Origin of the sequence: Pseudomonas sp. lyk4-TYG-107 (assembly GCF_030209055.1) — a bacterium.
Taxonomy (GTDB): domain Bacteria; phylum Pseudomonadota; class Gammaproteobacteria; order Pseudomonadales; family Pseudomonadaceae; genus Aquipseudomonas; species Aquipseudomonas putida_A.
Genome location: NZ_JARVST010000001.1, coordinates 284,836 through 341,560 on the forward strand (window position 1 = coordinate 284,836; position 56,725 = coordinate 341,560).

Genomic DNA, 56,725 nt, shown 5'->3' on the forward strand with positions numbered 1-56,725 from the left:
GCCAAGTGGGACATCACCCAGACCACCGACGAAGCCGTGCATCACTTCTTCAAGGCCGGCCCGGCGGGCATCCCGACCCAGACCGCGTTCAGCCAGTCGACCCGTTGGGAAACCCTGGATGACGACCGTGAAAACGGCTGTATCCGCAGCTTCGAACACGCCTATTCGAAAGAAGGCGGCCTGGCCGTGCTGTACGGCAACATCGCTCTCGACGGTTGCGTGGTGAAAACCGCCGGCGTCGATGAGTCGATCCACGTCTTCGAAGGCAACGCGAAGATCTTCGAAAGCCAGGACAGCGCGGTGCGCGGCATCCTCGCCGACGAAGTGAAGGAAGGCGACATCGTCATCATTCGCTACGAAGGCCCGAAAGGCGGCCCGGGCATGCAGGAAATGCTCTACCCGACCTCGTACCTGAAGTCCAAAGGTCTGGGCAAAGCCTGTGCGTTGCTCACCGACGGTCGTTTCTCTGGCGGTACTTCCGGCCTGTCGATCGGCCACGCTTCGCCAGAGGCTGCGGCCGGTGGCGCGATCGGTCTGGTGCAGGACGGCGACAAAGTGCTGATCGACATCCCGAACCGCTCGATCAACCTGTTGGTCAGCGATGAAGAACTGGCTGCACGCCGGGTCGAACAGGACAAGAAAGGCTGGAAACCGGTCGAGCAGCGTCCACGCAAAGTGACCACCGCCCTGAAGGCCTACGCCCTGCTGGCGACCAGCGCCGACAAGGGTGCGGTGCGTAACAAGGCGATGCTCGACGGGCTGTAAGCGTCAATCGCAAAAACAAAAATGCCCCGCCAAAGTGCGGGGCATTTTTTTGCCTGATCCAAAAACAATGAAGATCAAAACTGTGGGAGCGGGCTTGCTCGCGAAAGCGGTCTACCGGTCAAAAAATCTCCCGCCTGACACTCCCTCTTCGCGAGCAAGCCCGCTCCCACAAGGGACTGTCAGTGATTCTGGAATCTGAGTTCCAACAGGGATTGGGGGCTTACTGGATTTCCTCTGGCTTGACGATCACCCAGTTCTTGTCCGCCGTCACCGGCAATCCTTCCTTGGCCTGCGCCGCTGCGTGTTTGGCCATCATGCCGTTGAGCTGGGTCATGTATTTGTCCTTGCGGTTGACCCACAAGTGAATGCCGCCCTTGGCCACATCCACATCGTGGAACAGCATGTAACCGTCGCTGCTCGGGGTATCGCCGCCCACCAGCACCGGTTTTTTCCATTCGTCGATATAAGTCAGGATCGCCGCGTGTTTGCCGGCCATCCAGGTTGCCGGGGTCCACAGGTACGGGGTCAGTTCGAGGCCGAGGTTGGCCTTCTCGTCATACTTGCCGGCGGCGATCTGTTTGCGTGCGGTCGTCAGCTCGCCGGTTTCGCGGTTCTTCAGCAACGTGGTCACGCCGATCACGTTCTGCGGTTTGACGTTGTAACCGTACTTCGGATCGGCCGCGACCATGCGCACCAGTTCTTCGGAGGCGGCGGTCATCACGTAAACCTCGATGCCGTTCTCCATCAGCTTGTTGTACAGCTCGGCCTGGCCGGTGAAGACTTTCGGCGGCTGCACATCGATGTTCTTCACTACATCGCCTTCGTAGTAAGTGGCCGGCACCGGTTTGCCCGACGCCATCAGCTCATCGACGTAGCCCTTGAGTTCCTTGAGAGTGAAGCCGGAGAACACCTGCGCTACCCACGGGTAGCAGACCATGTCGTCGACTTCGCACAGGCGATAGTAGTAACTGAACAGGCTTTCCTTATGGTCGGCGGTGTCCTTGAACGGCATCAGTTTCAGGGAGGGATCGAGCTTGTCGCGGGTAATCAGGCCCTTGTTTTCCATGAACGGCAGCAACGACTCTTCGAGGTCGTAGCGGTAACTGGTGTTGTCCATGTCGAACACCGCGTAGTTACCTTTGTTGGCATTGGCGGCGATCATCGCGTCCAGGGCCTTGGCCTGATCCGCCGGCCAGTGCTTCAGGTCGGTGGCGAATGCATGAGCGGCCAAGCCCAATCCAAGAACCACAGCGAGCATTTTCGGTGCGAACTTCATCGGCGTTTTCTCCCTGACTGAAAGACATCGACGCTAACAAATAAGTGTGACAGTCCTCGTCTGTCAGCGACCGCTTACGTCTTCTCAACGCCAGTTGCATTGTCGATAACGACAACCGCTTATTCCAAAAACGACGGACGACCTGCGATTTCGGTATTAATTCATTGGAAATCAAACTGTTAGGCTTGCCGGTTCGCAGTTGCCCAAGAATGCGACTGGCACAAGTCTTATCGGAGTCTTCATGAATCTGCCGCTGATCCTCAATCTGCTGGTGTTCCTCGCCCTGCTCTTCGGTCTGGCGCAAACCCGCCACACGACGTGGAGCCTGGCGAAAAAAGTCCTGCTCGCGCTGGTACTCGGCGTAGCGTTCGGTGTTGCCCTGCACACCGTTTACGGTGCCGGCAACCCGGTACTGAAAGCCTCGATCGGCTGGTTCGATCTGGTCGGCAACGGCTACGTGCAGTTGCTGCAAATGATCGTGATCCCGCTGGTGTTCGCTTCGATCCTCAGCGCGGTTGCGCGTCTGCACAACGCCTCGTCGCTGGGCAAGATCAGCTTCCTGACCATCGGCACCCTGCTGTTCACCACCGCGATCGCGGCGCTGATCGGTATCGGCCTGACCAACCTGTTCGGCCTCACCGCCGAAGGCCTGGTCGCCGGCACGCAGGAAATGGCCCGTCTGCAAACCATTCAGACCGACTACGCCGGCAAGGTTGCCGACCTGAATGTGCCGCAGTTGCTGCTGTCGTTCATTCCGCAGAACCCGTTCGCCGACCTGGCCCGGGCCAAGCCGACCTTGATCATCAGCGTGGTGATCTTCGCCGCGTTCCTCGGGGTCGCGGCGCTGCAACTGCTCAAGGATGATGCCGAGAAAGGTCAGAAAGTGATCAACGCCATCGACACCCTGCAAGCCTGGGTGATGAGTCTGGTGCGTCTGGTGATGAAGCTGACCCCGTACGGCGTGCTGGCGCTGATGACCAAAGTGGTCGCCGGTTCCAATCTGCAGGACATCATCAAGCTCGGCAGTTTCGTCGTGGTCTCGTACCTCGGCCTGGGCCTGATGTTTGTGGTGCATGGCCTGCTGGTGTCGGCGGCCGGGATCAACCCGCTGCGGTTCTTCCGCAAGATCTGGCCGGTGCTGACGTTCGCGTTCACCAGCCGCTCCAGTGCGGCGAGCATTCCGCTGAGCATCGAAGCGCAGACCCGTCGTCTGGGCATTCCGCAATCGATCGCCAGTTTCGCCGCCTCGTTCGGTGCGACCATCGGCCAGAACGGTTGCGCCGGTCTGTACCCGGCGATGTTGGCGGTGATGGTTGCGCCAACGGTCGGCATCAACCCGCTGGATCCGCTGTGGATCGCGACACTGGTGGCGATTGTCACTCTGAGCTCGGCCGGTGTGGCCGGTGTTGGCGGCGGCGCGACGTTCGCGGCACTGATCGTGCTGCCGGCGATGGGCTTGCCGGTGTCACTGGTGGCGCTGCTGATTTCGGTTGAGCCGCTGATCGACATGGGTCGTACGGCGTTGAACGTAAGTGGTTCGATCACCGCGGGTGCGATTACCAGCCAAGTGATGCAGCAGACCGATAAAGCACTGCTGGATGCGGATGAGCATGCGGAGCTTGCTCAGGCTTAAATTCTTCTTTGCCTGACCTGCCCTCTTCGCGAGCAAGCCCGCTCCCACATTGGATCTGTGATCGACACAAATCCAATGTGGGAGCGGGCTTGCTCGCGAAGCTCTTAAGCTTTTTCCCAGACTTCGAAGTTGTACGCGGGCTTATCGCCCTCAGCCGGATTCGACACGTTCGACACCAGCTTCCACTGGTTCAGATCGAACTCCGGAAACCACGCATCGCCTTCCGGGCTCAGCGCCACTCGGGTCAGATACAGACGATCGGCCTGCGCCAGCCCTTGCGCATACAACTGCGCGCCGCCAATCAGCATCAACTCATCGACACCCTGCGCTTTCGCCCATTCCTCGGCGCGAACCACCGCGGCTTCCAGCGACGGATACACCTCCGCCCCTTCCAGCAGCAGATCCGGCTGACGGCTGACCACGATGTTCAAGCGGCCCGGCAGCGGACGGCCGAGGGAGTCCCAGGTCTTACGGCCCATGATGATCGGCTTGCCGAGGGTCGTGGCCTTGAAGTATTTGAAGTCCCCCGGCAGGTGCCAGGGCATGCTGTTGTCGACGCCGATCACACGGTTTTCACCGAGGGCTGCGATCAGGCTGAGGGGGAGTGATTTAGTCATGCCGGCGAGGATACCAGAGCCTCGCTTGACCCGATAAGCGCCACAGCGGTTATGCTCACTGCTCAATCGAGCAACGGAATGGCGCGTGACTGAACTGACTCCACTGCAAAACCTCTGGCTGACTGAAACCATCCGCCTGCGCGAAGAACACGCAGGCCCCCTGGAAGATCTGGAAGCCAATCGACTGGCCCGCGCGGCCGGCGGCGATCTGCCGGGCCGTATTCAGCGCCGCGCCGTGTGGCTGGCCGAGCGCGACGGGCTGAGCGCAGCACTCAGGCACTGGCTGCAAGGCGCGCGTCTGGCGCTGGTGCTGCTGGTGATTTTCGCGCTGCTGAGCGGCGCCGGTCTGGCCTTCGCCGCACTGAGCCAGTCACCGGTGAATGTGTTCTGGGCCTTGGGCAGCCTGCTCGGGTTGAACCTGATTCTGCTACTGAGCTGGGCACTGGGGCTGATCTTTGCCGGAGAACACGGCGCCACCCTCGGGCGCTTGTGGCTGTGGCTCAGCGAAAAACTCGCTCGCGATGCCAAAGCCGCGCAACTCGCGCCGGCCCTGCTGCTGATGCTGCAACGCAAAAAACTCAATCGCTGGGCGCTCGGCACATTGGTCAACGGTCTGTGGTTGCTGGCGATGCTCAGCGCCCTGCTGTTGCTGCTGACACTGATGGCGACCCGGCGCTACGGCTTCGTCTGGGAAACCACGATTCTCGGCGCCGACACCTTCATCAACCTGACCCAAGCCCTCGGCGCGCTGCCGGCGCTGCTCGGCTTCAACGTGCCGACTGTAGAGATGATCCGCGCCAGCGGCGGTACAGCGCTGGATATCGAAAGTGCGCGCCAGGCCTGGGCAACCTGGCTGGTCGGCGTGCTGGTGGTCTACGGCGTGCTGCCGCGCCTGCTGCTGGCGCTGTTGTGTTTCTGGCGCTGGAGTCGCGGCAAAGCCGCGCTGACCCTGGACCTGAACCTGCCCGGTTACGCCCAGTTGCGTGAACGGCTGATGCCGACCAGCGAACGCCTCGGCATCAACGACGCCGCGCCTGCGCAGTTGCATCGGGTCGAAAGCAGCGTCAGCGAACACGCCAGCGACGGCGCTTTGCTGGTGGCCATCGAACTCGACGATCAGCGCCCATGGCCACCAGCCCTGCCGAAAACCGTGAGCAACGCCGGCATCCTCGACAGCCGCGAATCACGGCACAAACTGCTCGAACAGCTCAGCCGTTTCCCTCCGGCGCGCCTGCTGATCGCCTGCGATCCTCGGCGCTCGCCGGATCGCGGCAGCCTCGCGCTGATCGCCGAACTGGCGCGCAACGCCAACGCCACCCGGGTCTGGCTGCTGCAAGCACCGCCCGGCGAAGCGCTGGACAGTGCCCGTCTCGGCGACTGGCACGTTGCGCTGCAACAACTGGAGTTGCCGTTCGCCGATTGCGCGCCGATGAACTGGCTGGAGAGCGGTCATGACTGATGCCCGGAAAGCGCCGCTGAAACTCGCGGTGGTCGGCCACACCAACGTCGGCAAGACTTCGCTGCTGCGCACCCTGACCCGCGACGTCGGCTTCGGCGAAGTCTCGCACCGGCCGAGCACCACTCGACATGTCGAGGGTGCGCGGTTGTCGGTGGACGGCGAGCCGTTGCTCGATCTCTACGACACGCCGGGGCTGGAAGACGCCATCGCCCTGCTGGATTTCCTTGAGCGTCTGGAGCGCCCCGGCGAACGTCTCGACGGCCCGGCGCGACTGGCGCGGTTTCTCGACGGCAGCGAAGCACGTCAGCGTTTCGAACAGGAGGCGAAAGTCCTGCGACAGCTACTCGCGTCGGACGCCGGTCTGTATGTGATCGACGCCCGCGAACCGGTGCTGGCCAAGTATCGTGACGAACTCGAAGTGCTGGCCAGTTGCGGCAAGCCGCTGTTGCCGGTGCTGAACTTCGTCAGCAGCGCCAACCATCGCGAGCCGGACTGGCGCGAAGCGTTGGCGCGGCTCGGCCTGCATGCGCTGGTGCGCTTCGACAGCGTGGCGCCGCCGGAAGATGGCGAGCGGCGCCTGTACGAAAGCCTTGCGCTGCTGCTGGAAAACGCCCGTCCGCAACTGGAGCGCTTGATCGCCGATCAACAGGCCCAGCGCCTCGCCCGCCAACAAAGTGCGGCGCGTTTGATCGCCGAATTGCTGATCGACTGCGCCGCCTGCCGACGCAGCGTGGTCAGCGAGGCCGAGCAGGAACAGCAAGCGATCAGCGAACTGCGCAAAGCCGTGCGCCAGCGTGAACAGAAATGCGTCGAAGCGTTGCTCAAGCTCTATGCGTTTCGCCCGCAGGACGCGGCGGCCAGTGACTTGCCGCTGCTGGATGGGCGTTGGGGCGATGATCTGTTCAACCCGGAAACCCTGAAGCAACTCGGCGTGCGGGTGGGCGGCGGGATTGCGGCCGGTGCCGCTGCCGGGGCTGGCGTGGATCTGCTGGTCGGCGGCATTACCCTCGGTGCGGCGGCATTGGCCGGTGCGATTGCCGGTGGTGCACTGCAAACCGCGCGCAGTTATGGCAGCCGCCTGCTCGGCAAGATCAGGGGCCAGCGGGAGTTGACCGTGGATGACGGGGTGTTGCGGCTGCTGGCGTTGCGTCAGCGCCAACTGTTGCTGGCGCTGGATCAGCGCGGGCATGCGGCGATGGAGGCGGTTCAGGTCGCCACCCCGCAGGACAAGACCTGGCGCGAAGGCAAGTTGCCGGATGCGCTGAGCAAGGCGCGGGCGCATCCGCAGTGGTCTTCGCTCAATCCGCATGCGAAGTTGAATCAGGCGGAGCGGCAGGAGCAGATTGAGTTTCTGGCTGCAGATTTGTAGCGCCTGATCTGGCCTCTTCGCGAGCAGGCTCGCTCCCACATTGGATCGTGGTCAGAACACAAAACCCTGTGGGAGCGAGCCTGCTCGCGAATGGCGCGACTCGGTGACATGGATTACGCAGCCAGCAGCCGCGCCGCTTTCTCCTTCAACACCTGAAGGTCAATCACCGGCACCGCCCTCTCCTTGGCCAGCTCGTCCCACTGGCGCATGCGCAAGCTGACGGCACACAACGGATCCCGCTCAAACACATCCGCCTCAGCCTCGCTCATCACCCCGCCCTGATACTCCAGCGTGCGGCGACTCGCTTCACTCAAGCGCTCGAAATACCCCGGCTCACGCAGCGTCAGATAACGTTTGGCCTGCACGTGATATTCCACCAGTCGGGCCATACGCTCACTAAAACCCGCCTCACGCAAGTAGTCCGCACCCAATCGCTCATGGCTGACCACGCCATAACCGCCCATGCTCTCGGCACCTTCGGCACACAAATGACCGATGTCATGGAAGAACGCTGCCAGCACCACTTCATCATCAAAGCCTTCGGCGATCGCCAGTTCAGCAGCTTGGGACATGTGCTCGATCTGCGACACCGGCTCGCCGATGTAATCACTAGCACCAAAGCGTTCATACAGCGCAAACACCCGGTCAACGACTTGCGCATGCCCCGCCATCACATTTCCTCCAGCCACTGCGCGACATTGCGCTCGGCCAGTGCCGGGCCGACGCTCATGCCGACACCGGTGTGCATCAACGCCACACTCAGCCCCGGGGCCGGGCGCAGCAACGAAAACGGCCCCGGCCCACGGGCACCGTAGACGCCCTGCCAGCGCTCGACCACTTGCACCTTGCAGCCCAGCGTGTGCTCGGCCAGTTCGAGCATCCAGTTGTCCACTTGCTCGGCGTTGAACGGCGACGGATCGCTGCCGTAATGGTGCGAGTCGCCGATGATCAGCTCGCCATACGGCGTCGGACTGATCAGCAGGTGAATGCCGTTGTCGTGCAGGTGCGGTTGTTCGCGCAGGATCTGCGCCTGCACCGCCGCCGCTTCTGGCAAATCGGCGAAGGCGCCGTAGTGCACGCAGCTCAAACCGGTGAGCAAGGCGTGTTGCAGATTCAGCTCGATCTGCGGTTTGGCGCGGAGCATTTGCAGGCGGCATATCTGCGGGTCGAGCGCGGCAATCGGCTCGGCCAGCAGGGTCTGATAATCGTGGCCGGAGCAGACGATGATCTGCTTCGCCGTGAAGCTGCCGGCGGTGCTGTGCAGGCGCGCCGGTTCGACGTCGCGCACCAGCGTATTGAAGTGAAACTCGACGCCGAGGTCGCGGCGCAGATAGTCGATCAACGCCGGAATCGCTTCGCGCGAGTACAGCTGTTGATCGTCCAGGCCGTGCAACGCCGCGCGGTGATGACTGAACTGACCGTGGTACAGATCACGCAGGGCAGCGCCACGCAGCAAGGCGACGTTGTACCCGTGCTCCACGGCGCGGCCGTTGCAGAAAGCTTCGAGCAAGTGTTCTTCGGCTTCGCTGCGGGCGAACAGGTACGAGCCGTTTCGCTTGATCTGCAGACCGGCGAGTTGCGCCCAGCCACCCCAGATCTCGCGGCTGGCCTTGGCCAGTTCAAGCATCGGCCCCGGTGGCTGACCGGTGACCAGCGCCTGACCAAAGTTGCGCACCGAAGCGCCGAGGGGCGTGGCAGTGCGTTCGAAAACGCTGACCTTGAGGCCGCGTTTGGCGGCGGCGTAGGCGTGGGACAGGCCGAGGATGCCGGCGCCGACGATCAGCAGGTCTTTGTGTTGAGTCATGGAGATTTTCCCTGAATGGGAGACCGCCTTCGCGAGCAAGCCCGCTCCCACAGTTTGATCGCATTCCTTCCGGTGGAACTCGGTCGAATGTGGGAGCGGGCTTGCTCGCGAAGAGGCCCTGTCAGTCGATAAAGATCTTACTTGGCGACAACTTTCTCGGACTTGCCGTCATACCGCTTGCGCCATTCGGTCAGGATCTCGTCGCGATTCTTCGAGGCCCAGGCAAAGTCGTTCTTGATCAGGCGCTGCTCGTAGTCGGCCGGCAGTTCGGTCTGCGGCTTGGCGATGCCCGGCTGCGCAAGAACCGCAAAGTTCTCCTTGTACAGATCCATCGCCTCGGCGCTGGCGGAGAAGTCCGCGAGTTTTTTCGCCGCGTCTTCATGCGGGGTGCCTTTGATCACGGCAGTCGCCTCGATCTCCCAGCCCAGGCCTTCTTTCGGCAGGATGATGTCCAGCGGCGCGCCCTGGCGTTTCAGCTGTACGGCCGGGTATTCGAAGGAAATGCCGATCGGGAATTCGCCCGCAGCAGCCAGTTTGCAAGGCTTGGAACCGGAGTGAACATACTGGCCGATGTTCTGGTGCAGACCGTCCATGTAGGCCCAACCCTGTTTTTCACCGAAGGTTTGCAACCAGGCGCTGACGTCGAGGAAACCGGTGCCGGACGACGCCGGATTCGGCATGACGATCTTGCCCTTGTACTCAGGCTTGGTCAGGTCCTGCCAGCTCACCGGTTTGCTCAAGCCCTGCTTCTCGGCTTCGACGGTGTTGAAGCAAATGGTCGCGGCCCACACGTCCATGCCGACCCAGGCTGGCGGGTTGGCAGCATCGCGGTAGTTCGCGCCGATCTTGCCCAGATCCTTCGGTGCGTAGCTTTGCAGCATGCCCTGCTGATCGAGGATCGCCAGGCTCGAAGCGGCCAGGCCCCAGACCGCGTCAGCCTGTGGACGGGCCTTTTCGGCCAGCAGTTTGGCAGTGATGATCCCGGTGGAATCACGCACCCACTTGATCTCGACGTCCGGGTTGGCCTTTTCGAACGCGGCTTTGTAAGCGGTCAGTTGCTCGGCTTCGAGGGCGGTGTACACCGTCAACTCGGTTTTTGCCGCGAAGGCATTCAGGCTGAAAGTAGCGAGCACAGCAGCGGCCAGGGCCATAGGCTTGAACATGATCGTTTTCCTGTCGGTGAGTTGAGGCTGTAGGGATAAGTCGTCAATCAGTGACCGGGCGCGGTTTGCCGCCAGGCCTGGGAACGGCGCAGCAAGCCGCGCGAAGCCCACGCCAGCAGCAAGGACACGCCTGCCGAGGTGAACAGAATCAGGGTCGACATCGCCGCCGCGCCGCCGACGTTGCCGGCGTCATCCATGTTCAGCACCGCCACCGCCGCGAGGATGGTGTCGGGGCTGTAGAGGAAGATCGCCGCCGACACCGTGGTCATCGCCGAGACGAACAGGTAGCGCACGATGTCCAGCAGCGCCGGCAGGCAGATCGGCACGGTGACGCGCAGGTAGTGGCGGTACAGCGGGGCCTTGAGCGACAGCGCGGCGGCCTCGAACTCGGCGTCGAGCTGGCGCAGCGCGGTGGTTGCGGTCATTTGTGCGGTGGTCAGATAGTGAGCAATGGTGCAGACGATCAGCAGGGTCATCGTGCTGTACAGCACGTGCAGCGGGTTGCCGCTGAGGTTGAAGAAGAAGACGTAACCCAGACCGAGCACCAGCCCCGGCACTGCCATCGGGATGAAACTGAGCATGCGCAACGTCAGGTTGAGGCCGCGTTGGCTGCGGGTTTTCTCCATCAGGTAAGCGCCAGTGAAGATCAGCACGCTGCCGATCAGCGCCGTGCCCAGCGCCATCTTCAAGCTGTTGCCGTAGGCCAGCCAGCCACCGCCGGCAGTCTCGTTGAACTGATAGTGATTGAGCGACAGCGACAGGTTGTACGGCCAGAACTTCACCAGCGACGAAAACACTGCCATGCCGAACACCAGCAGCAGCGCCGCGCTGATCAACAAAACAATCGCCAGATAGCAGCCATCACGCAATTTCGACGGCGCCGGTTTGAACACCTGGGCGCGGCCGCTCATGGAATCACCGTGACGCCGACGCAACCAGGCATCGACGCCGAAGCTGAACAGCGCCGGCAGCAACAGCACCATGCCGATCAACGCCCCGCGTCCGAATTGTTGCTGACCGACCACGGCTTTGTAGGCTTCCAGCGCCAGCACTTGATAGTCGCCGCCGACCACCACCGGCACACCGAAATCGGTGATGGTCAGGGTGAACACCAAGCAGAACGCGGCGAACACTGCCTGCCGGGTCGCCGGCCAGGTGATGCTGCGAAAGGCTTTCGCCGGACTGGCGCCCATGCTCGACGCCGCATCGAACAGCCGCGCATCCGCCAGCGACAACGCCGAGAGCAGAATCATCAGCGCATGCGGGAAGGTGTAGATCACCTCGCCCAACACAATCCCCCAGAAGCCGTAGATGTTGTCCGAGAGCAGCCCGCGCAACATGCCCTGATTGCCGAACAGATAGACCAGTGCGATCCCCGGCAGCATCGACGGCGCCATCAATGGCAGCAGAGAAATTCCGCGCCAGAGGCCCTTGGCCGGAATCATCGTGCGTTGCAGGGCGTAGGCAAACAGGTAGGCCAGCGGTACGACGATGGCCGCGACGCTGAGGGAAACTTTCAGGCTGTTGCCGAGCAGCCAGTGGAAATTCTCGCTGCTGACCAACTCCTTAGCGGCGAGCCAGCCACCGCCCTGCCCGGCCTCACTGCTGAAGCCACGCCAGAAGATCGCCAGCAACGGCAGCAGCACGGCGATACCGAGCAGCAACAGCAGCAGGAGTTTGCCGCCGAGGACGAAGATCCGGTCACCGACCTCGGCCCCGGACACTCGCCGCGCTTGCTTGTGCGGTAGCGGCAGTGCGATGTTCGCGCTCATCAGGCAAACACCTGCAGGCTGCGCGGTGGCAAGGCGACCATGATCTGCTGGGCGCCAAGGCGTGGCATGGCTTCCGGCGCCAGTTCAGCAAGCAGCGCGTGGCCCGGCAATTGGTCGAGTTCGAAGCTCATGCGGCAGCGATTGCCGAGAAAGGTGATCTCACGGACTTTCGCCGGAAACAGGTTTTCTTCGTGCACCAACGGATTGACGCTGATTGCTTCCGGACGGCAGAACAGTCGGCCCGAGGCGCCGCTGACGCTACCATCGGCCAGACGCACATCCATCCCGCCAACCCGGGCGTGACTGGCGCTGCTGCGCTGGAACGGCAGCCAGTTGCCCTGCCCGACAAACTCGGCGACAAACGGCGTGGCCGGGCGGTTGTAGATTTCCTGCGGGGTGGCGTACTGCTCGACCCGGCCGTTGTTCATCACGGCGATGCGGTCGGCCATCAGCATGGCTTCGTCCTGATTGTGGGTGACCATCAGGGTGGTGATGCCGAGGTTGCGCTGCAGTTGGCGCAGCTCGGTGCACAGATGCTCGCGCACTCGTGCGTCCAGCGCCGACATCGGTTCATCGAGCAACAGCAGCGACGGCGCCGGGGCCAGGGCACGAGCCAGGGCAACCCGCTGTTGCTGGCCGCCGGACAACTGGCCCGGGTACTTTTTCTCACTGCCGGTGAGGCCGACCAGTTCCAGCATCTGCCCGACGCGACGGCGTACTTCGTCGCGACCACTGCCGGCGAGGCCGTAGGCAATGTTCGCTTCGACGGTCAGATTGGGGAACAGCGCGTAGGACTGGAACAGAATGCCGTAATCCCGGGCCTGCGGCGCAAGGTGCGAGACATCGCGATCGCCGAGGTACAACTCGCCGCTGTCCTGCTTCTCCAGCCCGGCGATGCAGCGCAGCAGCGTGGTCTTGCCGCAACCCGAGGGGCCGAGCAGGCACACCAGCTCACCGGCCGCAACATCGAGGGAGACGTTATCCAGTGCGGTGAACGCGCCGAAGCGCTTCTGCACGCCGCGCACTTTCATCGGCGCACCGGGGTTGGTCAGGGCAGTTGCGATTGCAGGATTCATGGACAGACCTCATCAAGCTGATGGGGCCAATCCTAGAGTTGTAATGCGTCCGTCATGTGGCAGTAGGGCAAAAACGGCTGATAGTGGTATTCGGGGATTTGGGTTCAGATTCTGTATTGCCTGGTCTGACGCTTTCGCGAGCAGGCTCGCTCCCACAGGGAACGCATTCCAATGTGGGAGCGAGCCTGCTCGCGAAGAGGCCAGCAAGATAGATGGAGATCTCAGGCCGGGGACATTTCCTGCGCCAGTCCGAGGAACGCCGCCGGCAACCGCGCACCCTTGCGCTCCTTGAGGCAATACAGATACTCGGGAATCTGCGGCGCATTCTCGATGGTCAGCACCCGCAATTGCGGATCGTGCGGGACTTCCTGGCGGGCAATGATGCTGATGCCGATATTGCGCAGCACCGCCTCACGGATCGACTCGCGGCTGCCAATTTCCAGCAGCGGCCCGAAACTGACCCCAGCGCTTTGCAGCAACTCCTCGGTCAAACGGCGGGTGGTCGAACCCGACTCGCGCATCAGCAAGGTATGCCCGGCCAGCGCACTCAACGCCACATGCTCCTGCGCCGCCAGCGGATGGTTGCGATGCACCGCCAGTACCAGTGGATCGCTGCCCAATACCCGGCGAATCAACCGCGCATCCTCAAGCAACTGCGACGACGCGGCGACATCGACCCGGTAATCCTCCAGCGCTTCGAGCACCTGCTGCGAGTTGCCGATCTCCACCGATACTTCCACCTGCGGCAGACGCTCGCGGAAGGTCTTCACCAGATCGAGGATGTAATACGGCGCAGTGGCAGCGATGCGCAACGTGCCCTGCACCTGACCGCTGTTGCGCAGGAAGAACTCGATGTCGGCCTCCTGCTGCAACAGCGCCTTGACCATCGGCAGCAACCGCGCGCCTTCGTCGCTGACACTCAAGCGTCGGCCGCCACGGTAGAACAGCTCCACCGAATACTGACTTTCCAGATTACGAATCTGCGTGGTCACGGTGGGTTGGCTCAGGCCGAGCTTTTTCGCCGCCAGCGTAATGCTGCCCAGGCGGGCGACCATATAAAACGCTTTCAGCTCGGCACTCAGCACAACCATCCCTCATCGTTTATTTACGCAGCAGGCGCAAACCGTTGAACACCACCAGCAGGCTCACGCCCATGTCGGCGAACACCGCCATCCACATGGTGGCGAGTCCGGCGAAGGTTACCCCAAGAAAGATAGCCTTGATCACCAGTGCCAAGGCGATGTTCTGTTTCAGGATGCTCGCGGTGTCACGCGACAGGCTGATGAACGCGGGAATTTTGCGCAGATCGTCGTCCATCAGGGCGACATCGGCGGTTTCAATCGCGGTGTCGGTGCCGGCGGCCGCCATGGCGAAACCGATCTCGGCGCGGGCCAGTGCCGGGGCGTCGTTGATGCCGTCGCCAACCATGCCCACCCGATGACCCTGTGCATAAAGCGCTTCGATGGCTTGCAGCTTGTCGGTTGGCAGCAAGTCGCCCTTGGCCTGATCGATGCCGACCTGCGCGGCAATCGCCTGCGCGGTGTGCACGTTGTCACCGGTGAGCATCATGGTTTTCACGCCCAGCGCGTGCAACTGGCGGATCGCTTCGCGGCTGGACTCCTTGACCGTGTCGGCCACGGCGAACAGCGCCAGCGGACCAGAACTGTCGAGCAGCAACACCACGGATTTGCCCTGTTTCTCCAGCGCAAACAGCTTCTCTTCCAGTTGCGGCGAGCACAGGCCCAGCTCCTCGACCAGACGATGGTTGCCCAAGTGATAGGTCTGGCCGTTGACCTGTCCCTTCACGCCACGACCGGCCAGCGCTTCGAAGTTATCCACAGTCAGCACGGCGAGGTTTTTATCCACAGCCGCATTGGCGATGGCCAGCGACACCGGGTGATCGGAGCGCCCGGCCAGTGCGGCGGCGATTGCCGGAGCGCTGGCGTCGGCGGTCGGATCGAGCGACAGGTAATCGGTCTGCACCGGTTTGCCGTGGGTGATCGTGCCGGTCTTATCCAGCGCCAGATAGTCGAGCTTGAAGCCGCCCTCCAGGTACACGCCACCCTTGACCAGAATGCCTTTGCGCGCCGCTGCCGCGAGGCCGCTGACGATGGTCACCGGGGTGGAAATCACCAGTGCACAGGGACACGCCACCACCAGCAGCACCAGCGCACGGTAGATCCAGTCGAACCACAACGCGCCCATAAACAGCGGCGGGATGATCGCCACCGCCAGCGCCAGCACGAACACCACCGGGGTGTAGATTTTCGAGAATTGATCGACGAAGCGCTGAGTCGGTGCCCGTGCGCCCTGAGCCTGTTCGACGGCGTGGATGATCCGCGCCAGGGTCGAGTTGTTCGCCGCCGCAGTCACCGAGTATTCCAGCGAACCGGCCTGGTTGATGGTGCCGGCGAAGACTTTGTCGCCCACGGTTTTCTCCACCGGCAGGCTTTCACCGGTGATCGGCGCCTGATCGATGGTCGAACTGCCGCTGACCACTTCACCGTCCAGCGCGATGCGCTCGCCGGGTTTTACCCGCACCCGGGCGCCGAGTTCGACGCTTTTAACCTCTTGTTCGATCCAGCTGCCGTCGGCTTGCTGCACCGTGGCCTGTTCCGGGGTCATCTGCATCAGGCCGCTGATGGCATTGCGCGCACGATCCAGCGAGCGCGCCTCGATCAACTCGGCCACGGTGAACAGGAACATCACCATCGCCGCTTCCGGCCACTGACCGATGAGGATTGCGCCGGTCACCGCGATGCTCATCAGCGCGTTGATGTTGAGGTTGCGGTTTTTCAGGGCGATCCAGCCCTTTTTATAGGTGGTCAGGCCGCCGCTGAGGATCGATACCAACGCAATGATCGCCACCACCCAGGTCGGTGCAGCGTTGGTGAAGTGGATCACCTCGGCGGCGAGCGCACCGACGCCGGACAGCGCCAGGGGCCACCAGTGTTTTTTTACCGGCGCCGGGGCCGGGGCTTCGACGCCCGCCTCCAGCGGCTCGGCGTGCATGCCCAGCGAGGTGATCGCCTCGGTGATCGGCGCGGTGTCCGGCAGATTGTGGGTCACGCCGAGCACGCGGTTGATCAGGTTGAATTCCAGCTGCTGCACACCGGCCAGTTTGCCGAGTTTGTTCTGGATCAGCGTCTGCTCGGTCGGGCAGTCCATCGCTTCGATGCGGAAACTGCTCAGTCGGGCGTCAGCGCTGGTTTTCTCGCTCAGTTGCACCAACGCAGGCGCGGCAGCTGTCGACGAGCAGCAAGAATCTTCGTGCGAATGAACCGGTGCCGATGCTGCGGCTTTCGACCCGCAGCAGGAATCGCCGCCATGTTCGTGCTTATGCACAGGCTGCAATTTATGGCTGTGGCTATGATCGTGCCCGTCGCCGGGCTTGTGGGTGTGCTGGGAATCGCTCATCGGGTCGCGTCCATGAAGGTGCCTGTTGCCAAGTAAAGACCCTGTAGCCACTATAGGGTCAAGCACCCTTTTGGAGATTGCCGTCATGAAGATCGGAGAACTGGCCAAACTCACCGACTGCGCCGTGGAAACCATCCGCTATTACGAGCGCGAAAACCTGCTGCCGGAGCCGGCGCGCAGCGACGGTAACTACCGCGTTTACACCCAGGCCCACGCCGAACGCCTGACCTTCATCCGCAACTGCCGCACCCTCGACATGACCCTCGAAGAAATCCGCAGCCTGCTGGCCATGCGCGACAGCCCGCAGGATCAGTGTGCAAGCGTCAATACGCTGATCGACGAGCACATCCAGCATGTGAAAGCGCGGATTGACGGGTTGCTGGCGTTGCAGACACAACTGCTCGACCTGCGCCAACGCTGTGGCGAAGGGCCGGGGGCGGATCAGTGCGGGATTTTGCAGCGGCTGGAGGTGAGTGGCGGGGTTGTGGCCACCGAAATCGAACACTCCCATGTGGGCCGTAGTCACGGCCATTGAGATTTACACAGAACCCAATGTGGGAGCGAGCCTGCTCGCGAAAGCGGTGTATCAGTCGACATCTCTATGACTGACACGCCCTCTTCGCGAGCAGGCTCGCTCCCACAGGGGTTTTGTGCAACGGCTTAGACCGCCATCGGCGCGGTCATTGGCGCGTGGTGCTCATAGCCTTCCAGCGAGAAATCGCTCGGTTCTACCAACTCCAGCCACTCCGGCTGGTACACACCGGTCTTGGCAAACTCCGGCACGCGGTCGGAGATTTTCAGTTTCGGCATGGCGAACGGCTCGCGCTTGAGCTGTTCGTTGAGCATGTCCAGGTGGTTCTCGTAGACATGCGCATCACCGATGAAATAGGTGAACCAGCGCGGCGTGTAACCGGTCAGGCGCCCGATCAGGCTTAGCAGGGCGGCGCCCTCGGTGAGGTTGAACGGCGTGCCCAGGCCCAGGTCGTTGGAGCGGATGTACAGGGTCAGGGAGATCTCTTTGGTCTCGACGTTCGGGTGGAACTGGTACAGCAGATGGCATGGCGGCAGGGCCATTTCATCGAGCTGGGCGACGTTCCAGCCGTGGAACAGGATGCGGCGGCTGCCCGGATCCTTGATGATCGTGTCGACGCACTGGCGCACCTGATCGATGGCTTTGTACAGCACCACGTAGGCCTGACCGTCTTCTTCGCCCTGGGCGATCTGCTTGTAGCCATTGCTCAGGGTTTGTTCGATGGCGGCGGTGTTGCTCAGCGGGATCTGCTTGTACGCCGGCCATTTGCGCCATTGCACACCGTAGATTTCGCCGAGGTCGTCCTCGCCCTGACGGAACGGGTTGGCCAGCCATTGCGCATTTTCGTTGGCGTTCTGGTCCCAGACCTTGCAGCCCAGCGCACGGAATTCAGCGGCGTTGTTCACGCCACGCAGAAAACCGCACATCTCGCCGATGGCCGATTTGAAGGCCATCTTGCGGGTGGTGATCGCCGGAAAGCCTTCCTGCAGATCGAAACGCAGCATCGCACCCGGGAAGCTGATGGTGTTGATGCCGGTGCGGTTGGCCTGTTTGGTGCCGTTCTGGATGACGTGCGAGACCAGTTCGAGATATTGCTTCATGAGTTACCTGTGTCCTTTGAGCCCCGGCGTCGCGCGCCGGGGTTCGTAGTTTAAGCGGTCGGCGCGAGCGGCGCTGCCGGCGCACGACGATAGGCCAGCCAGATCAGGAACAGACCGCCGACGATCATCGGTACGCACAGCACCTGACCCATGGTCAGCCAGTTCCAGGCCAGGTAGCCCAGTTGCGCGTCCGGAACGCGGACGAACTCGACAATAAAACGGAAAATGCCGTAAAAAAGCGCGAACATGCCGGATACGGCCATGGTCGGACGCGGTTTACGCGAGAACAGCCACAGGATCAGGAACAGCGCCACGCCTTCGAGCGCGAACTGATACAGCTGCGACGGGTGACGCGGCAGTTGCGCCGGATCGCTGAACGGCGGGAACACCATGGCCCACGGCACGTCGGTGGCCTTGCCCCACAGCTCGGCGTTGATGAAGTTGCCGATTCGCCCGGCACCCAGACCGATCGGCACCATCGGTGCGACGAAGTCCATCAGTTGGAAGAACGACTTGCCATTACGCTTGCCGAACCACAGCGCGGCGAGCATCACCCCGATGAATCCGCCATGGAACGACATGCCGCCCTTCCACACTTCGAAAATCAGCGTCGGGTTGGCGATGTAGGCGCTCAGATCATAGAACAGCACGTAACCCAGACGTCCACCGACAATCACCCCCATCGACAGCCAGAACACCAGATCGGAGAGCTTCTCCTTGGTCCAGGTCGGGTCGAAACGGTTGAGCCGGCTCGACGCCAGCAGCCATGCGCCGCCGATGCCGACGAGGTACATCAGGCCGTACCAGTGGATTTTCAGCGGACCGATGGCCAGGGCCACCGGGTCGATCTGCGGGTAAGGCAGCATTGCGACTCCTCGTTAGAGTTGAAACCAAAATTCCCGGGCGACGCTGCCACCTCAGGATTAAGCCAGGATTGCGGCCCGTTCTGACCCAGCGGATCAGAGCAGGAAATTCAGGCCCACGCAGAACAGCAAAGCGGCGAACAGCCGTTTCAGCAAGCGCGGCGACAATCTGTGGGCCAGGCGCGCGCCGAGACGGGCGAACACCATGCTGGTCAGGGCAATGCCCAGCAGCGCCGGCAAATAGACAAAACCGAGACTATGCGGCGGCAACAGCGGATCATGCCAGCCCAGAATCATGAAACTTAACGCACTCGCCACAGCAATCGGCAAGCCACAGGCCGACGACGTTGCCACCGCCTGCTGCATCGGCACGCTGCGCCAGGTCAGGAACGGCACGGTCAGCGAACCGCCGCCGATTCCGAAAATCGCCGAGGCCCAGCCGATCACACTGCCGGCCACGGTCAGACCGAGTTTGCCCGGCACCGTTCGACTGGCCTTGGGTTTGACTTCCAGCGCCAGTTGCACGGCAATCACCAAGGCGAACACGCCGATGATCTTCTGCAGGTTCGGCCCGGAAATCGCCTCGGCCGTCAGCGCCCCAAAACCGGCGCCGAGCAGAATACCCACGGTCATCCACATGAAGATCGGCCAGCGCACCGCACCACGTCGATGGTGTTCACGCACGGCGTTGACCGAAGTGAAGATGATGGTCGCCAGCGATGTCCCTACCGCCAGATGCGTGAGGATCGACTGATCGAATCCCTGCAAGGTAAAACTGAACACCAGCACCGGGACAATAATGATCCCGCCGCCCACCCCGAACAGCCCGGCCAGCACGCCCGCACAGGCGCCCAACGCCAGATAGAGCAGAAATTCCATGACCGTCTCCCAGACGCATCCCCAAAACCGGAGCGGCATGGTAACGGATGCATGCCCTTTGGCTCCACTGACGATGGATGCACGGACGCCGACTGCGTAGAGTGAGCAGAAAACACACAAGGACCACCTTATGTGCCTGATCGTTTTCGCCTGGCGCCCGGGCCATGCCCAGCCGCTGATCGTCGCGGCCAACCGTGACGAGTTCTACGCCCGCCCGAGCCTGCCGCTGGCGCCATGGGCCGACGCGCCGCAAGTGCATGCCGGCCGCGATCTTGAGGCTGGCGGCACCTGGCTGGGGATCGGCGCCAATGGGCGCTTCGCCGCGCTGACCAATATCCGCGATCCGCACCAGCCACCAGCGCGCAAATCGCGGGGAGAGCTGGTGGCGCGGTTTCTCACGGATGATGCTTCGATTGATGATTATCTGCGCGATGTGGTCGGTCGCGCGCCGGAGTACGCCGGGTTCAATCTGCTGCTGGGTAATACCCATGAGCTGTGGCACTTCAATGCGCGGACGTCTGAACCGGTGATGCTCGAGCCCGGGATCTACGGGCTATCGAATGCCGGGCTGGATACGCCGTGGCCGAAGTTGCTCAAGGCCAAGGCTGCATTGAGTGCGGTGCTGGATGATCCACAACCTGCGCGGTTGCTGGAACTGCTGGGCGATGCTCAGGCCGCGCCGTTTAACGAATTGCCGGACACCGGGGTCGGGCTGGCCACTGAATCACTGCTGTCGAGTGTGTTTATTGCCAGTCAAAGTTACGGGACACGGGCGAGTACGGCGTTGATCGTGCAGGCGGACGGCACGCGGCGGATGGTCGAGCGCAGTTTCGGGCCGTATGGCGGGCATTTGGGTGAGGTGGAGGTTCAGGTTTAGCGGTAGCGGGACTGACGCCTTCGCGAGCAAGCCCGCTCCCACATTGGTTCTGTGATCGACACAAATCCCTGTGGGAGCGGGCTTGCTCGCGAAGGGGCCATCAGCCTTTCAGAGGGCCTTGTTGACCGCCGGCGGATTCATCTTCGACAACCCGAGATTCTTCAGCGCCAGTTGCAGCGAGCTGTGGATCACTTGCGGGTTATCGATCTTCATCAGCTCCGCCAGCAGATCCTTGGCCTTGCTCAGGTTGATCTGGCGCAGCAACCACTTCACTTTCGGCAAGTTGGTGGCGTTCATCGACAGGCTGTCGAAGCCCATCGCCATCAACAGCACCGCCGCTGCCGGATCACCGGCCATTTCGCCGCAGATACTCACCGGTTTGCCTTCGGCATGCGCGTCGCGGACCACGGTTTGCAGGGCTTGCAGCACCGCCGGGTGCAGGTAGTCGTAGAGGTCGGCCACTCGCGGGTTGTTGCGGTCGACCGCCAGCAGGTACTGGGTCAGGTCGTTGGAGCCGACCGACAGGAAGTCCACCTGCCGCGCCAATTCCTTGGTCTGGTACACCGCAGCCGGAATTTCAATCATCACCCCGATTGGCGGCATCGGCACGTCGGTGCCTTCGTCACGCACTTCGCCCCAGGCCCGGTGGATCAGGTGCAGGGCTTCTTCGAGTTCGTGGGTGCCGGAGATCATCGGCAGCAGGATCCGCAGGTTGTTCAGGCCTTCGCTGGCCTTGAGCATCGCGCGGGTCTGCACCAGGAATATTTCCGGGTGATCGAGGGTCACGCGAATCCCGCGCCAGCCGAGGAACGGGTTGTCTTCCTTGATCGGGAAGTACGACAGCGACTTGTCACCGCCAATGTCCAGGCTGCGCATGGTCACCGGTTGCGGATGGAACGCGGCGAGCTGCTCGCGGTAGATCGCCAGCTGTTCCTTTTCGCTCGGGAAGCGCTGGTTGATCATGAACGGCACTTCGGTGCGGTACAGGCCGACACCCTCGGCGCCGCGCTTCTGCGCCCGCGCCACATCGGCCAGCAGACCGGTGTTGACCCACAACGGCATGCGGTGGCCGTCGAGGGTCACGCACGGCAGATCGCGCAGAGTGTCGAGGCCCAGTGCCAGTTGTTTCTCTTCTTCGACCACCTCGGCGAACTGCTTGCGCAGCACATCGCTGGGGTTGGTGTAGACCTCGCCGCGGGTGCCGTCGACGATCACCTCGATGCCGTCAACCTTGGCGTACGGCAGGTCAACCAGACCCATCACCGTCGGAATGCCCATGGCCCGGGCCAGGATCGCGACGTGGGAGTTACCCGAACCGAGTACCGAAACCAGACCGACCAGCGTGCCTTCCGGCACCTCGCCAAGCATCGCCGGCGTCAGCTCTTCGCTGACCAGAATGGTTTTTTCCGGGTAGACCAGGTTCTGTTGACGCTCTTCCTGCAAATACGCCAGAAGGCGCCGGCCGAGGTCTTTGACGTCCGACGCACGCTCGCGCAGGTAGGCGTCGTCCATCAGCTCGAAACGGTTGACGTGCTCAGTGACCACCTGACGCAGCGCGCCCTGGGCCCACTGGCCGGTCTTGATCACGGTGGTGATTTCGCTGCCCAGCGAGGCATCGTCGAGCATCATCAGGTAAACGTCGAACAGCGCACGTTCTTCCGGGCGCAACTGGGTCGCGAGCTTGGCGGACAACGCGCGCATATCGGCGCGCACGCCTTCGATGGCGGTCTTGAACAGCGCCAGTTCGGCGTCGATGTCGGTAATGGTTTTATCTGGAACAACATCCAGATCCGCCGGCGGCAGCATGACCACGGCGGTGCCGACGGCGGCACCCGGCGAACCCGGTACGCCGACGAACTTGGCTTCCTGAATGCCCTTGCCCTGGCGGCCCAGGCCACGGATCGAACCGGTGGCCTCGGCGTGGGCGATAACGCCGGCGAGCTGCGCGCTCATGGTCACGAGGAAGGCTTCTTCACCTTCATCGAACTGGCGGCGTTCTTTCTGCTGGATGACCAACACGCCGACGACGCGGCGGTGGTGAATGATCGGCGCCCCGAGGAAGGAGGCGTAGCGCTCCTCGCCGGTCTCGGCGAAGTAGCGGTAGCGCGGGTGATCCGCGGCGTTTTCGAGGTTCAGGGGTTCTTCACGCGTGCCGACCAGACCCACCAGACCTTCGTTGGGTGCCATGCTGACCTTGCCGATCGAGCGCTTGTTCAAGCCCTCGGTGGCCATCAGGACGAAGCGGTTGGTCTCGGGATCAAGCAGGTAGACCGAGCAGACCTGGCTGCCCATGGCCTCTTTGACGCGCAACACAATAATCCCCAACGCCGCCTTGAGATCCTTGGCGGAGTTAACTTCCTGGACGATCTTGCGCAGCGTATTGAGCATGGCTCGGGGTCGAACTCCGTCGTCAGTCGCGCGCTAAAAGGCGCGGGGCAAGCTCTTTGAGGGCGCGTCGATACACCTCGCGCTTGAATGTCACCACCTGGCCCAACGGATACCAATAACTGACCCAGCGCCAGCCATCGAACTCCGGTTTACCGGTCAAATCCATCCGCACCCGCTGCTCGTTGGAGATCAGGCGCAGGAGAAACCATTTCTGTTTCTGGCCGATGCACAGCGGTTGGCTGTGGGTACGCACCAGACGTTGCGGCAAACGATAGCGCAACCAGCCCCGGGTACAGGCCAGTATTTCAACATCTTCACGTTCCAGGCCAACTTCTTCGTTCAGCTCGCGGTACAAGGCGTCTTCCGGCGTCTCCTCGGGGTTGATTCCCCCTTGTGGAAACTGCCAGGCATCTTGATTGATACGGCGAGCCCATAGCACCTGGCCGGCGTCATTCGTCAGAATGATCCCGACATTGGGGCGGAAACCATCGGGGTCGATCACGGCAACAACCTCGCAAACGCATGTCGCCGCATTGTTCCACAAAGCTTGATAAGGCGGCAACGAAGGTTCCTACCTTATGTGCACTCTTGTGAAAAGACCGTATTCTTGTCGCCTTTTTACTGACTTTTCAGCGGGTAACTGCAATGCGCCTGGCTCTATTCGATTTGGACAACACCCTTCTGGGCGGCGACAGCGATCACGCTTGGGGCGACTATCTGTGCGAACGCGGCTTCCTCGACCCGGTTGCATACAAGCAGCGCAACGACGAGTTCTACCAGGATTACCTGGCCGGCCAACTGGATAACGCCGCGTACCTGAACTTCTGCCTGGAAATCCTCGGCCGCACCGAAATGGCCGTGCTTGAACAGTGGCACAACGACTACATGCGCGACTGCATCGAGCCGATCGTGCTGCCCAAGGCGCTGGAACTGCTCAAACAGCACCGCGACGCCGGCGACAAACTGGTGATCATCACCGCCACCAACCGCTTCGTCACCGCGCCGATTGCGGTGCGCCTGGGCGTCGAAACCCTGATCGCCACCGAGTGCGAGATGGTCGATGGCCGCTACACCGGGCGCAGCACCGACATTCCGTGCTTCCGCGAAGGCAAGGTGACGCGCCTGAATCGCTGGCTGGAGGAAACCGGGCATTCGCTGGATGACAGCTATTTCTACAGCGACTCGATGAATGACCTGCCGCTGCTGGAGCAGGTGGCGAACCCGGTGGCGGTGGATCCGGATCCGAATCTGCGCGCCGAGGCCGAGAAGCGGGGCTGGCCGGTGATTTCGTTGCGCGGCTGATTACGCCTTCGCGAGCAGGCTCGCTCCCACAGGGGATGGTGTTCACAACACAAATCCAATGTGGGAGGGGGCTTGCTCCCGAATGGGCTCGACGCGGTCTCAAGCCTTAAACAGGCTTGGCGCCCATCAACCCGGCAATCGCGATAAAGCAGACAAAGCTGAACAACGCCAAGGCAAAAGTGAACCTGCCAACGCCGCCCGGCGCCTTGCGCAAGCGATTCAACCGCACCAGCAACCAGAACCACGCCAGCGCCGCCACGGTGTACAGCACGCTGGAGGCCAGCAGCCAGGTCTGCCCCAGCGGCCAGCCGACCAGATGCACCATGCCCCAGCCGGTGAACGGCATGCTCAACAACGCCAGGCCCATCAACAGCCAGATGAACACCCGTGGCCGTTGCAAGGTGCGGCTGCCCGCCGTTGCATCACCTTTGCGTTTTGCCAGAAAAACCCAGACTCCCAACCCGAGCGCACCGGCCAGCAACACTACAGTGGCGACAATGTGCGCGGCTTTCAGGGCAGTTAACGTTTCCATTGTTCGATTTCCTCAGGGCCTGCCCATCAGCGTAGCCGCTCAGCCAAGAAACAACTGATAGGCCGGGTTTTCGCTTTCATCCCAATATGGGTAACCGATTTCTTCCAGCGCCGCCGGCACCAGATGACGCTCGTCATGCGGTACTTGCAGGCCGGCGACCACCCGGCCGTCTGCCGCGCCATGGTTGCGGTAATGGAACATCGAGATGTTCCAGCGCCCGCCGAGCTTGTTGAGAAAGTTGAACAGCGCGCCCGGACGCTCCGGGAATTCGAAGCGAAACACCACTTCGTCGATCACGTGCGCCGCGTGGCCGCCGACCATGTGGCGGATGTGCAACTTGGCCAGTTCGTTGTCGGTCAGGTCGAGTACCGGGAAGCCCTGCTCGGTCAGGCTCGCCAGCAGTGCGCTGCGTGGGTCGTTTTCCGGGTGAGTCTGCACGCCGACGAAGATGTGCGCTTCGCTGCCGGTGTTGTAGCGGTAGTTGAATTCGGTGATCTGGCGCTTGCCGATCGCTTCGCAAAACGCCTTGAAGCTGCCGGCCTGCTCCGGGATGGTCACGGCGATGATCGCTTCGCGACCCTCGCCCAGCTCGGCGCGCTCTGCGACGTGGCGCAGGCGATCGAAGTTGACGTTGGCCCCGGAGTCGATGGCGACGAAGGTCTGGCCACTGACGCCGCGCAACTCGACGTACTTCTTGATCCCGGCCACGCCCAAGGCGCCGGCAGGTTCGGTGATCGAGCGGGTATCGTCGTAGATATCCTTGATGGCCGCGCAGATCTCGTCGGTGCTGACGGTGATCACTTCGTCGACGTAATCCTTGCAGATGTCGAAAGTGTGCTGGCCGATCTGCGCCACGGCCACGCCGTCGGCGAAGATGCCCACGGTCGGCAGCACCACGCGCTCGCCGGCGGCCATGGCCGCTTGCAGGCAGTTGGAGTCGTCCGGCTCGACGCCGATGACCTTGATGTCCGGACGCAGGTATTTCACGTACGCCGCGATGCCAGCGATCAGTCCGCCGCCGCCGACCGGCACGAAGATCGCGTCCAGAGGTTGCGGGTGCTGACGCAGAATTTCCATCGCCACGGTGCCCTGCCCGGCAATGGTGTGTGGATCGTCGTACGGGTGGATGTAGACGTAGCCCTTTTCATCGACCAGTTTCAACGAGTACGCCAGGGCTTCCGGGAACGAATCGCCGCGCAGCACGACTTTGCCGCCGCGCGAACGCACGCCTTCGACCTTGATCTCCGGGGTGGTCTTGGGCATCACGATGGTGGCCTTCACGCCCAGCACTTTCGCCGCCAGCGCCAGCCCCTGCGCATGGTTGCCCGCCGACGCGGTGACCACGCCACGGGCGCGTTCTTCGTCAGTCAGCTGGGTCAACTTGTTGTACGCGCCGCGAATCTTGAACGAGAACACCGGCTGCAAGTCTTCACGCTTGAGCCAAATGTCATTGCCCAGCCGCTCGGAGAGCTGGCGAGCGTTCTGCAGCGGGGTTTCTACGGCAACGTCATAAACGCGCGAGGTGAGGATCTTTTTGACGTACTGTTCGAGCATCGGAAAGCATCACTGGCGATTGGGCGGGACCGACGAGTCTAACCCGGCTTTTGCCCGTGCGACCACACGAATCAGGAGGTTTTAGCCCGGCTTGCGGCTATAATGCCGGCCTTTCCGCACTCACCTTGCCCGCTTCCGGAGCCCGCATGACCCAGGATCAACTCAAACAGGCAGTGGCTCAGGCCGCCGTCGACTTCATCCTTCCGAAACTCGACGACAAGAGCATCGTCGGGGTCGGCACCGGCTCCACCGCCAACTGCTTCATCGATGCACTGGCCCAGCACAAGGGCGCATTCGATGGCGCGGTTGCCAGCTCCGAAGCCACTGCGGCGCGCCTCAAGGGCCACGGGATTCCGGTGTATGAGCTGAACACCGTCAGCGACCTGGAGTTCTACGTCGACGGCGCCGACGAGAGCGACGCGCACCTGAACCTGATCAAGGGCGGCGGCGCGGCCCTGACCCGCGAGAAGATCGTCGCGGCCGTGGCCAAGACCTTCATTTGCATCGCCGACGCCAGCAAACTGGTGCCGGTGCTGGGTGAATTCCCGCTGCCGGTCGAAGTGATCCCGATGGCCCGCAGCCACGTCGCCCGCCAATTGGTAAAACTGGGCGGCGACCCGGTCTACCGCGAAGGCGTGCTGACCGACAACGGCAACATCATCCTCGACGTGTTCAACCTGCAGATCACCAACCCGGTGGAGCTGGAAGCGCAGATCAATGCGATCGTCGGCGTGGTCACCAATGGCCTGTTCGCGGCGCGTCCGGCGGATCTGCTGTTGTTGGGGACCAGCGAAGGTGTGAAAACCCTGAAGGCTGAGTAAGCCCAGACTGCCCGAAATTAATGGGCAGACGAATAAACCTGTGGGAGCGAGCCTGCTCGCGAAAGCGCCAGTTCAGCCAACATTTTCATTGGCTGACACGACGCCTTCGCGAGCAGGCTCGCTCCCACAGTGTTTTGTGGTGTGAGTTAAGGCTGTACAGGTTTTTTGAAGACGTAAAACAAGTTCGGTTCACTCACCAGATACAACGTCCCGTCGTCATCCATCGCAATGCCTTCGGCCTGCGGCACGCTCTTCTGCAAACCCTGCCGCCCCTTGTTCAGCGACAAGGTACTCAGCGGCCGCCCGTCCACGTCCAGCTCCAGAATCAGCCCCGACTCGTCGGACAGCGCCAGCAAATGGCCGCTGCGCTCGTCGTATTGCAGGCTCGACAGATCGCGCACGAACATCCCGGCATCGCGCTTGGGGTTGTTGATCACGTGCACCGCGTAGGATTTTTCCGGGTTGAAGTGCGGAAAACCGTGCACCTCATAAATCAGCATCGGGTCACGCTCCTTGGCGACGAACAGGCGCTTGCCCACCGAGTCATACGCCAGACCTTCGAAGCCCTTGTTACCGCTCATGTGCACGCCCAAGGTCATCTGTTCAGCGTCCGCCGCATCGAGGAACGTGGTGTCCTGCTCCAAATGGACTTTGATCAGGCGTTGCTGGCGCTCGTCGGTGATCACATAGGTGTCGGCGCTGATGAACTCCACCGCTTCAGGATCGCCGAAGCCGATCAGCGCGATACGCCGCAGGATTTTGCCTTCGAGCGACAACTCGACCAGCTCGGCATTCTTGTTGGTCACGGTGAACAGGCTTTTGCGCACCGGATCGTAGGTCAGCGCCGAGACATCGTCGTTCAGGCCGTCGATGATCCTGGCCTCGACCTCGACCCGGTATTGATCCAGACCAATGGCCTCGCTGCTCAACGGCTGCCACAAGGTATGCAGATTGAACCAGGCGCGCTCGAACAGGCGCAGGTATTGGCCGAGCGCGATCAACACGATCAGGACAACAACCGACAGGATGATAAACAGGGGCTTGGGGCGGGCAAGTCGACGCATTCGGGCAGGCTCGGGATCAAAACAGGCGGATGAAATATCACGCCTGTCTGAACTGAAGCTTAATGGCCACTTGCCTGCGACCACAAGCCGACCGCGATGGGCTTACTTGTGCTTTTCGAAGCGATAGAACAGGTTCGGCTCGCTGACCATGTACAGCGTACCGGCGTCGTCCATGGTCACGCCTTCGGCGCGGGGGATGGTGTCCTTCAAACCATTGAAGCCGCCAAGCAGGGTCATGAAGCTGACCTGCTCGCCCTTCTCGTCCAGCTCCAACAACAGATGCGAATCGGCAGACAGCACCAGGGTGTGGCCGGTACGCGGGTCGATGGCCAGTGCCGAGAGGTTGCGAATGTCCAGTTCATCATTGGCCAGCTTCTGCTTGTCGCCCTTGAGGATCTGGCTGCCGTCGCTTTTCCAGGTGAACAGCGCTGGCGGCCGCTCTTCGCCCAGCAGCAACTGCTGGTTGCGAGGATCCCAGGTGATCGCCTCAAAGGCCTTGTTCTGGTTCTTCGACGGGCCGAGGTCGTATTTCGGGAAGTCGGCGATATTCAGCTCGCGGGTGCTGGCATCGACCTTGACGATGGTCAGCAGGTGTTCGCGCTCATCGACGATCGCCATCAGGCCGTTTTCCATCACGGTCACGCCCTCCGGATTGCTCCAGCCCACCAGCGGCATCTTGCGCAGCACATCACCCTGCAGGGTCAGTTCGACCAGAAACGGATTCTTGCCCATCACCGAAAACAGGGTTTTGGTCTGCGGGTTGTAGGACAGGTCCGAGGCCTCGTCCTTCTCCATACCCGGCAGCAGCTTGCCATCGATCACCGCCCGATAGTCCGGCAGCCAGATACTCGCCTTTTGCTCGGTCTGGCTCTCGAAGCGCTCGCGCAGCCACAGCAGGCCACGGTCGTCCCAGTGCATGGCAAACGCCAGGCCATAGGCGGCTGCGATCACCAGCAACAGCCAGACATACCAGCGCAGGGCGAAACGTGAGCGACGAGGAGGATTGAGCTGAGTGTGAGCTGACATCAGGGACGCGTTCCGAAAATTCAGGCTAAGGGTAATAGCACAAAGAGGCCGGCTCAGACGCCAGAATGCGAGGAATTATCCGGACAGGATGTGAAAAAAACGGCAAATGGCGGGATTGGCGTGTGCCGCCAACCTTCTTCAGGACACCACAAAGCAATGTGGGAGCGAGCACTGTGGTGAGGGGATTTATCCCCGATGGGCTGCGAAGCGGCCCCAAAAACTGGGACTGCTGCGCAGGCCATCGGGGATAAATCCCCTCACCACAACAGGCTCGCTGCCACAGGGTGTTACGGTTTCGCGGTTAGCGAACGCTGCTGCTGAAGCTGCTCGCGCCAACCAGTTCCAGCACGATGTCGTCGCCGACATTCAGCGGGCCGACGCCCACTGGCGTGCCGGTGAGGATCACGTCGCCGGCCTGCAGCGAGAAGCAGCCGGCCATGTGCTGGATCATCGGCACGATCGGGTTGAGCATCGCGCTGCTGTTGCCGTCCTGGCGTACTTCGCCGTTGATGGTCAGGCGAATGCCGATGTCGGTCAGGTCTGGGAAAGTGCTGCCGACCACGAACGGGGCAATCACCGCCGCGCCGTCGAACGACTTGGCGATTTCCCATGGCAGGCCCTTGGACTTGAGCTCAGCCTGCTTGTCGCGCAGGGTCAGGTCCAGCGCCGGAGCGAAACCGGAGATCGCATCAAGCACTTCTTCGCGGCTCGGCTTGGTCGACAGCGGCTTGCCGATCAACACGGCGATTTCCGCTTCGTAGTGCACCGAACCTCGCTCGGCCGGGATGCTGAAACCGCCTTCCAGCGGCACCACGCAACTGCCTGGCTTGATGAACAGCAACGGCTCGGTAGGCACCGGGTTGTCCAGTTCCTTGGCGTGTTCGGCGTAATTACGGCCAATGCACACCACTTTCCCGATCGGGAAGTGAATGCGCGTGCCGTCGACGTACTGGTGCTGATAGCTCATTTACCGACTCCTGCCTTCATTGATTCATCAGGGATTGCCAATCAAACCGCGAAGATCTTGCCCGGGTTCATGATGCCGTTCGGGTCGAACACCGCTTTGACCGCTTTCATGTACTCGATTTCGACCGGCGAACGGCTGTACGTCAAGTAGTCGCGCTTGGTCATGCCCACACCGTGCTCGGCGGAGATCGAACCGTTGTACTTCTCGACGGTTTCGAACACCCACTTGTTGACGGTCGCGCACTTGGCGAAGAACTCGTCCTTGCTCAGATTATCCGGCTTGAGAATGTTCAGGTGCAGGTTGCCGTCGCCGATATGGCCGAACCAGACGATTTCGAAGTCCGGGTAGTATTCGCCGACGATCGCGTCGATTTCCTGCAAGAACGCTGGCACTTTTGACACGGTGACCGAGATGTCGTTCTTGTAAGGTATCCAGTGCGAGATGGTCTCGGAGATGTACTCGCGCAGCTTCCACAGGTTCTGCAGCTGGGTTTCGCTCTGGCTCATCACACCGTCCAGCACCCAGCCCTGCTCGACGCAGTGTTCGAAGGTTTCCAGCGCCGTGTTGGCCACTGCTTCGCTGGTCGCTTCGAATTCCAGCAGCGCGTAGAACGGGCAGTCGGTTTCGAACGGCGCCGGTACGTCGCCACGCCCCAGCACTTTGGCCAATGCCTTGTCGGAGAAGAATTCGAACGCGGTCAGATCAAGCTTGCCCTGGAAGGCGTGCAGCACCGGCATGATCGAGTCGAAGTCGGCGGTGCCGAGGACCATCGCAGTGAGGTTTTTCGGCGCGCGATCCAGACGCATGGTCGCTTCGACCACAAAGCCGAGGGTGCCTTCGGCGCCGATGAACAACTGGCGCAGGTCGTAACCGGTAGCGTTCTTGATCAGGTCCTTGTTCAGCTCCAGCACATCGCCCTTGCCGGTGACCACTTTCAGGCCGGCGACCCAGTTGCGGGTCATGCCGTAGCGAATTACCTTGATCCCGCCAGCATTGGTGCCGATATTGCCGCCAATCTGGCTCGAACCAGCGGAGGCGAAGTCCACCGGGTAATACAAGCCGTTCTCTTCGGCGACGTTCTGCAGGTGCTCGGTGACCACGCCCGGCTGACACACGGCGGTGCGGTCAGTGAGGTTCACGTCGAGAATCTGGTTCATGTAGTCGAACGACACCACCACTTCGCCATTCGCGGCCACCGCGGCGGCGGACAGCCCGGTGCGCCCGCCCGACGGCACCAGCGCCACTTTATGGGTGTTGGCCCAACGGACAATGGCCTGCACCTGTTCGATGGTCTTGGGGAACACAATGGCGCACGGCGCGGGCGCGAAGTGCTTGGTCCAATCCTTGCCGTACGCATTCAGGGAGTCGGCGTCGGTCAGGACCTTGCCAGGCTCGACCAGGGTCTTCAGTTCATCAATCAGGGCAGGATTGGTCATCGACAGAACTCTCGAACAATTCATGGTCATCCTGAAGACGCTTCACGTCGCAGGAATGAGTGTTTAGCGGGGTGGCTATGCTAGCATACCGACCCCGCAGGCCAGTGCCCAAGGCCAGTTCTGCGGTGACGGCTTTCTTGCCGTGCGGGTCAGCTCCAGGCTGCTCCCCTCCCTGCCATTTTTCTCCGGGATACAGGTTTACGCAGATGAGCAAGACTTCTCTCGATAAGAGCAAGATCAAGTTCCTTCTTCTCGAAGGCGTCCACCAATCGGCTGTCGACGTCCTCAAGGCGGCGGGCTACACCAGCATCGAATACCTGACAGGCTCCTTGCCGGAAGCCGAGCTCAAGGAAAAGATCGCTGACGCTCACTTCATCGGCATTCGTTCGCGCACCCAACTGACCGAAGAGATCTTCGATCACGCGAAGAAGCTGGTCGCGGTCGGCTGTTTCTGCATCGGCACCAACCAGGTTGACCTGAGTGCTGCCCGCGAGCGCGGTATCGCCGTGTTCAACGCGCCGTACTCCAACACCCGCTCCGTCGCGGAACTGGTGCTGGCCGAGGCGATCCTGCTGCTGCGCGGCATCCCTGAGAAAAACGCTTCCTGCCACCGTGGCGGCTGGATCAAGTCCGCAGCCAACTCCTTCGAGATCCGTGGCAAGAAACTCGGCATCGTCGGCTACGGCTCGATCGGTACTCAGCTGTCGGTTCTGGCGGAAGGCTTAGGGATGCAGGTGTTCTTCTACGACACCGTGACCAAGCTGCCGCTGGGCAACGCCACTCAGGTCGGCAACCTGCACGAGCTGCTGGGCATGTCCGACATCGTCACCCTGCACGTTCCGGAAACCGCTGCGACCCAGTGGATGATCGGCGAGAAGGAAATCCGCGCCATCAAGAAGGGCGGCATCCTGATCAACGCCGCGCGCGGTACCGTGGTCGAGCTGGACGCCTTGGCGGACGCGATCAAGGACAAGCACCTGATCGGCGCGGCCATCGACGTGTTCCCGGTGGAGCCACGCTCCAACGACGAAGAGTTCGAAAGCCCGCTGCGTGGCCTGGACAACGTGATCCTGACCCCGCACATCGGTGGCTCGACTGCCGAAGCGCAGGCCAACATCGGTCTGGAAGTGGCGGAAAAACTGGTCAAGTACAGCGACAACGGTACATCCGTTTCGTCGGTGAACTTCCCGGAAGTGGCCCTGCCGGCTCACCCTGGCAAGCACCGCCTGCTGCACATCCACGAGAACATCCCGGGTGTGATGAGCGAGATCAACAAGGTCTTCGCCGAAAACGGTATCAACATCTCCGGTCAGTTCCTGCAGACCAACGAGAAAGTCGGTTACGTGGTGATCGACGTCGACGCCGAGTACTCGGAGCTGGCGCAAGAGAAACTGCAACACGTCAACGGCACCATCCGTAGCCGCGTGTTGTTCTGATCCGACGCTGAGCGACAAAAAAAGGGAGCCTTCGGGCTCCCTTTTTCATACGTGCGAAAACGTCATTCGACGTTGACGGTGATCTTTTTCGACACGATCGGCGGATCGAACGCCATGTGGCCGCTGTCGCCCAGCTCCAGTTGCAAGGTGTGCTTGCCCGGGGCCAGTTTGATCGTGGCCTCGGTTTGCGCCTTGCCGAAGTGCATGTGGTTGGCGTCGGTCGGCACGACGGAACCGGCCGGAACGATTTCCTTGGCATCAATCAGCAGGTGGTGGTGACCGGTGTTCTTGGTGACGTCACCGGCGGGTGCCAGCGCAACGTCCTTGACCCCGAACTTGACCTTGAACTCCTGAGAAACCGTGGCCCCGTCTTCGGGAGAAACGATGAACACTTCGGCGCCCTTGGGTGCCGGGGTCGCTGCACTGGCCAGCACTGAAACACCCATCAACAGGCCAGCCAAGGCTGCTCGTGACATAAACGTTTTCATTCTCTTCTCCAGTTTTTCCGTAAAATCCGCGCGGTCATGACAACTTCATGACCATTCGTTGTCGAAGGCACTCGACAACCATAGCAAAGCGAGCCTGACTCAGAGCATCGCAATAATGATTTCAAAGGAGTGACCATGCGCTTTCTGCCTGGCCTGATCTGCCTGCTACCCCTTCTGAGCCCTCTGGCTCACGCCGAACTGATTGATGACGTCAACGACCGTGGCGAGTTGCGCATTGCCCTTGAGGCTAATACACCGCCCTTCAATTTCAAGGATGGCGACACACTCACGGGGTTCGAGGTCGAGCTTGGGCAACTGCTGGCCAACGAGCTGGATGTGCGCGCCGACTTCATCGTCACCGACGAAGCCGACCTGCTCCAGGGCGTTGAAAGCGGCAAGTACGACGTTGCGCTCAACCACATAGCACTGACACCTGAACTCAAGGATCGTTTCGACGTCAGCGAGCCTTACGGCAAGGTCGATTCGCAGCTGCTGGCGAAGAAGGATGAGCAGCCTCGACCGATGGTGCTGGTACAGGCGCTGACCGAGGAGAAGCCGAAGACGGCGGTGCCGGTGGAGTTGGCGATTCCGTTTCAGAAGGGTAATCCGGCGTTTCAGGCCAGTCTTGCGAGCGCGATGGAGCGGATCAAGGCAGATGGACGCTTGGCGGCATTGTCGCAAAAGTGGTTCACCGAACCCAAATGAACACATAAACCCTGTGGGAGGGGGCTTGCTCCCACATGGGCTTTGTGGGGGGCTTTCAGTCGAGCTGGGTCAGGGCCATTGCGGCTTCAGGCAGTTCGAGCTCGCTGAAGACCTGCACACCATGGCGCTTGAGCAATGCTGCCGTCACGCCTTCGCCAGAGACTTTGACGCCACTGAACGTCCCGTCATAGGTCAGCAAATTCCCGCAAGAAGGACTGTTGGCCTTGAGCACCGCGACGCGGATGCCGTGCTTTTGCACCAGCGCCAGCGCCTGCCGCGCGCCGTCGAGAAACTGCGCGCTGACGTCCTCGCCTTCAGTGGTGATCACCGCCGCCGTGCCATCGAGCACTTCGGCGCCCTGCCCGCCGGGGATTTCCGCCGCAGCACGCGGGGTTGGCAAACCGCCAGCCACTTCGGGACACAGCGGCACCACGCGCCCTTCGGCGATCCACTGTTCGAGCAGATCGAACGGCCCGCTGGCCCCGCCGTCGTAACGCACGCGGTGGCCCAACAGGCAGCGGCTGACCAGAATCTTCTGCATATCAGAACGGCTCGTTGCCACGGCGGCGGAACCAGCCGGTCAGCGACAGGCGTTCGCGGTGCGCCGGCAGCACTTCATGCGGCACCTCACCGGAGAGGAACACCACCAGACAGCCGCCTGTGGGTTGCACGTCGTGGACCCGGTCTTCGTCCAGATACATGCGCAACTGACCGCCGTCTTCCGGCAGCCACGCGTCATTGAGATAGACCACCGCCGAAACCATGCGCCGGTCATCGTCGCGAAAACGGTCGACGTGCTTGCGGTAAAACGCGCCCGGCGGATACAGGGCGAAGTGGCACTCGAAATCCTCGAGCCCGAGGAACAGCCCGCGATTGAGCGCCTCGCGCAGGCTTTCCATCAGGTTCAGATAACGGTCGCTGGCTTCGGCCTGGCCCGGGTCGATCCACTGGATGTGGTCGCCACGAATACCCTCGCGAATCTCCGAAAACGGCCCACGGCCTACCGCTGCCGGCGCCAGCTCACCCTCGGCCTCACGTTTGCGGCACTCGGCCGCCAGCTCGCGGGTCAAACCTGCGGGCAGGAAAATGTTCTGCTGCGACCAGCCGTGTTCGGCCAGGTCGTCGACGATGCGTAACAGCAGCGGGTGTTCAGAGGATATTTGCATGGCGCGCATAGTATGCCGGCGGCAGGAAATCCGACAGAGCCACGCAGCGGCTTGCTACGAATTCTCGACAAGTACCGGCACCGCACGGAGAATAGTCCGCTGCTGACAGGAGTCCCTATGCGCCGTTTGCTTTTTTCACTGTTGATGTTCTGCGTTTTGCCCGCCTGGGCGGACGGCCACGATCAGTTGTACAAGATAGCCGGCTGGCCAGATCAACGTGCGCATTTCAATGATGCCCTGAGTGCCGCGCAGCAGCGCTACCAGAACAACCTGCCGCCAGCGGTGTTTCAAGCCCTGGTCAACAACAGTAACCAGCGCTTCGCCCCCCAGGCCATGGATCAGCGTGCCGAAGCGCAACTGCGCCAGCACCTTGCCGATCCACAACCGGCGCTGACCTTTTTTCAATCGCCGCTGGGCAAGAAAATCGTCGCCGCTGAATTGCTCGCCACCCGTCGCGATCAACTGGCAAAGAACGCCAAAGGCTTGCCGAAGATGCAGGTCAGCGACAGCCGTCTGCTGATCATCGGCCATCTGGCCCAAGCCCTGCCGGCGCGCGAGGCCGGCGCCGAAGTCAGTCTGGCGATTGCCGGCGTGGCGGCGGACAGCCTGAGTTCGATGATCCCCGGCCTGCTCGGCGGCGGTCAGGCGCAAAGCATGTTGAACGGTCAGCGCCAGCGTTTGATGGAGCAGATCGGCGCCGATTTGAACAACACGCTGCTCTACGTTTATCGCGATCTGTCGGATGACGAACTGGAGCAGTTCGCGACCTTCGCCGAGTCCAGCGAGGGCAAGGCGTATTACCAGGCGGCGCTGGCGGCGATTCGGGCGGGGTTGGCGGTGGGGCAAAGCTCCTCGAACCACAGCCAGTAATCTTTATCGCCTTTCAGACCGCCATCGCGAGCAGGCTCACTCCTACAGGAGACCGCGATCAATTGTAGGAGTGAGCCTGCTCGCGATAAGGCCCTCGAAGACGCTAAAGATTCCGCCCCCTGATCCGCTTGTTCAGAAACTCGAAATACTCCTCGCGCATTTCCAGCGTCTCGTTCGCCAGATGATGCCGCGCCTCCGGCAGCAGCAGAATCTGCGGCCGGTCGAACTTCCACTTCAGCACCTGCAAGTTGTGCTGCCAGTCCACGGTCATATCCGCCTGCCCCTGAATGATCAGCGGCCGTCGCGGACTTTTTTTCGCGTGTTCCACACGGATGATCCAGCGCGACAGCGCACCGACCCACGCGGTCGGCAAGCGTTTGGGCTGTAACGGATCAGCCTGCAGGAACGGCAGGAAATCCGGGTCGTTGGAGTTCTCGCTGAAGCGCCGGGCGATGCCCCGCACGAAAGGCCTCAGCAGGTAATAACTGAGCTGCGACCAGCCCCAGGCGCGCGGACGCACCAGCGGCGCCAGCAGAATCAACTGACCCTGCGCCGGACTGTTCTCGCCATGGTTGAGCACATGGTCGACGACGATCGCGCCGCCCGTGCTTTGTCCGCACAGATGCCAGGGTTGCGGCAGGGCGATCGAACTGGCTTCGGCGAACAACGCCTGCAAGGCGTCCTGGTATTCGGAGAAGTCGCGAATGCTCGCCCGCGGCCCACTCGACAAACCATGACCCGGCAAGTCGCAGGCGATGACGGCAAAATCCTGATCCAGCGCCCACTCGATCACATGCCGATACAGCCCGGTGTGATCGTAAAAACCGTGCAGCAGAAACAGCGTGCCCTTGACCTTCTCTGGCCACCAGCAATGGCTGACCAGCTCGTAACCGTCCACCTCGAAGCGGCCCATGCCGCGCCAGACATCACGCTCCGGGAAGTCGGTTTTATAAAACCGCTGATACGCTTTCGCCTCGTCCGACAACGGCTGCCACTGGGCCAAAGGCTTGAGGCTGGCGCGTAAATGATCGGCATCGAAAGTGTCAGGCATGCGGGTATTCCAAAGCGGTAAACAGACTTTATCGGCCTGCGATATTCATCTGTTGCGGCAAGCATGGCAAGCTAGCCCCCCTTCGAGGATCGAAAAACCATGCGCTCGCCCTACCGCACCGCACTGTTTGCCAGCCTGCTCGCGCTTGTGTGTGCCGGGGTGCTGTGGGCGGCGTACGACTGGTTTCAGGGGCGTTATCTGCGCGCGTTCAGTCAGCACACGGCGGTGTTTTCCGGGGATCCGTTGCGTCTGCCGGATGAGCTGGCCGGTCCCGGCAAAATCCGTCTCGTGCACTTCTGGGACCCGGCCTGCCCGTGCAACGTCGGCAATCAACAGCACCTGACCGAGATGGTCGAGCAGTACGGCGCGCGCGGTGTGGAATTCTTCGCCGTGCAGCGCGCCGGCTCCCACGGCCAGTTACCCGCCACCCTGAGCAATCTGAAAACCATCGCGGTATTGCCCGGTTCCGAGCAGATCCCGGCCAGCCCCGCGGTGGCGATCTGGGATCGCAGCGGCAAACTGGCGTACTTCGGGCCGTACAGTGAAGGGCTGACCTGCAACTCCAGCAACAGCTTCATCGAACCGATCCTCAATGCACTGACCGAAGATCGCCCGGTCAACGCCACGCACACCCTGGCAGTCGGGTGTTATTGCCCGTGGCCGGTGCTGGCGCAGTAAGGCATTCCGGACTTTTCAAGGACAGCGATGCACGGCACGGAAGGTCTGTGCTAATTGTTTGCAGCCCGACGGGCGGCAATCCCGCATGCACAAGGAGTCACCATGAAACGCGTCTTCACCGTTCTTGCCTTGCTCATCGTTGTCCTGCTCGCCGGTGTCGGCGGTTACGTCTACAGCAAGCAACCGACGCGTCAGGGCCAGGTGGAGCTGCGCAATCTGCAGGGTTCGGTGACCGTGCGTTACGACGAACGCGGGGTGCCGCATATTCGTGCCGAGAACGAAACCGATCTGTATCGCGCCCTCGGCTACGTGCATGCCCAGGACCGACTGTTCCAGATGGAAGCCATGCGCCGCCTGGCCCGCGGCGAGCTGGCCGAAGTGCTGGGGCCGAAGCTGCTCGACACCGACAAACTGTTCCGCAGCCTGCGCATCCGCGAACGCGCCGCCAGTTATGTCGCCAGTCTCGATAAGCAGTCACCGGCGTGGAAGGCCCTGCAAGCCTATCTGGACGGCATCAACCAATATCAGGACAGCCACGTCACGCCGGTGGAATTCGACGTGCTGGGCATCCCCAAGCGGCCGTTCACGGCGGAGGACAGCATCAGCGTCGCCGGTTACATGGCCTACAGCTTTGCCGCGGCGTTTCGCACCGAGCCACTGCTGACCTACGTGCGCGATCAACTCGGCGCCGATTACCTCAACGTCTTCGACCTCGACTGGCAGCCCAAAGGCGTGCTCGCCAAAGATCACGCCAATAAGACCCCGGCCCTCGCCGCCGGCGACTGGAAGGACATCAACGCCCTCGCCCGCCTCAGCGAGCAGGCGCTGATTGAAAACGGCCTGCCGCAATTCGAAGGCAGCAACGCCTGGGTGATCGCCGGCAGCCGTAGCCAGAGCGGCAAACCGCTGCTGGCTGGTGACCCGCACATTCGCTTCTCGGTGCCGTCGGTGTGGTACGAAGCGCAACTGTCGGCACCGGGCTTTGAGCTCTACGGCCATCATCAGGCGCTGGTGCCGTTCGCATTCCTGGGGCACAACCTGGATTTCGGCTGGAGCCTGACCATGTTCCAGAACGACGATCTGGATCTGATCGCCGAGAAGGTCAACCCGGACAACCCGAATCAGGTCTGGTACCACGGCCAGTGGACCGATCTGGTCAGCAGCGAGCAGCAGATCGCGGTGAAGGGCCAGGCGCCGGTGATGCTGACCTTGCGTCAGTCGCCCCACGGCCCGATCGTCAACGACGCCCTCGGCACTGCCGCCGGTAAAACGCCGATCGCCATGTGGTGGGCGTTCCTCGAAACGCCGAATCCGATCCTCGAAGGCTTCTACCAGCTCAACCGCGCCGACACCCTGGCCAAGGCCCGCGCCGCCGCGACCAAGGTGCAGGCACCGGGGCTGAACATCGTCTACGCCAACGCCAAGGGTGACATTGCCTGGTGGGCCTCGGCGCTGTTGCCGAAACGCCCGGTCGGGGTAAAGCCCGAGTTCATTCTCGACGGCAGCAGCAATCAGGCAGACAAGGACGGCTACTACCCGTTCAGCGCCAACCCGCAGGAAGAAAACCCGGCGCGCGGCTACATCGTCTCGGCCAACTTCCAGCCGCTGTCGCCGACCGGGATGGAAATCCCCGGTTACTACAACCTCGCCGATCGCGGCCAGCAGCTCAACCGCCAGCTCAGCGACAAGAGCGTGAAATGGAGCAACGAGGCCAACCAGAAACTGCAACTGGGCACCACCACCGGTTACGGCCCGCGCACCCTGGCGCCATTGCTGCCGGTGTTGCGGGAAGTGGTGAGCGATCCGGCGCAGCTGAAACTGGTCGAGCAACTGGCGCAGTGGCAAGGCGACTATCCGCTGGATTCGGTCAACGCCACAGTGTTCAACCAGTTCCTCTACGATCTCGCCGATGCGGCGATGCGTGATGAGCTGGGCAACGATTTCTTCGAGACCCTGCTGTCGACCCGGGTGATCGATGCCGCCCTGCCGCGCCTGGCGGCGAATGCCGATTCACCCTGGTGGGACAACCACAACACGCCGAACAAGGAAACCCGTGCCGACATCGTGAAGGTGGCGTGGCAGGCGAGCATGACGCACCTGAAACAGACCCTCGGCGACAATACGTCCGACTGGCAATGGGGCACGGCGCACACCCTGACCCACGGTCATCCGTTGGGTCAGCAGAAGCCGCTGGATCACATCTTCAACGTCGGGCCGTTCGCCGCGCCGGGTAGCCACGAAGTGCCGAACAACCTCTCGGCCAAGCTCGGCCCGGCGCCGTGGCCGGTGACTTACGGGCCTTCGACGCGGCGGCTGGTCGACTTCGCTGACCCGACGCACAGCCTGACCATCAACCCGGTCGGCCAGAGCGGTGTGCCGTTCGACAGCCACTATGACGATCAGGCTGAAGAGTACGTCGAGGGGATGTTCGTGCAGGCGCATTTCAGCGAGGAAGAGGTGACGGCCAATACTCGCAGTACCTTGAAGCTGTTGCCGGCGCGGGCTGCCCAGTAGTTTTGTGCTGGCTGGTCTGGCCCCATCGCTGGCAAGCCAGCTCCCACAGGATTTTCAGTGAACACAGATTATGTGAATACCCGAGAAACCTGTGGGAGCTGGCTTGCCAGCGATGGGGCCCTTAAGAACACAAGAGACCTTCAGAGCATCAGCGCAAAATTCAGCCGAAACTGCTGCGGTGTCACCCCCAACCGCCGATTGAACACACTGCGCATGTGCTGCGCATCGCGAAACCCGCACTGATACGCCACGGTCTTCAACGGCGCCGTGGTGCTTTCCAGCAGCACCCGCGCCGCATCCACTCGGGCACTTTCGACGAACTCCGCCGGAGTGACCCGAGCCTCGCGGGCGAACACCCGGGAGAAGTTGCGCGCACTCATGTTCGCCGCGTTCGCCAGATCGGCAATCGTCAGATCGCCGGTGAGGTTGGCCAGCACATACAACTGCACCATCGCCACCGCTGACGTCGACTCCGCATGCGGTGTGAGGAATGGGCTGAACTGCGATTGCCCGCCCGAGCGCTGGGTGAACACCACCAGCCGCTTGGCCACGCTCAGCGCCACTTCAGCGCCGCAATCACGGGCCAGCAGGTACAGCGACAGATCGATCCCGGCGGTGACCCCGGCCGAGGTGTAGAGCGCACCGTCCTCGACGTACAGGCGATCGGCCTCGACTTGAGTCGATGGACACAACTGTGCCAAGGCTTCGGCATCGTTCCAGTGGGTGGTCACGGTGCGCCCTTCCAGCAGTCCCGCCCGCGCCAGCATGAACGCGCCGTTGCAGATAGAGCCAAAGCGCCGGGCACGGGTGCAGGCCTCGCGCAGCCAGGTGTCGAAAGGCTTGCCGAAATCCATGAACGGTAACTGCGGCCCGCCGGCCACCAGCAGCAGGTCATAAGCATCGTGCGCTTCGCTGAAGTGTCGGTGAGCGCTGAGGTTCAGGCCATTGGAGCAAGCCATCGGCCCACGTTCGAGGCCGATCACCTCCAGCTGGTAGTGATCCTCGGGCGGCAGAAACCGGTTGGCCTCGGCGAACACATCCATCGGCCCGCTGACATCCAGCGCCTGCACGCCGGGGAACACCACGATGGCGACGGTTTTGTTCATGAGCCTCCAATGTCCTCAATGCCTGTGGCAAACACAAGCCCGCTCCCACATGGGCCGTGCCTGCCTTGTTGATTGAGCCAACCCTAGCCAATCCAGGTTCAACAAGCGAGGTTGGCACGATTTGCAGGTTGATTGGCAAGGATCGCAGCCATGCGTTGATTGTCCGTTTAGTGCCTCGGGGAACAGACTTTGTCCATCAGCGCCACGACGGCGTTTTCGATGAGGATACCTTCATGAGCACGACCATTGCCGGCATCAAGCTCCCCGACAGCGCCCTCGCCCGGGCCACCACCGAGTACATTCGCGACATTGAATCCGACCTGCTCTACCACCACTCGCGCCGGGTATTTCTGTTCGGTGCGTTGAGCGGCGAGCGCCAACAACTGACCTACAACCCGGAGCTGCTGTATGTCGGCGCGATGTTCCACGACCTCGGTCTGGTCGAGGGCTATCGCAGTGCCGACGAGCGTTTCGAAGTGGATGGCGCCAACGCGGCAGCGGCGTTTCTCAAGCCGTACGGGCTGAGTGATGACGACATCGAGCAGGTCTGGCTGTCGATTGCCCTGCACACCACGCCGGGCGTGCCCAAACATCTGCGGCCGACCGTGGCGCTGGTGACCGCGGGTGTCGAGATGGACGTGTTGGGCATGGATTACGCGGCGTTCAGCAACACCCAGCGCGAGGCGGTGGTGCATGCGCATCCACGCGGGGAAGGTTTCAAGGAGTGCATCATCTGCGCGTTTGCCGACGGCTTGCGCCATCGTCCGCAGACCACGTTTGGCAACGTGAAGACCGATGTGCTGGTGGATCAGGAGCCGGGGTTCAAGCCGATGAACTTTGTTGAGGTCATCCGCCAATCTCCTTGGACTGCATAAAACCGACTGTGGGGGTGTGCCCTGTGGTGAGGGGATTTATCCCCGATGGACTGCGTAGCAGTCCCTTTCTTTTTGAATCAAGAGAGGGGGCCGCTTCGCAACCCATCGGGGATAAATCCCCTCGCCACAAAAGCCCGCTCCCACAGTTGGATTTGGGTTGGCCTTGATAAAGGGGCCAACCCGATTTTGCTTTAAGCCGCTTCCGGCGCAGGCGCGCGGCGCACGTCCGGTTGCTTCCACGAATCGGCGGCGCCTTCTTCGATGGCTTGCTGGATGGCTTTCTTGCGCGCTTCTTCGGCGCGGCGGCTGAAGAACCACACCATGAACGTCACGATCGACACCGCCAGCAGAATCAGGCTGGCCACGGCGTTGATCTCAGGCTTCACGCCCAGACGCACCGCGGAAAACACTTCCATCGGCAGCGTGGTCGAACCCGGGCCGGAAACGAAGCTCGCCAGTACCAGGTCATCCAGCGACAGAGCGAACGACATCATGCCGCCCGCTGCCAGCGACGGCGCGATCATCGGGATGGTGATCAGGAAGAACACCTTCCACGGCCGTGCACCGAGGTCCATCGCCGCCTCTTCGATCGACAGGTCCAGCTCACGCAGACGCGCCGACACCACCACCGCCACATACGCCGCACAGAACGTGGTGTGGGCGATCCAGATGGTGACGATGCCGCGTTCCTGCGGCCAGCCGATCATCTGCGCCATGGCCACGAACAGCAGCAACAGCGACAGACCGGTGATCACCTCAGGCATTACCAACGGCGCCGTCACCAGGCCACCGAACAGTGTGCGGCCCTTGAAGTGGGTGATGCGGGTCAGCACGAAGGCTGCCAGCGTACCCAGCGCCACCGCCGCAACGGCGGTATAGCAGGCGATTTCCAGCGAGCGCACCACCGACCCCATCAGTTGGGTGTTGTCGAGCAGGCCGACGTACCACTTGATCGACCAGCCGCCCCACACCGTCACCAGTTTCGAGGCGTTGAACGAGTAGATCACCAGGATCAGCATCGGCAGGTAGATGAACAACAGACCCAGTACCAGCATCAGGCTGGAGAAACGGATGCGTTTCATTCTTTGCCCTCCATTTCCTTGGCCTGACTGCGGTTGAACAGGATGATCGGCACAATCAGGATCGCCAGCATCACCACCGCCAGGGCGGACGCCACCGGCCAGTCACGGTTGTTGAAGAACTCTTGCCAGAGCACTTTACCGATCATCAGGGTTTCCGGGCCGCCGAGCAGTTCCGGGATCACGAACTCGCCGACCACCGGGATGAACACCAGCATGCAGCCGGCAATAATGCCGTTCTTGGACAGTGGAATGGTGATTTTCCAGAAGCTGTTGAAAGTGCTCGAACCGAGGTCGGAAGCGGCTTCCAGCAGGCTCTGATCGTGCTTCACCAGGTTGGCGTACAGCGGCAGGATCATGAATGGCAGGTACGAATAAACCACGCCGATGTAAACCGCGAGGTTGGTGTTGAGGATCTGCAGCGGCTCGTCGATAAAGCCCATGCTCATCAGGAAACCGTTGAGCAGACCGTTGTTGCTGAGGATGCCCATCCACGCGTAAACGCGGATCAGGATCGCAGTCCAGGTCGGCATCATGATCAGCAGCACCAGCACCGTTTGCAGCTCTTTGCGCGCACTGGCGATGGCGTAGGCCATCGGGTAGCCGATCAGCAGGCACAGCAGCGTGCTGAAGAACGCCATCTTCAGCGAGCCCAGGTAGGCGGCGATGTACAACTCGTCGTCGCCGAGCATCGCGTAGTTGCCCAGGTTCAGCAGCAATTGCAGCTTCTGCTCGGCGAAGGTGTAGATCTCGGTGTACGGCGGGATGGCCACGTCGGCTTCAGCGAAGCTGATCTTCAGGACGATGAAGAACGGCAGCATGAAGAACAGGAACAGCCAGATGAACGGAACCCCGATGACCAGTTGCCGGCCATTGGGAATTATTCGGTTGAGCCGTCGTTTGAACTTGCGCATGTTCATGAGCGAAGTACCACGCCGCTGTCGTCTTCCCACCACACGTAAACCTGATCGCCCCAGGTCGGACGCTGGCCGCGACGTTCGGCGTTGGCGACAAACGACTGCACCAGTTTGCCGCTCGGCAATTCGACGTAGAACACCGAGTGACCGCCGAGGTAGGCGATGTCATGCACCTTGCCGCTCGACCAGTTGTATTCGCAGGTCGGCATTTCGGCGGTGACCAGCAGCTTCTCCGGACGAATCGCGTAGGTCACCGATTTGTCCTGCACCGAAGTGCTGATGCCGTGGCCGACGTAGATCTGCCGGTCGAGGTCTTTGCAAGTGATGGTCGCGTGGCCTTCGGCGTCGTCGATCACTTCGCCTTCGAAGATGTTCACGTTGCCGATGAATTCGCAGACCAGACGGCTGGTCGGGGTTTCGTAGATGTCGATCGGGCTGCCGATCTGGGCGATCCAGCCCAGGTGCATGATCGCGATGCGCTCGGCCATGGTCATGGCCTCTTCCTGGTCGTGGGTCACCATCACGCAGGTCACGCCCACACGCTCGATGATTTCCACCAACTCCAGTTGCATCTGCGAACGCAGTTTCTTGTCCAGTGCGCCCATCGGCTCGTCGAGCAGCAGCAGTTTCGGCCGCTTGGCCAGCGAGCGCGCCAGAGCCACACGCTGGCGCTGACCGCCGGACAGTTGATGCGGCTTGCGCTTGGCGTACTGGCTCATCTGCACCAGCTTGAGCATCTCGGCCACGCGCGCATCGATCTCGGCGTTGGGGATCTTGTCCTGCTTGAGGCCGAAGGCGATGTTCTGCGCCACAGTCATGTGCGGGAACAAGGCATACGACTGGAACATCATGTTGATCGGTCGCTCGTACGGCGGCATGTCGGTGATGTCGACGCCGTCGAGGAAAATGCGCCCCTCCGTGGGCCGTTCAAACCCTGCCAGCATCCGCAGCAGCGTGGATTTGCCCGATCCCGAACCGCCGAGCAGGGCGAAGATCTCGCCTTTCTTGATTTCCAGGGACACATCGTCCACGGCAATCGTCTCGTCGAACTTCTTCGTGACCCGGTCGATTTTGACCAACACCTGCTTAGGTGTCTGGTCGCCCTCGAGGGCTTTCTTATAGGCGCCGGAGGCAACTGCCATTTACGAAACTCCCAGAAAAAAACAGTGCAGTTCGCCCCATGCGGACGAACCCAGGATAGTTTGTGCCTTACTTGCCCGACTTGACCTTGGTCCAGCTACGGGTCATCAAACGCTGAATATTGGGTGGCAACTCGACCGACACGTAAGTCTTGTCGAGGACTGCTTGCGGTGGATAAACCGCTTCGTCGGTGCGGATGGACTGTTCCATCAGCTTGTCCGACCCCGGGTTGGGGTTGGCGTAACCGACGTAATCACTGACCTGGGCGATCACCTCAGGTTTCAGCAAATAGTTGATGAAGGCGTGGGCCTCTTTGACGTTGGACGAGTCCTTTGGAATCGCCAGCATGTCGAACCACAGCGCGCCGCCCTCTTTCGGGATCGAGTAGGCGATGTTCACGCCCTTCTTCGCTTCTTCGGCACGGTGCTTGGCCTGGAAGATATCGCCGGAGAAACCGATGGCCACGCAAATGTCGCCGTTGGCCAGATCACCGATGTATTTCGACGAGTGGAAATAAGTCACATAAGGACGCACGGCCAGCAGTTTGTCGGTGGCCTTGGCGTAGTCTTTCGGATTGGTGCTGTTGGCGTTCAGGCCCATGTAGTTGAGCACGGTCGGCATCATTTCATCGGCCGAGTCGAGGAACGCGACGCCACAGCTGTGCAGCTTCTTGATGTTCTCCGGCTCGAACAGCACGCTCCAGGAGTCGATCTTGTCGATGCCGAGCACCGCTTTGACTTTCTCGACGTTGTAGCCGATGCCGTTGGTGCCCCACAGGTACGGCACGGCGTACTGGTTGCCCGGGTCGTTCTGTTCCAGGCGCTTGAGCAGCACGGGATCGAGATTCGAATAATTCGGCAACTGCGACTTGTCGAGCTTCTGAAACGCGCCCGCCTTGATCTGCTTGCCGAGGAAATGGTTCGACGGCACGACCACGTCGTAACCGGTACGCCCGGCCAGCAGCTTGCCTTCCAGGGTCTCGTTGGAATCGAACACGTCGTACACCGGTTTGATTCCGGTTTCTTTCTGGAAGTCGGCCAGGGTGGTCTCGCCGATGTAATCCGACCAGTTATAAATATGCACCGTACCGGCGGCCTGGGCTCCGACAGCGATCGTCAGGCCGGCAGTGGCCAGCAGGGCTTTGCGCAAAGAAGAAAAAATAGGCAAGTGGAGGTCCTCTAAATTAGTTGGGCCCAAGTTGCCCCGCGTTACATGACAGCCATGGCTGCCCGGCAACCAAACCGGCGCGCAACTTACCCTCGAAAAACCGTTCCTGCAAAACTTCCTGTCATTTAATTGATCCGCTGGCCGCCGTCGCGGCGACGACGGCCAGCGGTTGCTGCGTCAAACCGGCTTATTTACCGGATTTGATCTTGGTCCAGCTGCGGGTCAGTTCACGCTGGGTAGCGGCCGGCAAATCGGCGATCGCATACAGCTTGGCCTGCACGTCGGCTGGCGGGTAGATGCCTGGATCGGCGGTGATGTCCTTGTTCACGTACTGGGTCGCTTCGGCGTTACCGTTAGGGAAGCGCACAGCGTTGGTGATCTCGGCCATCACTTTCGGTTGCAGCAGGTAGTTCATGAACTTGTAGGCGCCGTCGATGTTTTCCGCATCTTTCGGAATCGCGACCATGTCATAGAAGCTGCCGGCACCTTCCTTCGGAATGGCGTAGCTGACCTTGACCTTGTCACCGGCCTCGGCGGCACGGGACTTGGCCTGCTGCACGTCACCCGAGTAGCCGACCGCTACGCAGATGTTGCCGTTGGCCAGGTCCGAGATGTACTTGGAGGAGTGGAAGTAGGTGATCGAAGGACGAATCTTGAGGAACAGTTCCTCGGCTTTCTTGATGTCTTCTTTCTTCTGGCTGTCGGTTGGCAGGCCCAGGTAGTGCAGCGCGACCGGGAGCATTTCGGTCGGCGAGTCGAGGAAGCTCACACCGCAGCTCTTGAGCTTGGCGATGTTCTCAGGCTTGAGCAGAGTGTCCCAGGAATCGATGGTGTCGACGCCCAGTGCAGCCTTGACCTTCTCCGGGTTGTAGCCGATGCCGATCGAGCCCCACATGTACGGGAAGGCGTGCTTGTTGTCCGGGTCACTGACCGAAACCGCCTTGAGCAGCGATTTGTTCAGGTTGCCGTAATTGGACAGCTTGGACTTGTCCAGCTCCTGATAAACGCCAGCCTTGATCTGCTTGGCCAGGAAGTTGTTCGACGGCACGACCACGTCGTAACCGGACTTGCCCGCCAGCAGCTTGGCTTCCAGGGTTTCGTTGCTGTCGAACACGTCGTAGACGACCTTGATCCCCGACTCTTTTTCGAAGTTGGCGATGGTGTCCGGAGCGATGTAGTCAGACCAGTTGTAGACGTGCAGTACCTTGTCGTCCGCGTGAACCGCGCCCGCCATCATGCCCGCTACGGACAGCGCGAGAAGAGTCTTGCCAGCAAGCTTTTTACCTAATGCCTTCATGCGTCATGCTCCAAATTTTTCTTTTTTGAACCACTTTGTTCAGCGGCCGAACCCGGACAACTGGAACCGCGGCTAGTCTGGCAAGATCGGAGGCGGTCTTTCAAGAAAAGGCCAACCTTTCTGACACCTTCGAGCGAGAGCGCCGCAGCTCCCCCGCTCGAAGCCTAGCACTTAGGCCTGCAACGCACTGAGGGTCAGGTCCAGACACTTGCGTGCCTTGGTCACCAGCTCATCGATTTCTGCCTTGCTGATTACCAGCGGCGGCGCAATGATCATGGTGTCGCCCACGGCGCGCATGATCAGGCCGTTATCGAAGCAGAACTGCCGGCAGATCATGCCCACACCCCGACCTTCGTAACGCTTGCGAGTGGCCTTGTCCTGCACCAGCTCGATCGCCCCCAGCAGCCCCACCCCGCGTACTTCACCCACCAACGGGTGATCGTTGAGTTCGCGCAGACGTTTCTGCAAATACGGTGCCGTTTCGTTGTGCGCGTTCTCGATAATTTTCTCGTCGCGCAGAATCCGGATGTTTTCCAGCCCCACCGCCGCCGCCACCGGGTGCCCGGAGTAGGTGAAGCCGTGGTTGAAATCGCCGCCCTCGTTGAGCACCTTCACCACTTCATCACGAACGATCAGGCCACCCATCGGGATGTAACCGGAGGTCAGGCCTTTGGCGATGGTCATCATGTCCGGCTTCAGGTCGTAGAAATCCGAACCGAACCACTCGCCGGTACGGCCGAAACCGCAGATCACTTCGTCGGCGACGAACAGAATGTCGTACTTGGCGAGGATTTCCTTGATGCGCGGCCAGTAAGTATCTGGCGGAATGATCACGCCGCCAGCGCCCTGAATCGGCTCGGCAATGAACGCACCGACGTTGTCCACGCCGACTTCGAGAATCTTCTCTTCCAGCTGATTGGCCGCCCAGATGCCGAACTCTTCCGGCGACATGTCGCCGCCCTCGGCAAACCAGTACGGCTGCGCAATGTGGACGATGCCCGGGATCGGCAAATCGCCCTGCTCGTGCATATACGTCATGCCACCGAGGCTCGCGCCCGCCACGGTCGAACCGTGGTAACCGTTCTTGCGGCTGATGATGACTTTCTTGTTCGGCTGGCCCTTGATCGCCCAGTAGTGGCGAACCATGCGCAGCATGGTGTCGTTGCCTTCGGAGCCGGAACCGGTGAAGAACACGTGGTTCATGCCTTGCGGCGCCACGTCGGCGATGGCCTTGGCCAGTTCGAGTGCCGGCGGGTGCGCGGTCTGGAAGAACAGGTTGTAGTAAGGCAGTTCGCGCATCTGCTTGGCAGCTGCGTCAGCCAGTTCATCACGGCCATAACCGATCGCCACGCACCACAGACCCGCCATGCCATCGAGGATCTTGTTGCCCTCGCTGTCCCACAGGTACACGCCCTTGGCGTTGGTGATGATCCGTGGACCCTTCTCTTTCAGCTGCTTGAAATCGCTGAACGGGGCCAGGTGGTGATCGCTGCTCAGGGCTTGCCACTCACGGGTTTGCGGGTTGTTGCTGGTCATGCCAATTCTCCTTGTTATCGGTGAAGGCGCGGCGGCTGGCCACCGCGCCCGGCGTATCAGACGGCGAAGAGCAGGTACTCACGCTCCCAGGAACTGATCACGCGCTTGAAGTTTTCATGCTCGGCCCGCTTGACCGCGACGTAGCCGGTGATGAAGGTCTTGCCCAGGTATTTCTCGATGGTCGCGCTGTTTTCCATACGCTCCAGCGCGTCTTCGATGGTCAGCGGCAGACGCAGGTTGCGGCGTTCATAGCCACGTCCGACCACTGGCGCGCTCGGGTTGAGGCCCTCGACCATGCCGATGTAACCGCAGAGCAGGCTCGCGGCAATCGCCAGGTACGGGTTGGCGTCGGCGCCCGGCAGGCGGTTTTCCACCCGACGGTTCTGCGGCCCGGCATCCGGTACGCGCAGGCCCACGGTGCGGTTTTCTTCGCCCCACTCCACGTTCACCGGCGCCGAAGTGTCCGGCAGGAAGCGGCGGAACGAGTTGACGTTCGGTGCGAACAGCGGGAGCAATTCCGGGATCAGTTTCTGCAGACCACCGATGTGGTGCAGGAACAGCTGGCTCATGGTTCCGTCTTCATTGGAGAACACGTTCTTGCCGGTCTCGATGTCGATGATGCTCTGGTGCAAGTGCATCGCACTGCCCGGCTCGCCGGTCATCGGCTTGGCCATAAAGGTCGCGGCCACGTCATGCTTGAGCGCGGCTTCGCGCATGGTGCGCTTGAACACCAGAATCTGATCGGCCAGCGACAGTGCATCGCCGTGACGGAAGTTGATTTCCATCTGCGCCGTGCCGTCTTCGTGGATCAGCGTGTCGAGGTCCAGCTCCTGCAGTTCGCACCAGTCGTAGACGTCTTCGAACAGCGGGTCGAATTCGTTCGCCGCTTCGATGGAGAACGACTGACGACCGATTTCCGGACGGCCCGAGCGGCCGATCGGCGGCTGCAGCGGATAGTCGGGGTCGTCACTGCGTTTGGTCAGGTAGAACTCCATCTCCGGCGCCACGATCGGCTGCCAGCCCTTGTCGGCGTAGAGTTTGAGGACTTTCTTGAGCACGTTGCGCGGCGACAGCTCGATCGGGTTGCCTTGCTTGTCGTAGGTGTCGTGGATCACCTGGGCGGTCGGCTCGATGGCCCATGGCACCAGGTACACGGCGTTCTGGTCGGGGCGGCAGATCATGTCGATGTCGGCCGGGTCGAGCAGTTCGTAATAGATGTCGTCTTCGACGTAGTCGCCGGTCACGGTCTGCAACAGCACGCTTTCCGGCAGGCGCATGCCCTTCTCGGCGATGAATTTGTTGGTCGGCGAGATCTTGCCCCGGGTGATACCGGTCAAGTCGCCGATCATGCATTCGACTTCTGTGATCTTGTGGTCTTTCAACCAATCGGTGAGCTGGTCGAGGTTGTTACTCATAAATGCCTCTGGGCTGAGTCTCCTGACATCGTGTCAGGCAAAGTTTGACGCCGTGGCGTCGCGTTAAAGGGGGCTTGCTTGCGCGCAGTACCGGCTTACGCCTGGCACCGCGCATAGACAATGAAAGAGGAGCTTACCTGCCCTTTACGCTGGCGTTGCATTTCCTGTGCACATTCAAGGCGTGCAGAATCATGAGCACGGCTTTGGAAGCGGCACAGGCTTTGGGACTCAAAGGGATCTATATTGGAAGGAGACGCCATAAACAGGATGCTGTCCCGTGCGTCCAGAATATCGGACGCTGCCGTTGGGCCTGATGCGCACGAGAACCTCGTCGACCCGCCACGAGCCATGCTGGCTGCATTACGGACGGATTTGTCGCCACTGATGTGATGAGCATGCAGACCGGACTGTTGCGAGCAGTCGGTGATGCCGATTAACGGCAGGCGAGACATGAAGCACCCCGGTATTATTGCTGTTATGGGTTTGGTCGGAGCTTAGCCTTGTTCATTTTTTTACACAACACCCCCGTAAAAAATACAACACGGCCTGCTCAAGCCCGCGGGTGCCAAGCGTCCCAAGGACAGAAAACTGCCCCAAAGTGCCCCATAAATGCCCTTGCAGCGCTTTTTTAGGGCAAAAAAGGCCTCGCTTGACTTCGGCAGGCCGTTCGGGTTGACTGAAACCAGAAAAGATCAATGATTGATATTTTTAACAACAAAGGTGTTGCATCATGTCGGTACCCCCGCGTGCCGTTCAGCTTAACGAAGCGAACGCGTTCCTTAAGGAACATCCTGAGGTTCTGTACGTTGACCTTCTGATTGCGGATATGAATGGTGTGGTGCGCGGCAAGCGCATCGAACGCACCAGCCTCCACAAGGTTTACGAGAAAGGCATCAACCTGCCGGCCTCTCTATTTGCTCTGGATATCAATGGCTCTACGGTGGAAAGCACCGGCCTGGGTCTGGACATCGGCGACGCCGACCGGATCTGCTATCCAATCCCCGATACCCTGTGCAACGAGCCATGGCAGAAGCGCCCTACCGCGCAACTGTTGATGACCATGCACGAACTCGAAGGCGACCCGTTCTTCGCCGATCCGCGCGAAGTGCTCCGTCAAGTTGTTGCAAAGTTTGACGAGCTGGGCTTGACCATCTGCGCAGCCTTCGAGCTGGAGTTCTACCTGATCGACCAGGAAAACGTGAACGGCCGCCCTCAGCCGCCACGCTCGCCGATCTCCGGCAAACGCCCGCACTCGACTCAGGTCTACCTGATCGACGACCTCGACGAATACGTCGACTGCCTCCAGGACATTCTGGAAGGCGCCAAAGAGCAAGGCATCCCGGCCGACGCCATCGTCAAGGAAAGTGCCCCGGCGCAGTTCGAAGTGAACCTGCACCACGTCGCCGACCCGATCAAGGCGTGCGACTACGCGGTACTGCTCAAGCGTCTGATCAAGAACATCGCCTACGACCATGAAATGGACACCACCTTCATGGCCAAGCCGTATCCGGGCCAGGCGGGTAACGGTCTGCATGTCCACATCTCGGTGCTCGACAAAGATGGCAAGAACATCTTTGCAAGCGAGGATCCCGAGCAGAACGCCGCGCTGCGTCACGCGATCGGCGGTGTGCTCGAGACCCTGCCGGCGCAGATGGCTTTCCTCTGCCCGAACGTCAACTCGTACCGCCGTTTCGGCGCGCAGTTCTATGTACCGAACTCGCCGTGCTGGGGCCTGGACAACCGCACCGTGGCGATCCGCGTACCAACCGGCTCTGCCGACGCCGTGCGTATCGAACACCGCGTGGCCGGTGCCGACGCCAACCCGTACCTGCTGATGGCTTCGGTCCTGGCCGGCGTGCATCACGGTCTGGTGAACAAGATCGAACCGGGCGCTCCGGTCGAAGGCAACAGCTACGAGCAGAACGAGCAAAGCCTGCCGAACAACTTGCGCGATGCCCTGCGCGAGCTGGACGACAGCGAGGTGATGGCCAAGTACATCGATCCGAAATACATCGATATCTTCGTCGCCTGCAAGGAAAGCGAGCTGGAGGAGTTCGAACACTCCATCTCCGACCTTGAGTACAACTGGTATCTGCATACCGTGTAAACGGATTGCAGGAATAAAAAGCGCTGCCGGCCATTTCAGCCCGCAGCGTTTTTTTATGCCTGAACATTTTCCACTGTGGTGAGGGGATTTATCCCCGACCGGCTGCGCAGCAGTCGTAATCCCTGAGAACCGGATACTCCTGACACACCGAGGGGAATGGGTTTGGGGTCGCTTCGCAACCCATCGGGGATAAATCCCCTCGCCACAGGTCGGCAGACAACACACAAGCCTGCTCGTACAATGCCCGCTGCCCCGCAGGAGACTTCCATGACGCGTCCCGCCCCCGTCCGCAAACCCCGTGCCCGCAGCCAGGCGCGCATCGATTCGATACTCGACGCCGCGCGTACGCTGTTGGCCGCCGAGGGTGTGGCCAGTCTGTCGATCTACAGCGTCGCCGAACGCGCGCAGATTCCACCCTCCTCCGTGTACCACTTCTTCGCCAGCGTCCCGGCACTGCTCGAAGCGCTGACCGCCGACGTGCATGCGGCGTTTCGCGCCTGCCTGCAAGCGCCGATCGACCACGACGCCCTGCGCGACTGGCGTGACCTGTCGCGGCTGGTCGAAGAGCGGATGCTGGAGATCTACGACGAAGACGCGGCGGCCCGCCAGTTGATCCTCGCCCAGCACGGCCTGACCGAAGTGACCCAGGCGGACCGCCAGCACGACATCGAACTCGGCGACCTGATGCACAAGCTGTTCGACCATCACTTCGAATTGCCGCGCCTGCCCAGCGATGTCGATGTGTTCGCGCTGGCGATGGAACTGGGTGACCGCGTGTATGCGCGCTCGGTGCAGCAGCACGGGCAGATCACACCGCGCATGGCCGAGGAAGGGATGCGGGTGTTTGATGCCTATATCGGGTTATACCTTCCACCTTACCTGCCCAAAAGAATTCTCTAGCGTCTTTACCGGCCTCTTCGCGAGCAGGCTCGCTCCCACATTTGGAATGCGGTTCCCTGCTCGCGAAGGCCGCACCGCGAACTTCAAGACAGACACAAAAAACCCCGAAGGGCTCACGCCTTTCGGGGTTGTTTTTTACTCACTGGCTTACAACTTGGCGATCGACACCTCGGTGGATTTCACGAAGGCGATCACCTCGCTGCCCACCGCCAGTTCCAGCTCCTTGACCGAGCGGGTGGTGATCACTGAAGTGACGATGCCGGAAGCGGTTTGCACGTCGATTTCCGACAGCACGTCGCCGAGAACGATCTCCTTGATCGAGCCTTTGAACTGGTTGCGCACGTTGATGGCTTTGATAGTCATGGCTTTGATTCCTGTCGTTGGATGTAACTTGAGTTATTGAGCCCAGCGCAATTGCGTAGGCAGTGGTGAAACAGGTTCCGGCTCCGGCGGCTCGCCGGGCAGGGACAGAACACGGTTGAGCACTTCGGTTTCCAGCGCCGCCAGTCGATGCGATCCGCGCACTCGCGGGCGTGGCAGTTCCACTTGCAGGTCGAGACCGACTTCGCCGTCCTCGATCAGAATCACCCGGTCGGCAATCGCCACCGCTTCGCTGACGTCATGGGTCACCAGCAGCACGGTGAAGCCATGCTTCTGCCAGAGTCGTTCGATCAGTTGCTGCATCTCGATGCGGGTCAGCGCATCCAGCGCACCCAGCGGCTCGTCGAGCAACAGCAGGCGCGGCTGGTGAATCAGCGCCCGGGCCAGCGCCACACGCTGCTTCTGCCCGCCGGACAAAGCGGCCGGCCACTCGTTGGCGCGATCGGCCAGACCCACCGCTTCCAGCGCCTCCAGAGCTTGCGGGCGCCAGTCGCCTTTAAGGCCGAGGCCGACGTTGTCGATGATCTTTTTCCACGGCAGCAACCGGGCTTCCTGGAACATCAGCCGGGTGTCTTCCCGCGCATCGCTCAGCGGCGCGGCGCCGGCCAGCAGGTCGCCGCCAGTCGGTTGGTCGAGGCCGGCGAGCAAGCGCAGGAAGGTGCTCTTGCCGCACCCGCTGCGTCCGACCACGGCGACGAATTGCCCCGCCGGAATGTGCAGGTCGATGTCGCGCAGCACTTGCCGCGTACCAAAGGTTTTCTGCAGGTTGCGCACCACCAGCGGAATCCCGCGCAGCAGGCGTGGAGGTTGTTGAGCGGTCATGCCGCACCTCCCTTGGCCACCTGATAGGCCGGATGCCAGCGCAACCACACACGCTCAAGACCACGGGCGGCGAGATCAGCAAGTTTGCCGAGTACCGCGTAAAGCAGGATCGCCAGCACCACCACATCGGTCTGCAAAAACTCCCGGGCATTCATCGCCAGATAGCCTATGCCGGAGCTGGCGGAGATGGTTTCGGCAACGATCAGCGTCAGCCACATGAAGCCCAGCGCAAAGCGCACACCGACCAGAATCGAAGGCAGTGCCCCCGGCAGAATCACCTGCCAGAACAAACTGAAACCGGACAGGCCATAACTGCGCGCCATCTCCACCAACGCCGGATCGACGTTGCGGATGCCGTGATAGGTGTTGAGGTAGATCGGGAACAACGTGCCCAATGCGACCAGAAAAATCTTCGCCGACTCATCGATGCCGAACCACAGGATCACCAGTGGAATCAGCGCCAGGTGCGGCACGTTGCGGATCATCTGCACCGAGCTGTCGAGCAGGCGTTCGCCCCATTTCGACAGGCCGGTGATGAAGCCCAGCACCAGGCCGATGCTGCCGCCGATGGTGAAACCGAGTGCCGCGCGCCAGCCGCTGATCGCCAGATGCGTCCAGATTTCGCCGCTGCGCACCAGGCTGACACCGGCCTCGATCACCGCCACCGGTGCCGGCAGGATTCGCGTCGACAACCAACCGGCAGACACCGACAACTGCCACACCGCCAGCAGGAGCACCGGCAACGCCCAGGGCGCGAGGCTGTGGATAAATTTGTTCATGGCGCGCCTCAGCTCTGCGACGCGGCTTTGGGAAGAATGTCGTTCGCCACCATCTCGCCGAACGGGCTGACATAACCAGCGCTTTTCGGCAGTTCCGGGCGCTCGATGTCGAGGTGCGGGAACAGCAGTTCAGCGACGCGGTACGATTCTTCGAGGTGTGGATAACCGGAGAAGATGAAGGTGTCGATACCCAGATCAGCGTATTCCTTCACGCGGGCGGCCACGGTTGGACCATCGCCGACCAGCGCCGTACCCGCACCGCCACGCACCAGGCCGACGCCGGCCCACAGGTTGGGGCTGACTTCGAGGTTGTCACGACTGCCGCCGTGCAGCGCGGCCATGCGTTGTTGACCGACCGAGTCGAAGCGCGCCAGCGATGCTTGCGCACGTTTGATGGTGTCGTCGTCCAGATGCGAAATCAGCCGGTCTGCCGCTTGCCAGGCTTCGGCGTTGGTTTCGCGCACGATCACATGCAGACGAATGCCGAAGCGCACGGTACGCCCGAGCTTGGCGGCTTTGGCGCGCACTTGTTCGATCTTCTCGGCCACCGCGGCTGGCGGTTCGCCCCAGGTCAGTACCATCTCGACCTGTTCGGCAGCCAGAT

52 protein-coding genes (2 of these 52 running past the window's edge) are annotated in these 56,725 nt (G+C 61.5%); 16 read left to right on the top strand and 36 right to left on the bottom strand.

Translation table 11 applies throughout. From position 1 onward, the window contains the following. Positions 1 to 765 carry the 3' end of a dihydroxy-acid dehydratase gene (gene ilvD, locus QRN61_RS01280; RefSeq protein ID WP_007964170.1) on the top strand. Its footprint begins 1,077 nt before the window's first position, so only the last 765 of its 1,842 coding nucleotides appear in the window; its start codon lies beyond the left edge, outside the window; its stop codon occupies positions 763 to 765. A 220-nt stretch (positions 766 to 985) separates the two neighbouring features. Here ilvD and QRN61_RS01285 read toward each other — a convergent pair whose 3' ends face one another. Then, positions 986 to 2,041, bottom strand: coding sequence for an HAD family hydrolase (locus tag QRN61_RS01285; protein WP_285373039.1), 1,056 nt, complete (start codon positions 2,039 to 2,041; stop codon positions 986 to 988). A gap of 241 nt (positions 2,042 to 2,282) precedes the next feature. Between QRN61_RS01285 and QRN61_RS01290 the strand changes: the two genes are divergently transcribed. Next, positions 2,283 to 3,674 carry an L-cystine transporter gene (locus QRN61_RS01290; RefSeq protein ID WP_285373040.1) on the top strand — a complete coding sequence of 464 codons (1,392 nt, stop codon included), beginning with the start codon at positions 2,283 to 2,285 and terminating at the stop codon, positions 3,672 to 3,674. Between the two features lie 104 nt (positions 3,675 to 3,778). On the opposite strand, the gene QRN61_RS01295 is transcribed toward QRN61_RS01290, so the two are convergent. Then, positions 3,779 to 4,291 (bottom strand): dihydrofolate reductase, encoded by a 513-nt coding sequence (locus tag QRN61_RS01295; RefSeq protein ID WP_097088936.1) that lies wholly within the window; start codon positions 4,289 to 4,291, stop codon positions 3,779 to 3,781. A gap of 85 nt (positions 4,292 to 4,376) precedes the next feature. Here QRN61_RS01295 and QRN61_RS01300 point away from each other — a divergent pair, with 85 nt between their 5' ends. Further along, complete coding sequence (locus QRN61_RS01300; RefSeq protein WP_285373041.1) at positions 4,377 to 5,750, top strand: DUF2868 domain-containing protein; 1,374 nt, start codon at positions 4,377 to 4,379, stop codon at positions 5,748 to 5,750. Next, positions 5,743 to 7,119, top strand: a complete 1,377-nt coding sequence (locus tag QRN61_RS01305; protein ID WP_027610546.1) for a GTPase/DUF3482 domain-containing protein — start codon at positions 5,743 to 5,745, stop codon at positions 7,117 to 7,119. Before QRN61_RS01300 ends, QRN61_RS01305 begins: the two co-directional genes overlap by 8 nt. Positions 7,120 to 7,232: 113 nt before the next feature. Here the strand turns inward: QRN61_RS01305 and QRN61_RS01310 are convergent, their stop codons facing one another. The 7 genes from QRN61_RS01310 to QRN61_RS01340 form a co-directional block, all read right to left on the bottom strand. Further along, complete coding sequence (locus QRN61_RS01310) at positions 7,233 to 7,790, bottom strand: phosphonate degradation HD-domain oxygenase (protein ID WP_027610545.1); 558 nt, start codon at positions 7,788 to 7,790, stop codon at positions 7,233 to 7,235. After that, positions 7,790 to 8,923 carry a TIGR03364 family FAD-dependent oxidoreductase gene (locus tag QRN61_RS01315; RefSeq protein ID WP_027610544.1) on the bottom strand — a complete coding sequence of 378 codons (1,134 nt, stop codon included), beginning with the start codon at positions 8,921 to 8,923 and terminating at the stop codon, positions 7,790 to 7,792. Before QRN61_RS01315 ends, QRN61_RS01310 begins: the two co-directional genes overlap by 1 nt. A gap of 137 nt (positions 8,924 to 9,060) precedes the next feature. After that, entirely contained in the window at positions 9,061 to 10,086 is a 1,026-nt protein-coding gene (locus QRN61_RS01320; protein ID WP_003229178.1) for a putative 2-aminoethylphosphonate ABC transporter substrate-binding protein, read from the bottom strand. A 47-nt stretch (positions 10,087 to 10,133) separates the two neighbouring features. Further along, entirely contained in the window at positions 10,134 to 11,858 is a 1,725-nt protein-coding gene (locus tag QRN61_RS01325; protein ID WP_285373042.1) for a putative 2-aminoethylphosphonate ABC transporter permease subunit, read from the bottom strand. Beyond that, on the bottom strand, positions 11,858 to 12,934 hold the full coding sequence (locus tag QRN61_RS01330; RefSeq protein ID WP_003229183.1) for a putative 2-aminoethylphosphonate ABC transporter ATP-binding protein: 1,077 nt from the start codon (positions 12,932 to 12,934) through the stop codon (positions 11,858 to 11,860). The genes QRN61_RS01325 and QRN61_RS01330 overlap by 1 nt, the downstream gene beginning before the upstream one ends. A 221-nt stretch (positions 12,935 to 13,155) precedes the next feature. Next, a complete protein-coding gene (locus tag QRN61_RS01335; RefSeq protein WP_027610541.1) occupies positions 13,156 to 14,019 on the bottom strand; it encodes a LysR family transcriptional regulator in 864 nt (287 codons plus the stop codon). 16 nt (positions 14,020 to 14,035) lie between these two features. Beyond that, positions 14,036 to 16,351 carry a heavy metal translocating P-type ATPase gene (locus QRN61_RS01340; RefSeq protein ID WP_285373043.1) on the bottom strand — a complete coding sequence of 772 codons (2,316 nt, stop codon included), beginning with the start codon at positions 16,349 to 16,351 and terminating at the stop codon, positions 14,036 to 14,038. An 85-nt stretch (positions 16,352 to 16,436) separates the two neighbouring features. Between QRN61_RS01340 and cadR the strand changes: the two genes are divergently transcribed. After that, on the top strand, positions 16,437 to 16,886 hold the full coding sequence (cadR, locus tag QRN61_RS01345) for a Cd(II)/Pb(II)-responsive transcriptional regulator (protein ID WP_285373044.1): 450 nt from the start codon (positions 16,437 to 16,439) through the stop codon (positions 16,884 to 16,886). 125 nt (positions 16,887 to 17,011) lie between these two features. On the opposite strand, the gene QRN61_RS01350 is transcribed toward cadR, so the two are convergent. From QRN61_RS01350 to QRN61_RS01360, 3 genes are all read right to left on the bottom strand, one after another. Continuing rightward, a complete protein-coding gene (locus QRN61_RS01350) occupies positions 17,012 to 17,983 on the bottom strand; it encodes a thymidylate synthase (protein ID WP_047596629.1) in 972 nt (323 codons plus the stop codon). Positions 17,984 to 18,033: 50 nt separating this feature from the next. Next, positions 18,034 to 18,849 (bottom strand): prolipoprotein diacylglyceryl transferase, encoded by an 816-nt coding sequence (gene lgt, locus QRN61_RS01355; protein ID WP_096795789.1) that lies wholly within the window; start codon positions 18,847 to 18,849, stop codon positions 18,034 to 18,036. Positions 18,850 to 18,942: 93 nt separating this feature from the next. Next, positions 18,943 to 19,725, bottom strand: a complete 783-nt coding sequence (locus tag QRN61_RS01360) for a sulfite exporter TauE/SafE family protein (protein WP_027610537.1) — start codon at positions 19,723 to 19,725, stop codon at positions 18,943 to 18,945. A gap of 130 nt (positions 19,726 to 19,855) precedes the next feature. Here QRN61_RS01360 and QRN61_RS01365 point away from each other — a divergent pair, with 130 nt between their 5' ends. Then, positions 19,856 to 20,602, top strand: coding sequence for an NRDE family protein (locus tag QRN61_RS01365; protein WP_285373045.1), 747 nt, complete (start codon positions 19,856 to 19,858; stop codon positions 20,600 to 20,602). 108 nt (positions 20,603 to 20,710) lie between these two features. Here QRN61_RS01365 and ptsP read toward each other — a convergent pair whose 3' ends face one another. Next, on the bottom strand, positions 20,711 to 22,990 hold the full coding sequence (ptsP, locus tag QRN61_RS01370) for a phosphoenolpyruvate--protein phosphotransferase (RefSeq protein ID WP_285373046.1): 2,280 nt from the start codon (positions 22,988 to 22,990) through the stop codon (positions 20,711 to 20,713). Between the two features lie 22 nt (positions 22,991 to 23,012). Beyond that, a complete protein-coding gene (locus QRN61_RS01375; protein WP_003229203.1) occupies positions 23,013 to 23,492 on the bottom strand; it encodes an RNA pyrophosphohydrolase in 480 nt (159 codons plus the stop codon). A gap of 143 nt (positions 23,493 to 23,635) precedes the next feature. Here QRN61_RS01375 and QRN61_RS01380 point away from each other — a divergent pair, with 143 nt between their 5' ends. Further along, entirely contained in the window at positions 23,636 to 24,292 is a 657-nt protein-coding gene (locus tag QRN61_RS01380) for a histidinol-phosphatase (protein WP_027610535.1), read from the top strand. Positions 24,293 to 24,398: 106 nt separating this feature from the next. Here QRN61_RS01380 and QRN61_RS01385 read toward each other — a convergent pair whose 3' ends face one another. Both QRN61_RS01385 and ilvA read right to left on the bottom strand, forming a co-directional pair. Beyond that, positions 24,399 to 24,824, bottom strand: a complete 426-nt coding sequence (locus QRN61_RS01385; RefSeq protein WP_282413662.1) for a DUF2269 domain-containing protein — start codon at positions 24,822 to 24,824, stop codon at positions 24,399 to 24,401. A 39-nt stretch (positions 24,825 to 24,863) separates the two neighbouring features. Next, the gene (gene ilvA, locus QRN61_RS01390) at positions 24,864 to 26,378 is read right to left on the bottom strand and encodes a threonine ammonia-lyase, biosynthetic (protein ID WP_285373047.1); all 1,515 of its coding nucleotides are present in this window, start codon (positions 26,376 to 26,378) and stop codon (positions 24,864 to 24,866) included. A 146-nt stretch (positions 26,379 to 26,524) separates the two neighbouring features. Between ilvA and rpiA the strand changes: the two genes are divergently transcribed. Beyond that, on the top strand, positions 26,525 to 27,199 hold the full coding sequence (gene rpiA, locus QRN61_RS01395) for a ribose-5-phosphate isomerase RpiA (RefSeq protein ID WP_007913886.1): 675 nt from the start codon (positions 26,525 to 26,527) through the stop codon (positions 27,197 to 27,199). Between the two features lie 146 nt (positions 27,200 to 27,345). Here rpiA and QRN61_RS01400 read toward each other — a convergent pair whose 3' ends face one another. From QRN61_RS01400 to QRN61_RS01415, 4 genes are all read right to left on the bottom strand, one after another. Further along, entirely contained in the window at positions 27,346 to 28,263 is a 918-nt protein-coding gene (locus QRN61_RS01400) for an SdiA-regulated domain-containing protein (RefSeq protein ID WP_285373048.1), read from the bottom strand. 102 nt (positions 28,264 to 28,365) lie between these two features. Then, positions 28,366 to 29,289 (bottom strand): SdiA-regulated domain-containing protein, encoded by a 924-nt coding sequence (locus tag QRN61_RS01405; protein WP_285373049.1) that lies wholly within the window; start codon positions 29,287 to 29,289, stop codon positions 28,366 to 28,368. A 301-nt stretch (positions 29,290 to 29,590) separates the two neighbouring features. Continuing rightward, positions 29,591 to 30,256 (bottom strand): fumarylacetoacetate hydrolase family protein, encoded by a 666-nt coding sequence (locus QRN61_RS01410; protein ID WP_115988676.1) that lies wholly within the window; start codon positions 30,254 to 30,256, stop codon positions 29,591 to 29,593. Between the two features lie 41 nt (positions 30,257 to 30,297). After that, complete coding sequence (locus QRN61_RS01415) at positions 30,298 to 31,692, bottom strand: D-2-hydroxyglutarate dehydrogenase (RefSeq protein ID WP_285373051.1); 1,395 nt, start codon at positions 31,690 to 31,692, stop codon at positions 30,298 to 30,300. Positions 31,693 to 31,898: 206 nt separating this feature from the next. Here QRN61_RS01415 and serA point away from each other — a divergent pair, with 206 nt between their 5' ends. Then, on the top strand, positions 31,899 to 33,128 hold the full coding sequence (gene serA / locus QRN61_RS01420) for a phosphoglycerate dehydrogenase (protein ID WP_003229219.1): 1,230 nt from the start codon (positions 31,899 to 31,901) through the stop codon (positions 33,126 to 33,128). A 62-nt stretch (positions 33,129 to 33,190) separates the two neighbouring features. On the opposite strand, the gene QRN61_RS01425 is transcribed toward serA, so the two are convergent. Further along, the gene (locus QRN61_RS01425; protein ID WP_027610528.1) at positions 33,191 to 33,616 is read right to left on the bottom strand and encodes a DUF4399 domain-containing protein; all 426 of its coding nucleotides are present in this window, start codon (positions 33,614 to 33,616) and stop codon (positions 33,191 to 33,193) included. Between the two features lie 135 nt (positions 33,617 to 33,751). Between QRN61_RS01425 and QRN61_RS01430 the strand changes: the two genes are divergently transcribed. After that, positions 33,752 to 34,321 (top strand): transporter substrate-binding domain-containing protein, encoded by a 570-nt coding sequence (locus QRN61_RS01430; RefSeq protein WP_027610527.1) that lies wholly within the window; start codon positions 33,752 to 33,754, stop codon positions 34,319 to 34,321. 55 nt (positions 34,322 to 34,376) lie between these two features. On the opposite strand, the gene QRN61_RS01435 is transcribed toward QRN61_RS01430, so the two are convergent. Then, positions 34,377 to 34,862: a 2-thiouracil desulfurase family protein gene (locus QRN61_RS01435; RefSeq protein ID WP_285373052.1), complete on the bottom strand. Its 486-nt coding sequence runs from the start codon at positions 34,860 to 34,862 to the stop codon at positions 34,377 to 34,379. 1 nt (position 34,863) lies between these two features. Then, positions 34,864 to 35,496, bottom strand: a complete 633-nt coding sequence (locus QRN61_RS01440) for a 2OG-Fe(II) oxygenase (RefSeq protein ID WP_103369653.1) — start codon at positions 35,494 to 35,496, stop codon at positions 34,864 to 34,866. A 108-nt stretch (positions 35,497 to 35,604) separates the two neighbouring features. On the opposite strand from QRN61_RS01440, the gene QRN61_RS01445 reads away from it, so the two are divergent. Further along, entirely contained in the window at positions 35,605 to 36,357 is a 753-nt protein-coding gene (locus QRN61_RS01445; protein WP_285373053.1) for a DUF2059 domain-containing protein, read from the top strand. Between the two features lie 103 nt (positions 36,358 to 36,460). Here QRN61_RS01445 and bipL read toward each other — a convergent pair whose 3' ends face one another. Further along, a complete protein-coding gene (gene bipL / locus QRN61_RS01450) occupies positions 36,461 to 37,408 on the bottom strand; it encodes a phospholipase BipL (RefSeq protein WP_097088902.1) in 948 nt (315 codons plus the stop codon). Positions 37,409 to 37,507: 99 nt separating this feature from the next. Between bipL and QRN61_RS01455 the strand changes: the two genes are divergently transcribed. After that, positions 37,508 to 38,086: a DUF6436 domain-containing protein gene (locus QRN61_RS01455; RefSeq protein WP_097088900.1), complete on the top strand. Its 579-nt coding sequence runs from the start codon at positions 37,508 to 37,510 to the stop codon at positions 38,084 to 38,086. Between the two features lie 102 nt (positions 38,087 to 38,188). Beyond that, positions 38,189 to 40,600 carry a penicillin acylase family protein gene (locus QRN61_RS01460; protein ID WP_285373054.1) on the top strand — a complete coding sequence of 804 codons (2,412 nt, stop codon included), beginning with the start codon at positions 38,189 to 38,191 and terminating at the stop codon, positions 40,598 to 40,600. A gap of 140 nt (positions 40,601 to 40,740) precedes the next feature. Here the strand turns inward: QRN61_RS01460 and QRN61_RS01465 are convergent, their stop codons facing one another. Next, positions 40,741 to 41,706: a GlxA family transcriptional regulator gene (locus QRN61_RS01465; protein WP_285373055.1), complete on the bottom strand. Its 966-nt coding sequence runs from the start codon at positions 41,704 to 41,706 to the stop codon at positions 40,741 to 40,743. 233 nt (positions 41,707 to 41,939) lie between these two features. On the opposite strand from QRN61_RS01465, the gene QRN61_RS01470 reads away from it, so the two are divergent. Further along, positions 41,940 to 42,581, top strand: coding sequence for an HD domain-containing protein (locus tag QRN61_RS01470; RefSeq protein ID WP_285373056.1), 642 nt, complete (start codon positions 41,940 to 41,942; stop codon positions 42,579 to 42,581). Positions 42,582 to 42,772: 191 nt separating this feature from the next. Here QRN61_RS01470 and QRN61_RS01475 read toward each other — a convergent pair whose 3' ends face one another. From QRN61_RS01475 to QRN61_RS01505, 7 genes are all read right to left on the bottom strand, one after another. Beyond that, positions 42,773 to 43,663 (bottom strand): ABC transporter permease subunit, encoded by an 891-nt coding sequence (locus tag QRN61_RS01475; RefSeq protein WP_027610518.1) that lies wholly within the window; start codon positions 43,661 to 43,663, stop codon positions 42,773 to 42,775. Then, positions 43,660 to 44,541 carry an ABC transporter permease subunit gene (locus QRN61_RS01480; RefSeq protein WP_171061891.1) on the bottom strand — a complete coding sequence of 294 codons (882 nt, stop codon included), beginning with the start codon at positions 44,539 to 44,541 and terminating at the stop codon, positions 43,660 to 43,662. The genes QRN61_RS01475 and QRN61_RS01480 overlap by 4 nt, the downstream gene beginning before the upstream one ends. A 35-nt stretch (positions 44,542 to 44,576) precedes the next feature. After that, a complete protein-coding gene (locus QRN61_RS01485) occupies positions 44,577 to 45,719 on the bottom strand; it encodes an ABC transporter ATP-binding protein (protein ID WP_003229245.1) in 1,143 nt (380 codons plus the stop codon). Between the two features lie 67 nt (positions 45,720 to 45,786). Further along, complete coding sequence (locus tag QRN61_RS01490) at positions 45,787 to 46,884, bottom strand: polyamine ABC transporter substrate-binding protein (RefSeq protein WP_027610516.1); 1,098 nt, start codon at positions 46,882 to 46,884, stop codon at positions 45,787 to 45,789. 187 nt (positions 46,885 to 47,071) lie between these two features. Beyond that, positions 47,072 to 48,181, bottom strand: a complete 1,110-nt coding sequence (locus QRN61_RS01495; RefSeq protein WP_027610515.1) for a polyamine ABC transporter substrate-binding protein — start codon at positions 48,179 to 48,181, stop codon at positions 47,072 to 47,074. A gap of 171 nt (positions 48,182 to 48,352) precedes the next feature. Further along, positions 48,353 to 49,717 (bottom strand): aspartate aminotransferase family protein, encoded by a 1,365-nt coding sequence (locus tag QRN61_RS01500; RefSeq protein ID WP_150370124.1) that lies wholly within the window; start codon positions 49,715 to 49,717, stop codon positions 48,353 to 48,355. Positions 49,718 to 49,773: 56 nt separating this feature from the next. Next, positions 49,774 to 51,132: a glutamine synthetase family protein gene (locus QRN61_RS01505; protein ID WP_007967993.1), complete on the bottom strand. Its 1,359-nt coding sequence runs from the start codon at positions 51,130 to 51,132 to the stop codon at positions 49,774 to 49,776. Between the two features lie 730 nt (positions 51,133 to 51,862). Between QRN61_RS01505 and QRN61_RS01510 the strand changes: the two genes are divergently transcribed. Together QRN61_RS01510 and QRN61_RS01515 are read left to right on the top strand one after the other, a co-directional pair. After that, entirely contained in the window at positions 51,863 to 53,239 is a 1,377-nt protein-coding gene (locus QRN61_RS01510; protein WP_003229254.1) for a glutamine synthetase family protein, read from the top strand. Positions 53,240 to 53,506: 267 nt separating this feature from the next. Further along, positions 53,507 to 54,139, top strand: a complete 633-nt coding sequence (locus tag QRN61_RS01515; protein ID WP_083367618.1) for a TetR/AcrR family transcriptional regulator — start codon at positions 53,507 to 53,509, stop codon at positions 54,137 to 54,139. Between the two features lie 147 nt (positions 54,140 to 54,286). Here the strand turns inward: QRN61_RS01515 and QRN61_RS01520 are convergent, their stop codons facing one another. The 4 genes in view from QRN61_RS01520 to ssuD are tightly spaced (at most 33 nt apart) and all read right to left on the bottom strand, a layout consistent with a single transcriptional unit that may run on beyond the window. Further along, positions 54,287 to 54,502 (bottom strand): TOBE domain-containing protein, encoded by a 216-nt coding sequence (locus tag QRN61_RS01520; RefSeq protein ID WP_007967989.1) that lies wholly within the window; start codon positions 54,500 to 54,502, stop codon positions 54,287 to 54,289. 33 nt (positions 54,503 to 54,535) lie between these two features. Continuing rightward, entirely contained in the window at positions 54,536 to 55,342 is an 807-nt protein-coding gene (ssuB, locus tag QRN61_RS01525; protein WP_027610512.1) for an aliphatic sulfonates ABC transporter ATP-binding protein, read from the bottom strand. Further along, positions 55,339 to 56,121, bottom strand: coding sequence for an aliphatic sulfonate ABC transporter permease SsuC (gene ssuC / locus QRN61_RS01530; RefSeq protein WP_027610511.1), 783 nt, complete (start codon positions 56,119 to 56,121; stop codon positions 55,339 to 55,341). The genes ssuB and ssuC overlap by 4 nt, the downstream gene beginning before the upstream one ends. Positions 56,122 to 56,129: 8 nt before the next feature. Beyond that, a protein-coding gene (ssuD, locus tag QRN61_RS01535; RefSeq protein ID WP_003229262.1) for an FMNH2-dependent alkanesulfonate monooxygenase crosses the window boundary here: on the bottom strand, positions 56,130 to 56,725 show its 3' portion. The gene runs 553 nt beyond the window's last position; the window shows 596 of its 1,149 coding nt (coding positions 554–1,149); the start codon falls outside the window, past its right edge; its stop codon occupies positions 56,130 to 56,132.

Bases quoted from the DNA above. Each gene is read 5' to 3' on its own strand.
- QRN61_RS01285 (WP_285373039.1), bottom strand. From the start codon at position 2,041: ATGAAGTTCGCACCGAAAATGCTCGCTGTGGTTCTTGGATTGGGCTTG.
- QRN61_RS01290 (WP_285373040.1), top strand. From the start codon at position 2,283: ATGAATCTGCCGCTGATCCTCAATCTGCTGGTGTTCCTCGCCCTGCTC.
- QRN61_RS01295 (WP_097088936.1), bottom strand. From the start codon at position 4,291: ATGACTAAATCACTCCCCCTCAGCCTGATCGCAGCCCTCGGTGAAAAC.
- QRN61_RS01305 (WP_027610546.1), top strand. From the start codon at position 5,743: ATGACTGATGCCCGGAAAGCGCCGCTGAAACTCGCGGTGGTCGGCCAC.
- QRN61_RS01310 (WP_027610545.1), bottom strand. From the start codon at position 7,790: ATGGCGGGGCATGCGCAAGTCGTTGACCGGGTGTTTGCGCTGTATGAA.
- QRN61_RS01315 (WP_027610544.1), bottom strand. From the start codon at position 8,923: ATGACTCAACACAAAGACCTGCTGATCGTCGGCGCCGGCATCCTCGGC.
- QRN61_RS01320 (WP_003229178.1), bottom strand. From the start codon at position 10,086: ATGTTCAAGCCTATGGCCCTGGCCGCTGCTGTGCTCGCTACTTTCAGC.
- QRN61_RS01325 (WP_285373042.1), bottom strand. From the start codon at position 11,858: ATGAGCGCGAACATCGCACTGCCGCTACCGCACAAGCAAGCGCGGCGA.
- QRN61_RS01330 (WP_003229183.1), bottom strand. From the start codon at position 12,934: ATGAATCCTGCAATCGCAACTGCCCTGACCAACCCCGGTGCGCCGATG.
- QRN61_RS01340 (WP_285373043.1), bottom strand. From the start codon at position 16,351: ATGAGCGATTCCCAGCACACCCACAAGCCCGGCGACGGGCACGATCAT.
- cadR (WP_285373044.1), top strand. From the start codon at position 16,437: ATGAAGATCGGAGAACTGGCCAAACTCACCGACTGCGCCGTGGAAACC.
- QRN61_RS01350 (WP_047596629.1), bottom strand. From the start codon at position 17,983: ATGAAGCAATATCTCGAACTGGTCTCGCACGTCATCCAGAACGGCACC.
- lgt (WP_096795789.1), bottom strand. From the start codon at position 18,849: ATGCTGCCTTACCCGCAGATCGACCCGGTGGCCCTGGCCATCGGTCCG.
- QRN61_RS01360 (WP_027610537.1), bottom strand. From the start codon at position 19,725: ATGGAATTTCTGCTCTATCTGGCGTTGGGCGCCTGTGCGGGCGTGCTG.
- QRN61_RS01365 (WP_285373045.1), top strand. From the start codon at position 19,856: ATGTGCCTGATCGTTTTCGCCTGGCGCCCGGGCCATGCCCAGCCGCTG.
- ptsP (WP_285373046.1), bottom strand. From the start codon at position 22,990: ATGCTCAATACGCTGCGCAAGATCGTCCAGGAAGTTAACTCCGCCAAG.
- QRN61_RS01380 (WP_027610535.1), top strand. From the start codon at position 23,636: ATGCGCCTGGCTCTATTCGATTTGGACAACACCCTTCTGGGCGGCGAC.
- QRN61_RS01385 (WP_282413662.1), bottom strand. From the start codon at position 24,824: ATGGAAACGTTAACTGCCCTGAAAGCCGCGCACATTGTCGCCACTGTA.
- ilvA (WP_285373047.1), bottom strand. From the start codon at position 26,378: ATGCTCGAACAGTACGTCAAAAAGATCCTCACCTCGCGCGTTTATGAC.
- rpiA (WP_007913886.1), top strand. From the start codon at position 26,525: ATGACCCAGGATCAACTCAAACAGGCAGTGGCTCAGGCCGCCGTCGAC.
- QRN61_RS01400 (WP_285373048.1), bottom strand. From the start codon at position 28,263: ATGCGTCGACTTGCCCGCCCCAAGCCCCTGTTTATCATCCTGTCGGTT.
- QRN61_RS01405 (WP_285373049.1), bottom strand. From the start codon at position 29,289: ATGTCAGCTCACACTCAGCTCAATCCTCCTCGTCGCTCACGTTTCGCC.
- QRN61_RS01410 (WP_115988676.1), bottom strand. From the start codon at position 30,256: ATGAGCTATCAGCACCAGTACGTCGACGGCACGCGCATTCACTTCCCG.
- QRN61_RS01415 (WP_285373051.1), bottom strand. From the start codon at position 31,692: ATGACCAATCCTGCCCTGATTGATGAACTGAAGACCCTGGTCGAGCCT.
- serA (WP_003229219.1), top strand. From the start codon at position 31,899: ATGAGCAAGACTTCTCTCGATAAGAGCAAGATCAAGTTCCTTCTTCTC.
- QRN61_RS01425 (WP_027610528.1), bottom strand. From the start codon at position 33,616: ATGAAAACGTTTATGTCACGAGCAGCCTTGGCTGGCCTGTTGATGGGT.
- QRN61_RS01430 (WP_027610527.1), top strand. From the start codon at position 33,752: ATGCGCTTTCTGCCTGGCCTGATCTGCCTGCTACCCCTTCTGAGCCCT.
- QRN61_RS01435 (WP_285373052.1), bottom strand. From the start codon at position 34,862: ATGCAGAAGATTCTGGTCAGCCGCTGCCTGTTGGGCCACCGCGTGCGT.
- QRN61_RS01440 (WP_103369653.1), bottom strand. From the start codon at position 35,496: ATGCGCGCCATGCAAATATCCTCTGAACACCCGCTGCTGTTACGCATC.
- QRN61_RS01445 (WP_285373053.1), top strand. From the start codon at position 35,605: ATGCGCCGTTTGCTTTTTTCACTGTTGATGTTCTGCGTTTTGCCCGCC.
- bipL (WP_097088902.1), bottom strand. From the start codon at position 37,408: ATGCCTGACACTTTCGATGCCGATCATTTACGCGCCAGCCTCAAGCCT.
- QRN61_RS01455 (WP_097088900.1), top strand. From the start codon at position 37,508: ATGCGCTCGCCCTACCGCACCGCACTGTTTGCCAGCCTGCTCGCGCTT.
- QRN61_RS01460 (WP_285373054.1), top strand. From the start codon at position 38,189: ATGAAACGCGTCTTCACCGTTCTTGCCTTGCTCATCGTTGTCCTGCTC.
- QRN61_RS01465 (WP_285373055.1), bottom strand. From the start codon at position 41,706: ATGAACAAAACCGTCGCCATCGTGGTGTTCCCCGGCGTGCAGGCGCTG.
- QRN61_RS01470 (WP_285373056.1), top strand. From the start codon at position 41,940: ATGAGCACGACCATTGCCGGCATCAAGCTCCCCGACAGCGCCCTCGCC.
- QRN61_RS01475 (WP_027610518.1), bottom strand. From the start codon at position 43,663: ATGAAACGCATCCGTTTCTCCAGCCTGATGCTGGTACTGGGTCTGTTG.
- QRN61_RS01485 (WP_003229245.1), bottom strand. From the start codon at position 45,719: ATGGCAGTTGCCTCCGGCGCCTATAAGAAAGCCCTCGAGGGCGACCAG.
- QRN61_RS01495 (WP_027610515.1), bottom strand. From the start codon at position 48,181: ATGAAGGCATTAGGTAAAAAGCTTGCTGGCAAGACTCTTCTCGCGCTG.
- QRN61_RS01500 (WP_150370124.1), bottom strand. From the start codon at position 49,717: ATGACCAGCAACAACCCGCAAACCCGTGAGTGGCAAGCCCTGAGCAGC.
- QRN61_RS01505 (WP_007967993.1), bottom strand. From the start codon at position 51,132: ATGAGTAACAACCTCGACCAGCTCACCGATTGGTTGAAAGACCACAAG.
- QRN61_RS01510 (WP_003229254.1), top strand. From the start codon at position 51,863: ATGTCGGTACCCCCGCGTGCCGTTCAGCTTAACGAAGCGAACGCGTTC.
- QRN61_RS01515 (WP_083367618.1), top strand. From the start codon at position 53,507: ATGACGCGTCCCGCCCCCGTCCGCAAACCCCGTGCCCGCAGCCAGGCG.
- QRN61_RS01520 (WP_007967989.1), bottom strand. From the start codon at position 54,502: ATGACTATCAAAGCCATCAACGTGCGCAACCAGTTCAAAGGCTCGATC.
- ssuB (WP_027610512.1), bottom strand. From the start codon at position 55,342: ATGACCGCTCAACAACCTCCACGCCTGCTGCGCGGGATTCCGCTGGTG.
- ssuC (WP_027610511.1), bottom strand. From the start codon at position 56,121: ATGAACAAATTTATCCACAGCCTCGCGCCCTGGGCGTTGCCGGTGCTC.